Annotated in this window: 47 protein-coding genes and 3 pseudogenes (1 of these 50 running past the window's edge); 24 read left to right on the plus strand and 26 right to left on the minus strand. The window is 70.2% G+C overall.

The annotated features are described in order from the left end of the window. The 3 genes from ACF08M_RS22445 to ACF08M_RS22455 form a co-directional block, all read right to left on the minus strand. The coding region (locus ACF08M_RS22445) for a transposase (RefSeq protein ID WP_392187031.1) at positions 1–655 on the minus strand (655 nt) is incomplete at its 3' end. A 142-nt stretch (positions 656–797) separates the two neighbouring features. Continuing rightward, complete coding sequence (locus ACF08M_RS22450; RefSeq protein WP_392187032.1) at positions 798–1,457, minus strand: zinc ribbon domain-containing protein; 660 nt, start codon at positions 1,455–1,457, stop codon at positions 798–800. Between the two features lie 210 nt (positions 1,458–1,667). Then, positions 1,668–2,552: a peptidase S1 gene (locus ACF08M_RS22455; RefSeq protein ID WP_392187033.1), complete on the minus strand. Its 885-nt coding sequence runs from the start codon at positions 2,550–2,552 to the stop codon at positions 1,668–1,670. A gap of 480 nt (positions 2,553–3,032) precedes the next feature. On the opposite strand from ACF08M_RS22455, the gene ACF08M_RS22460 reads away from it, so the two are divergent. The 3 genes from ACF08M_RS22460 (at position 3,033) to ACF08M_RS22470 (ending at position 6,710) form a co-directional block, all read left to right on the plus strand. Continuing rightward, the gene (locus tag ACF08M_RS22460) at positions 3,033–5,597 is read left to right on the plus strand and encodes a GTPase-associated protein 1-related protein (RefSeq protein WP_392187034.1); all 2,565 of its coding nucleotides are present in this window, start codon (positions 3,033–3,035) and stop codon (positions 5,595–5,597) included. Positions 5,598–5,965: 368 nt separating this feature from the next. Beyond that, positions 5,966–6,442: a hypothetical protein gene (locus ACF08M_RS22465; RefSeq protein WP_392187035.1), complete on the plus strand. Its 477-nt coding sequence runs from the start codon at positions 5,966–5,968 to the stop codon at positions 6,440–6,442. A 25-nt stretch (positions 6,443–6,467) separates the two neighbouring features. Beyond that, positions 6,468–6,710 carry a hypothetical protein gene (locus tag ACF08M_RS22470; protein WP_392187036.1) on the plus strand — a complete coding sequence of 81 codons (243 nt, stop codon included), beginning with the start codon at positions 6,468–6,470 and terminating at the stop codon, positions 6,708–6,710. Positions 6,711–6,787: 77 nt separating this feature from the next. Here ACF08M_RS22470 and msrB read toward each other — a convergent pair whose 3' ends face one another. The 4 genes from msrB to ACF08M_RS22490 form a co-directional block, all read right to left on the minus strand. Then, entirely contained in the window at positions 6,788–7,195 is a 408-nt protein-coding gene (gene msrB / locus ACF08M_RS22475) for a peptide-methionine (R)-S-oxide reductase MsrB (protein WP_392187037.1), read from the minus strand. Positions 7,196–7,204: 9 nt separating this feature from the next. After that, positions 7,205–8,599 carry a UDP-N-acetylmuramate--L-alanine ligase gene (murC, locus tag ACF08M_RS22480; protein WP_392187038.1) on the minus strand — a complete coding sequence of 465 codons (1,395 nt, stop codon included), beginning with the start codon at positions 8,597–8,599 and terminating at the stop codon, positions 7,205–7,207. A gap of 40 nt (positions 8,600–8,639) precedes the next feature. Next, positions 8,640–9,092, minus strand: a complete 453-nt coding sequence (locus ACF08M_RS22485) for an indole-3-glycerol phosphate synthase (RefSeq protein ID WP_392187148.1) — start codon at positions 9,090–9,092, stop codon at positions 8,640–8,642. A gap of 149 nt (positions 9,093–9,241) precedes the next feature. Beyond that, positions 9,242–10,006: a pyrimidine reductase family protein gene (locus ACF08M_RS22490; RefSeq protein WP_392187039.1), complete on the minus strand. Its 765-nt coding sequence runs from the start codon at positions 10,004–10,006 to the stop codon at positions 9,242–9,244. Between the two features lie 37 nt (positions 10,007–10,043). On the opposite strand from ACF08M_RS22490, the gene zapE reads away from it, so the two are divergent. The 4 genes from zapE (at position 10,044) to ACF08M_RS22510 (ending at position 14,500) form a co-directional block, all read left to right on the plus strand. Continuing rightward, positions 10,044–11,183 (plus strand): cell division protein ZapE, encoded by a 1,140-nt coding sequence (zapE, locus tag ACF08M_RS22495; protein WP_392187040.1) that lies wholly within the window; start codon positions 10,044–10,046, stop codon positions 11,181–11,183. Between the two features lie 129 nt (positions 11,184–11,312). Beyond that, complete coding sequence (locus ACF08M_RS22500) at positions 11,313–11,738, plus strand: OsmC family protein (RefSeq protein ID WP_392187041.1); 426 nt, start codon at positions 11,313–11,315, stop codon at positions 11,736–11,738. Positions 11,739–11,863: 125 nt separating this feature from the next. Further along, positions 11,864–13,243 (plus strand): alkaline phosphatase PhoX, encoded by a 1,380-nt coding sequence (locus ACF08M_RS22505; protein ID WP_392187042.1) that lies wholly within the window; start codon positions 11,864–11,866, stop codon positions 13,241–13,243. A 378-nt stretch (positions 13,244–13,621) separates the two neighbouring features. Then, positions 13,622–14,500: a polysaccharide deacetylase family protein gene (locus ACF08M_RS22510; RefSeq protein ID WP_392187043.1), complete on the plus strand. Its 879-nt coding sequence runs from the start codon at positions 13,622–13,624 to the stop codon at positions 14,498–14,500. Positions 14,501–14,585: 85 nt separating this feature from the next. Here the strand turns inward: ACF08M_RS22510 and ACF08M_RS22515 are convergent, their stop codons facing one another. From ACF08M_RS22515 to ACF08M_RS22525, 3 genes are read right to left on the minus strand one after another with little or no spacing between them, the layout of a single operon-like run. After that, on the minus strand, positions 14,586–15,254 hold the full coding sequence (locus ACF08M_RS22515) for an ABC transporter (RefSeq protein WP_392187044.1): 669 nt from the start codon (positions 15,252–15,254) through the stop codon (positions 14,586–14,588). Next, the gene (locus ACF08M_RS22520) at positions 15,251–16,144 is read right to left on the minus strand and encodes an ATP-binding cassette domain-containing protein (protein WP_392187149.1); all 894 of its coding nucleotides are present in this window, start codon (positions 16,142–16,144) and stop codon (positions 15,251–15,253) included. Before ACF08M_RS22520 ends, ACF08M_RS22515 begins: the two co-directional genes overlap by 4 nt. Next, the gene (locus ACF08M_RS22525) at positions 16,141–16,818 is read right to left on the minus strand and encodes an AIM24 family protein (RefSeq protein WP_392187045.1); all 678 of its coding nucleotides are present in this window, start codon (positions 16,816–16,818) and stop codon (positions 16,141–16,143) included. Before ACF08M_RS22525 ends, ACF08M_RS22520 begins: the two co-directional genes overlap by 4 nt. A gap of 72 nt (positions 16,819–16,890) precedes the next feature. On the opposite strand from ACF08M_RS22525, the gene ACF08M_RS22530 reads away from it, so the two are divergent. From ACF08M_RS22530 to ACF08M_RS22545, 4 genes are all read left to right on the plus strand, one after another. Then, positions 16,891–17,670 (plus strand): peptidyl-tRNA hydrolase, encoded by a 780-nt coding sequence (locus ACF08M_RS22530; RefSeq protein WP_392187046.1) that lies wholly within the window; start codon positions 16,891–16,893, stop codon positions 17,668–17,670. A 469-nt stretch (positions 17,671–18,139) separates the two neighbouring features. Continuing rightward, positions 18,140–19,474 (plus strand): DUF692 family multinuclear iron-containing protein, encoded by a 1,335-nt coding sequence (locus ACF08M_RS22535; RefSeq protein WP_392187047.1) that lies wholly within the window; start codon positions 18,140–18,142, stop codon positions 19,472–19,474. A gap of 7 nt (positions 19,475–19,481) precedes the next feature. Next, entirely contained in the window at positions 19,482–20,546 is a 1,065-nt protein-coding gene (locus tag ACF08M_RS22540; protein ID WP_392187048.1) for a TIGR04222 domain-containing membrane protein, read from the plus strand. A gap of 98 nt (positions 20,547–20,644) precedes the next feature. Beyond that, positions 20,645–21,442, plus strand: coding sequence for a TIGR04222 domain-containing membrane protein (locus ACF08M_RS22545; protein ID WP_392187049.1), 798 nt, complete (start codon positions 20,645–20,647; stop codon positions 21,440–21,442). Between the two features lie 182 nt (positions 21,443–21,624). Here the strand turns inward: ACF08M_RS22545 and hemQ are convergent, their stop codons facing one another. After that, positions 21,625–22,353, minus strand: coding sequence for a hydrogen peroxide-dependent heme synthase (hemQ, locus tag ACF08M_RS22550; protein ID WP_392187050.1), 729 nt, complete (start codon positions 22,351–22,353; stop codon positions 21,625–21,627). A gap of 4 nt (positions 22,354–22,357) precedes the next feature. Continuing rightward, positions 22,358–23,845, minus strand: coding sequence for a protoporphyrinogen oxidase (hemG, locus tag ACF08M_RS22555; protein WP_392187051.1), 1,488 nt, complete (start codon positions 23,843–23,845; stop codon positions 22,358–22,360). A 127-nt stretch (positions 23,846–23,972) separates the two neighbouring features. On the opposite strand from hemG, the gene ACF08M_RS22560 reads away from it, so the two are divergent. Both ACF08M_RS22560 and ACF08M_RS22565 read left to right on the plus strand, forming a co-directional pair. After that, entirely contained in the window at positions 23,973–24,956 is a 984-nt protein-coding gene (locus ACF08M_RS22560) for a DUF4349 domain-containing protein (RefSeq protein ID WP_392187052.1), read from the plus strand. A 37-nt stretch (positions 24,957–24,993) separates the two neighbouring features. Continuing rightward, positions 24,994–26,382 (plus strand): FAD-dependent oxidoreductase, encoded by a 1,389-nt coding sequence (locus tag ACF08M_RS22565; protein WP_392187053.1) that lies wholly within the window; start codon positions 24,994–24,996, stop codon positions 26,380–26,382. 104 nt (positions 26,383–26,486) lie between these two features. Here ACF08M_RS22565 and hemE read toward each other — a convergent pair whose 3' ends face one another. Continuing rightward, the gene (gene hemE / locus ACF08M_RS22570; RefSeq protein WP_392187054.1) at positions 26,487–27,560 is read right to left on the minus strand and encodes a uroporphyrinogen decarboxylase; all 1,074 of its coding nucleotides are present in this window, start codon (positions 27,558–27,560) and stop codon (positions 26,487–26,489) included. Positions 27,561–27,651: 91 nt separating this feature from the next. Between hemE and ACF08M_RS22575 the strand changes: the two genes are divergently transcribed. From ACF08M_RS22575 to ACF08M_RS22600, 6 genes are all read left to right on the plus strand, one after another. Next, positions 27,652–28,311, plus strand: a complete 660-nt coding sequence (locus ACF08M_RS22575; protein ID WP_392187055.1) for a DUF3000 domain-containing protein — start codon at positions 27,652–27,654, stop codon at positions 28,309–28,311. 257 nt (positions 28,312–28,568) lie between these two features. Next, positions 28,569–29,231: a response regulator transcription factor gene (locus ACF08M_RS22580; RefSeq protein WP_024488613.1), complete on the plus strand. Its 663-nt coding sequence runs from the start codon at positions 28,569–28,571 to the stop codon at positions 29,229–29,231. Positions 29,232–29,351: 120 nt separating this feature from the next. Then, positions 29,352–30,626 (plus strand): HRDC domain-containing protein, encoded by a 1,275-nt coding sequence (locus ACF08M_RS22585; protein WP_392187056.1) that lies wholly within the window; start codon positions 29,352–29,354, stop codon positions 30,624–30,626. 364 nt (positions 30,627–30,990) lie between these two features. Then, on the plus strand, positions 30,991–32,217 hold the full coding sequence (locus tag ACF08M_RS22590; protein WP_392187057.1) for a thiolase family protein: 1,227 nt from the start codon (positions 30,991–30,993) through the stop codon (positions 32,215–32,217). Next, entirely contained in the window at positions 32,214–34,343 is a 2,130-nt protein-coding gene (locus ACF08M_RS22595; RefSeq protein ID WP_392187058.1) for a 3-hydroxyacyl-CoA dehydrogenase NAD-binding domain-containing protein, read from the plus strand. Before ACF08M_RS22590 ends, ACF08M_RS22595 begins: the two co-directional genes overlap by 4 nt. A gap of 181 nt (positions 34,344–34,524) precedes the next feature. Continuing rightward, positions 34,525–34,935, plus strand: coding sequence for an NTP pyrophosphohydrolase (locus ACF08M_RS22600; RefSeq protein ID WP_392187059.1), 411 nt, complete (start codon positions 34,525–34,527; stop codon positions 34,933–34,935). 233 nt (positions 34,936–35,168) lie between these two features. Here the strand turns inward: ACF08M_RS22600 and ACF08M_RS22605 are convergent, their stop codons facing one another. The 9 genes from ACF08M_RS22605 to ngcE all read right to left on the minus strand — a co-directional run bounded on the left by ACF08M_RS22605 (position 35,169) and on the right by ngcE (position 47,278). Then, the gene (locus ACF08M_RS22605; RefSeq protein ID WP_392187060.1) at positions 35,169–36,680 is read right to left on the minus strand and encodes an amino acid permease; all 1,512 of its coding nucleotides are present in this window, start codon (positions 36,678–36,680) and stop codon (positions 35,169–35,171) included. Between the two features lie 202 nt (positions 36,681–36,882). Then, the gene (gene dxs / locus ACF08M_RS22610) at positions 36,883–38,814 is read right to left on the minus strand and encodes a 1-deoxy-D-xylulose-5-phosphate synthase (protein ID WP_392187150.1); all 1,932 of its coding nucleotides are present in this window, start codon (positions 38,812–38,814) and stop codon (positions 36,883–36,885) included. 159 nt (positions 38,815–38,973) lie between these two features. Then, positions 38,974–40,290: a sugar ABC transporter permease gene (locus ACF08M_RS22615; RefSeq protein ID WP_392187061.1), complete on the minus strand. Its 1,317-nt coding sequence runs from the start codon at positions 40,288–40,290 to the stop codon at positions 38,974–38,976. After that, on the minus strand, positions 40,287–41,081 hold the full coding sequence (locus ACF08M_RS22620; protein WP_392187062.1) for an ATP-binding cassette domain-containing protein: 795 nt from the start codon (positions 41,079–41,081) through the stop codon (positions 40,287–40,289). The genes ACF08M_RS22615 and ACF08M_RS22620 overlap by 4 nt, the downstream gene beginning before the upstream one ends. A gap of 141 nt (positions 41,082–41,222) precedes the next feature. Further along, a complete protein-coding gene (locus ACF08M_RS22625; RefSeq protein WP_392187063.1) occupies positions 41,223–42,320 on the minus strand; it encodes a substrate-binding domain-containing protein in 1,098 nt (365 codons plus the stop codon). Positions 42,321–42,441: 121 nt separating this feature from the next. Beyond that, the gene (locus tag ACF08M_RS22630) at positions 42,442–43,641 is read right to left on the minus strand and encodes an ROK family protein (protein WP_392187064.1); all 1,200 of its coding nucleotides are present in this window, start codon (positions 43,639–43,641) and stop codon (positions 42,442–42,444) included. A gap of 199 nt (positions 43,642–43,840) precedes the next feature. Next, positions 43,841–44,758, minus strand: a complete 918-nt coding sequence (locus ACF08M_RS22635; RefSeq protein ID WP_392187065.1) for a carbohydrate ABC transporter permease — start codon at positions 44,756–44,758, stop codon at positions 43,841–43,843. Positions 44,759–44,855: 97 nt separating this feature from the next. After that, a complete protein-coding gene (locus ACF08M_RS22640; protein WP_392187066.1) occupies positions 44,856–45,779 on the minus strand; it encodes a carbohydrate ABC transporter permease in 924 nt (307 codons plus the stop codon). A gap of 50 nt (positions 45,780–45,829) precedes the next feature. Beyond that, a complete protein-coding gene (gene ngcE, locus ACF08M_RS22645) occupies positions 45,830–47,278 on the minus strand; it encodes an N-acetylglucosamine/diacetylchitobiose ABC transporter substrate-binding protein (protein ID WP_392187067.1) in 1,449 nt (482 codons plus the stop codon). A 498-nt stretch (positions 47,279–47,776) separates the two neighbouring features. Between ngcE and ACF08M_RS22650 the strand changes: the two are divergent. Then, positions 47,777–48,454, plus strand: a pseudogene (locus tag ACF08M_RS22650) (discoidin domain-containing protein); the annotation flags it as partial. A gap of 397 nt (positions 48,455–48,851) precedes the next feature. Here the strand turns inward: ACF08M_RS22650 and ACF08M_RS22655 are convergent. Further along, positions 48,852–50,591: a recombinase family protein gene (locus tag ACF08M_RS22655; RefSeq protein WP_392187068.1), complete on the minus strand. Its 1,740-nt coding sequence runs from the start codon at positions 50,589–50,591 to the stop codon at positions 48,852–48,854. Positions 50,592–50,638: 47 nt separating this feature from the next. Here ACF08M_RS22655 and ACF08M_RS22660 point away from each other — a divergent pair. Beyond that, a pseudogene (locus ACF08M_RS22660) lies at positions 50,639–51,658 on the plus strand (glycoside hydrolase domain-containing protein); the annotation flags it as partial. A 129-nt stretch (positions 51,659–51,787) separates the two neighbouring features. On the opposite strand, the gene ACF08M_RS22665 reads toward ACF08M_RS22660, so the two are convergent. Both ACF08M_RS22665 and acnA read right to left on the minus strand, forming a co-directional pair. Beyond that, on the minus strand, positions 51,788–52,432 hold the full coding sequence (locus tag ACF08M_RS22665; RefSeq protein WP_392187151.1) for a histidine phosphatase family protein: 645 nt from the start codon (positions 52,430–52,432) through the stop codon (positions 51,788–51,790). A 363-nt stretch (positions 52,433–52,795) separates the two neighbouring features. Next, positions 52,796–55,510, minus strand: a complete 2,715-nt coding sequence (acnA, locus tag ACF08M_RS22670; protein ID WP_392187069.1) for an aconitate hydratase AcnA — start codon at positions 55,508–55,510, stop codon at positions 52,796–52,798. Between the two features lie 475 nt (positions 55,511–55,985). Between acnA and ACF08M_RS22675 the strand changes: the two are divergent. Further along, positions 55,986–56,174: pseudogene (locus tag ACF08M_RS22675) on the plus strand (hypothetical protein); the annotation flags it as partial. 179 nt (positions 56,175–56,353) lie between these two features. Here ACF08M_RS22675 and ACF08M_RS22680 read toward each other — a convergent pair. Further along, positions 56,354–57,214, minus strand: coding sequence for a phosphotransferase (locus ACF08M_RS22680; RefSeq protein WP_392187152.1), 861 nt, complete (start codon positions 57,212–57,214; stop codon positions 56,354–56,356). A 24-nt stretch (positions 57,215–57,238) separates the two neighbouring features. Between ACF08M_RS22680 and ACF08M_RS22685 the strand changes: the two genes are divergently transcribed. Together ACF08M_RS22685 and ACF08M_RS22690 are read left to right on the plus strand one after the other, a co-directional pair. Next, positions 57,239–57,526, plus strand: coding sequence for a hypothetical protein (locus tag ACF08M_RS22685; RefSeq protein ID WP_392187070.1), 288 nt, complete (start codon positions 57,239–57,241; stop codon positions 57,524–57,526). Positions 57,527–57,613: 87 nt separating this feature from the next. Next, positions 57,614–57,671: the start of an RraA family protein gene (locus tag ACF08M_RS22690; RefSeq protein ID WP_392187071.1), read on the plus strand. 566 nt of this gene lie beyond the right edge of the window; only the first 58 of its 624 coding nucleotides appear in the window; the start codon lies at positions 57,614–57,616; its stop codon lies off the right edge, out of view.

Consider the following 57,671-nt stretch of genomic DNA (forward strand, 5'->3'; position numbering starts at 1 on the left):
CCGTTGCGTGGAGACACGCACGGCGGGTGCGGCGGGCGGGTCGGGGAAACGGGCTGGTCGCAAGGCCAGTGCCGCGCCCCGGCCCGACCCAACCCGATCCTGCTGGCTTTACTTGGTCACGCGGTGAGGGAGGGGTCGAGGCGGGCAAGGTGGCTGGCGCGGGTACGGTCGAGCGGGTGCGCGTCTCCCCGGCCGGCTCCAGCCTGTTCAGATCACGGACCGCCGCCGGCACGCGGGGGGAGTCAGTACGCTGCTTGCCTCCCACCTTCACCAGGCCCCGGTCCCTGAGCGCGGTCAGCAGCAGGTCGAGCACCTTCTCCTCCATCCCATGCTCGACCAACCGCGTGCGGAACTCTGACAGCACCGAGGCGTCGAACCCGGGATCATCCAGCTCCAGGCCGAGCGCGTATTTCAGGTCCATGCCGTACCGCCCCCGATGCGCTGCCGCCCGATCAGTGAGGTTCTCGGCGAACTGCAACACCGTCACCAGCGCGAGCCGGCCCGGTGACCAGCCTGGCCGTCCTCCGGCTTCGAACGCCTCGGCGAACTCGGCGTCCGAGAACAACTCGCCCAGCTCGTCACGGACCCGCATCGCCAACGGATACGGGCCCCGTGCCGCCACCGCCCGCGCCACCTGCGCGGTCAGCTCAGGCACCGTCGGCCACGGCCTCGGCCGCATCGACATTTCCACACCCCACCCGCGACCGGGAACGTCAAGACGGCCGCTGCTGTCCTGCCCAACAAGCCGTCAGACCTGCTGGGTACGGAATAAGCCAGCAGGATCGGTGGTGGACCTCCTACTGCCTGGTTCCGCATCCCGGGCAGAACGCGGCCCCCTGCGGCACGGCCGCGTTGCAGGAACCGCACGAGGGGTGCTGGGCGAGGTGGTGGCCGCACCCGGGACAGAACGCGCCGCCATGGGTCTCCGTACGGCACTGCGGGCAGACCAGCTGCCGGGGCGCGCTCGCGTCGTAGCTCTGTCCCGCGGTCTGCCCGGCGGCGTAGGCCCGATCCGCGACGAAGTCGTTCATCCCACGCCGGCGGGCCGCCTCCGCCTCTGCGGCGGTGTCGGGAGCACACTGCAGGCAGAGGCCCAGCTCGGCGTTCCAGCACCGCCCGCAGACGTACGAGGTACAGCGGGAGCAGCGGTTGAAGTGCCCCTGTGCGTTGGTGATCGCGCGCTGGAACGCGGTGTCCCTCGCACCGCCCCAGGTGGCACCGGCCAGCCCGTCGGCGGCATTGCCGATGGTGTTGGCGCTGCCACCCAGCAGGCTCCAGGCGGCGTTGGCCCCCTTGCCGATCCAACTCGCCGCCTGGCCCGATCTGAACGGTTCGAACGGCGAGCGCCAGGTGTCCGAACAGCGCGAGCACCGGAACTCGAACTGGAAACCCGCGCCGGTGCCGTGCTGCTGCGACAGGTCGCTGTAGTTGTTGCTGAAGTAGATCTCGTCGGCCACGTCTGAACCTCTGTACCTCGTGTATTCGATCAGGCATTCCCCCTCGCATCATGGCAATGATCGTTCGCCCCGGTACGGCCGGTGAGGTCACCGTTTGGCAATTCCTCCGCCGGTCGGCCACCCGGGCCGGCACGACACCGCGCCGCGCATCGGATGAACTCCGTTGCGCGGCGCGGCGGGTATCAGTGGCCAGGCGTCAGACTCCTGGCATCAGGACAGTGCCAGTTCGGTGACGTTGTTGGCCTCCAGGACCCACGTCGCGCTCAGGCCGCCTTCCTTGACACGTGCGTCGCCGTCGCCCTTGAGGACGCCGATGCGCTTGCCAGACAGTGCGATCTGAATCGTGTTGTTGTACTCGTGGACCCACGTGGCGCTGAGACCACCCTCCTTGACGTGCGCCTCGCCGTTGTCCTTCACGACGCCGATGCGGTCGCCCGACAATTCGAGCTGGATGACGTCGTCCGCCTCCACGACCCATGTGGCGCTGAGGCCGCCCTCCTTCACCCGCGCGACGCCATTGGCGGAGAGAACGCCGATACGGTCGCCGGCGAGGTCGATGCCGATGACGTCGTCGTACTCCCGGACCCACGTGGCGCTGAGGCCGCCCTCCTTCACCCAGGCGACGCCGTTGCCGGTGACCACACCGATGCGGATGCCGGAGAGTTCCAGCTCCTTGACCTTGACGGACTCCTTGACCCAGGTCGCGCTGAGGCCGCCCTCCTTCACGTACGCGTCACCGTTGTCCTTCACGACGCCGATGCGGTTGCCGGAGAGCGCGATCTGCTTGACGTCCGTCGACTCCTTGACCCACGTGGCGCTGAGGCCGCCCTCCTTCACCCAGGCGACGCCGTCACCCGTGAGGACGCCGATGCGGTTGCCGGAGAGGACGACCTGCTTGACGTTGTCGTGCTCCTTGACCCAGGTCGCACTGAGCCCGCCCTCCTTCACGTACGCGTCACCGTTGGCACGCAGCGTGCCGATGCGGTTGCCGCCGTCTCCGGAGACCGTGCCGGGTACCGCGTCGGCCGTGGACGCACCGGTGAGCCCGGCCAGCGCCAGAACGGCGGCGGCCGCGGAGAGAGTCTTGAGATTCATTCGTTCAACTCCTGCGAAAAGAGCGGCCCTTGGGCCCGGATCACGGCGCCCGCGGGAGGATTGGTCAATCCGAAGACGCTCAACGACTGGACCGACAGCGGGTGCGTCAACCGATGGGGTGATGGGGGCGTACCGGGTGGCCCGTGCGCGCCGGGGCGGGGCCGCACGGGTGCGGACGCGGCAGCGTCCTCCGCCGGCGAGGGGCGGCCCGGTGCCGGAACTCTGACGGCTCCTGGCGTACGGGCGTTGTTGCGTACCGTCGCGTTGGACTCAACACCCCGGCCGGGGCTGCCCAGATGACCTTCCGGCAGGGTGCGTGCGGGAGCGGTGCGCCTTGATAGCGTCGCTCCCGCGATTGCGGACCGCTCCCCGCCGGGGTCGTCGCTGCGCCCGGACGGCCCGCCCTCGGCGGACGGCCGCCGGAGCGGGCGTGCTGACGGGTACGGGGACGTTCGCGGCAAGGACGAAGAGGGCCTACGCATGAGCCTCGCGCAGTTGCACTACACCTCTGCCTCTGCGGGCGACGACGGGGGCGGGGACGGAACCGACGGCAGGTCGGGCGCACGGTTCACGGCGGTCAGCGCCGGCATACCCACGCCGGTGCTGGCCGAGGCTGAACAACTCCTCGGATACGAGCCGCCGACCGGTGCCCCGTACCACCCCACCAGCACCGAACTCCGCTCGTTCCCCGAGGCGTTCGGTTTCAGCGCACTGGCCGACGGCAGTCACCTGCTGAGCCGTACGGTGGCGCTCGGCGGCCCCGGCACGGGCCGATTCCACGCCCACGCGGTGCATCTCCCGGCGGGTGAACGACTGCCTGACGACGCGTTGCCGATCACGGCCTGGCGGTCGCCGAACTGGGCGTCCACCCCACCGGACGGCGGGGTGCCCCACCACATGGCCTCCCTGCCCGCCTCCCCTGCTTCCGGCCCGGAGGCGCTCAACGACTTCGCGGTCTCCCGGAGCCCCTGGCTCGCGGCGTTCTTCGCCGATCTGCGCCGGGTGAGCGAGGACCCGTCGTCGGCGCGTGTCGTGCTCGTGGAGCGGCAGAACACCGATGTGGCCCGGTGGATCGCCCTGGCCGCTGCCGTGCTCCCGGCGGAGAACGCGCAACGGCTGACCTTCGCGACGTACACCCGCCGTCCGGAACGGTCCCCGCATCAGGTCGTCGGAGTGCTGCCGGAGGACGCGCCCGGACCGGCGGGCCCCGACGGCGGACTGCGGGTGCACAACTGCGCCGGGCCGCGCCCGGAAGGACCGGTGGACGACACCTGGGCCGAGACCTGCGCCCGGATCTGGCGGAGCCGGTCCCCGGAGCTGTTCCAAGCGGCGGCGGCGCTGCCCGGCGAGCCCTTCGCCGCCGGGCCACTCGCGGCCACGGCGCTGTGCGCGGGAGTCGCCCTCGGCCCCGCCGAGCGTGCGGCGGCGGCCGACTGGGCAGCCGAGCGGCCGTACGCCCTGGGCGAGGAGCGGACGCGGCGGCTGACCGACGCGCTGACCGCTCCCGGCATCGATCGCACGACCGCCGAACTTTCCTGTGTGGCACGGCTGTTGACCGCCCTCGACGGGCGCTCCCCCGCCGCCGCGGCCGCGTCGCTCGCGGCTCTGCTGGTGACGGAGGCGGTACGCGGCGGCGATGTCACACTCGAACTGCCCGCGCGCTCGGCCTTCGCCGGATCGGACGGGCAACGTGCCGCCGCCGCGCTCGTCGCGATCCTGGGCGAGGACCTGCGTACCGAACTCGCCACCGGCGGGTCTGCCAAGTCCTCCCTTCCCGGCGCGTCGGCCGGGCCCGGGGCTTCCGCCGCGCCCGGCGGATCCGGCGCGCCCGGCGGATCCGGCGCGCCCGGCGGATCCGGCGCGCCCGGCGGATCCGGCCGTGGTGTGGCGCGCGCCGTGCAATTGCTGCGGATCGCGCGGCTGCTCGATGTGGACTGCGCGGACCTGCTCCCCGACGTCGTACACCGGATGGCCCGATCGCTGCTGGCCGAAGGGGCGGCCGGCTGCGCACCGGTGCTGCTCGACCTCCTGGACGAGCAGTTCGACGTGCGTACCGCGCTGCTGGGTGAGCTGGACCGGATCGCACCGCACGATCCGGCGGGGACGGAGCGGCTGCTGACCGGTGTCGCCCTGCCGTTCACCGGAGCGCAGGCGCTGCCGCATCTGCGGATGTGCGCGGCGGCACCGGACGCGAGGGCGGGCGGCGACGGCGATCGGCTGAAGGTGTTGAATACGGTGCTCCGCGCCGGTGGTATGTCACCTTTCACCGAACCGCTGGTGCTGCGGACCGGGGTGGGGCTGGTCTGGGGCGAGGACATGCCCACTGCGGGCGAGGCCCGGCTGCTGCTGAGCGCGACCACTTCGGACGCGCACCGCACGGCCGGTACCTGGCCCGTTCTCGTCGCGGCGGCGCTCGGGGCCCCCGCGGACGACGAGGAGACTCCCGAACTCGCCCATGACCTGCTGCGCGGCTTCCCGCAGGAGCTCGATGCGCGGTCGCGCGGCGCCCTCCTGCTCCTGGAGTTCGCGCGGGAGCTGCGGACGGGCGCGGCGGAGCCCGGCTGGGCGGAACGGGCCCGGAAGCTGTGTGCAGCAGCCGAGCCGGTGGAGGCGGGTGTACGCGATCAGGCGTTCGGCGTCCTGGCCGGGCAGCTGCTCGCCCCGGACCGGCCCGAGGCCGAGTTGTACGCGTTCGTCCACAGCGACGACGCGGACCTCATCGCGGCCTACGGCAGGGCCGCCCGCCACGAGGGCGTCCTGGCCCGGCTACGGGCCGAACCTGCCTATGTGGCCGACTGTTTCACCGTCTGGACGTCGCACCCGCACGCGGGCCGGGCCTGGAGCGAGGCGCGGGCGGCGCTGCTGGAGGAGGTGTTGCGGCCGGTGGTGCGCGGCCTGTCCGCCGGTGACGTGTCGGCGGTGGAGGAGGCCGCGGAGCGTACGGGCAGCAGCCGCACGGCGGAGGCGTTCCGGGCGTGGAACCGGCCGGGCGGTTTCGGTCGGCGGCTGGGCAACAGGCTGACGGCCCGGGTACGGCGGTCGTAGGGGTGTCCTCCGGTGTCGGGTGTCGCGAGCGGGCAGGGCCTGGGCTCGCCGACGGGTGCCGCAGGCGGGCGACGGGGTCGGGCGCCGGCCGTCGGGGACGAGGCCGCGGGCCGTGGCCGGGTGCCGACGGTCGGGGACGAGGTCGCGGGCCGTGGCCGGGTGCCGACGGTCGGGTGCCAGTGGCCGGGAGCGTGATCACGCGTCGTGATCACGCGTCGTGGTCGGGTGTCGCGGTCGGGTGTCGCGGTCGCGTGTCGTGGTCGGGTGTCGCGGTCGCGTGTCGTGGCACACCCGGGGGGACCGGTACCGTGTGACCTATCGATCTCGTGTGCTCCCGGCGGGCTGCGTGACACCCCCAGGAGGAACAGATGACGACGAACCGCGGACGCAAGGACGTCATCCGGGACCGAATGGCCGCGACCGGCGAGTCGTACAACGTCGCCGCCCGCAATCTGAAGGCGATGAAGGACATGGGCGCCACGCGTGAGGCCGTCCTCACCCAGCGCTGGCGTCCCGCCGATTCGCTCGATGTACCGTGCCCCTGCGGCGGCACCTGCGAGCCCGGCGAACGGTGCGAGCGGTGCCACGCCCTCCACCGGCATGTGGCCCGCTACCCCGGGAATGTCACGGACGTGGAGACCTGGGCGGACCGCTACGACTGCATGGGCTGCGCGTCCTCGTACATCCTGACCGTGGTCCTGCCCGGCCGGCCGTGGGGCGTCGCCGAGACGGTCGTCCGGGGCGGTTCCGCGGAGCCCGTCGTGCGGGCCCGGGTCTTCCCGGGCGTCGCCCACCCCCTGCTGCGGCCGGAGAGCGAGGGGCCCGGGGACGAGAACGAGGTCTGACGGCGGGCGCTTCGGCGCACCGGGCGTGTGCGCCCTGCTCAGCAGCGGCCTGCAACACGAGGGCCGGCCGGTCCACGCCGTCGAACGCCTCACGCTCTCCTGCGCGGCCTCCGCCCGCCGGTTCCAGGAGGCGCACGGCCGTCCCCGGCCACCGCTGGACGCCCATCCGGTGATCGTCGGCACCTGTGTGAGCGACCACGCGGGCGGATCCGAAGGTGACGGGCCCGTCCCACGAGTGACCTCCCGTACGGGCTGCCTGCCGCGGTGACGGCGTACGCCGTCACCGCGTCCGCCCGGTGTCGCCGGGCGCCGTCCGGAACAAGCCGTCCGGAGTGAGATCCGCTCTCAGCCCTCGTCCGGAGTGAGCCGCAGCGAGATCGAGTTGATGCAGTACCGCTGGTCCGTCGGGGTCGGGTAGCCCTCGCCCTCGAAGACGTGGCCGAGGTGCGATCCGCAGCGGGCGCAGCGGACCTCGGTGCGGACCATGCCGTGGCTGCGGTCCTGGATCAGTTCGACCGCGTCCGTGTCCTTCGGGTCGTAGAAGGACGGCCAGCCGCAGTGCGACTCGAATTTGGTGTCGGAGCGGAACAGCTCCGCGCCGCAGGCACGGCAGGAGTAGACGCCCGTGGTCCTGGTGTCGGTGTATTCGCCGACGAAGGCGGGTTCCGTGCCGGCCTGGCGCAGGACCGCGTACTCGGCGGGGGTCAGCTCCGCCCGCCACTGCTCGTCCGGCTTCTCGATGTCGTACGACACGTCGCTCCCTCAGCTCGACAGATGGTCCAGGATCTGCGGGCCGAGGTCCGTGACGTCGCCCGCCCCCATGGTGATAACGAGGTCGCCGGGCTTCACCATTCCCGCGATGATCTCGGGGACCGCCGCCTTGTCGTGGACTGCGGTGGCGTCGGCGCCCGCTGCCCTCGCCGCGTCGATGATCAGGGCGCTGGTGACGCCGGGGACCGGGTCCTCGCGGGCCGGGTAGATGTCCAGGACCACGGAGGTGTCGGCCAGTGCGAGGGCCTGGCCCATCTCGGTACCGAGCTCCTGGGTGCGGGAGAAGAGGTGGGGCTGGAAGACGACCAGGAGCCGGGCGTCGGACGCGGCGCCGCGCATCGCTTCGAGGTCCGCGGCCATCTCGGTGGGGTGGTGCGCGTACGAGTCGATGACCTGCACCCCGGCCGCCTCGCCCTTGAGCTGGAGGCGGCGCTTGACCCCGGTGTACTTGCCGAGGGCCGAGGCGAGGTTGTGGGCCGGGATGCCGAGGGCGACACCGGCGGTGAGGGCGGCCACCGCGTTGTGGGCGTAGTGGCGGCCGGGCACCGAGACGGTGAACGTGAGGAACCTGCCGTTCAGGATCACCGTGACCTCGCTGGTCAGACCGCGCGGGGTGACCTTGTGGACGCGTACGTCGGCGGTCTCGGACTCGCCGTAGGTGACGACCTTCGCCGAGGAGAGCGCGCGCACCCGCTCGGTCAGCTCGACGGCACCGGGCTGGTCGGCCGCGATGACCAGGGTGCCGCCGGGGACGATCTTGCCGGTGAACTTCTCGAAGGATTCGTAGATCTCGTCCATCGAGGCGTAGTTCGCGTGGTGGTCCAGCTCGACGTTGAGGACGATCGCGACCTCGGGGTCGTACTTCTGGAAGCTGCGGTCGCTCTCGTCCGCCTCGGCGACGAAGATCGCGCCCTCGCCGTGCGCGGCGTTGGTGCCGGGTCCGGCGAGGTCGCCGCCGATGGCGTACGAGGGGTCGAGGTCCAGTTCGGACAGGGCGACGGCCAGCATCGACGTGGTGGTCGTCTTGCCATGCGTGCCGGCCACCGCGATCGCGCGCGCGCCGACCATCAGGGAGGCCAGCGCGTCGGAGCGGTGGACGACCGGGATCGACAGCTCGGCCGCGCGCATCAGCTCCGGGTTGTCGGGGCGGATGGCGCTGGAGACGACCACGCACGAGGCGTCGTCCGCCAGATGTGCGGCGGCGTGCCCGATGTGGACGGTCGCCCCCAGCGCCCGCAGCGCCTCGGCCGTACCCGATTCCTTGGCGTCACTGCCCGCGACCTTCGCACCGCGCTGGGTGAGGATCTTCGCGATGCCCGACATTCCGGCGCCGCCGATGCCGATGAAGTGCGGCCGTTCCATGGCGGCAGGAATACCGGGTGCCATGCGTATGTCTCCCCAAAAGTCGATGTGCGTCGCGCACAGCCTATTCGCTGTGCGCGAAGAGCTTGAGCACCGGTACGCCGACCTTGTGACGGGCTCTCGACGCCCAGTCACGGTGGAAGAACTCCTCCACGTAGTGCGGCGCGGTCAGCACGATGACCTCGTCCGCCTCCGCGTCCTCGACCACGGTCTTCAGCTTGTCCAGCGGGTGCTCCTCGATCACCTGTCCGACCGCTTCGGAGCCTGCCTGTCGCAGCGCTTCGAGCGACACTTCGAGCGCCAGTTCGGCGGATTGCCGGGCATCCCCGCCCTCCGGTTCCTCGGCCTCGCGGGCGGCTTCCTTCAGTTCGCCCATCGCCAGGTCGTCGATGGCCCGCAACAGCACATCGGCCTGGTCACCGCGCGGCTGCATGAGCACGACGAAGGAAGTCCGCTCCTCTCCGTGCAGGGTGGTGACGAAGTCGACGTCCTCGGAAGTGAGGGCCTTCTCGATCATCAAAACGCTGGTGAACACCACGGGCGCCCTTCTGCTTCAGTGACCGTCGCCGGCCCCTGCTGAAACCATCCTTCCCCGTGCTCGCACGGGGTCTGCGAGAGTAATTGTGCCCACCGGGGGCTAACCGGAACGGCAAATTCCGCTGATTGTCAGATCCGACGGTATCGGGTGAAGAGGAACCCGGCCTCTTCCAGCACCGATGCAAGGGCGAATCGTTCCGGCACGACCACCGAGGGACCCCCGGCGATCCGCTGCGCGTCTCCGGCGGTCAGCATCGGCGAGAGCGTCAGACAGAGCTCGTCCAGCGCGTCGGCCGCCACGAACTGACCCAGCATCCTGGGGCCGCCCTCGGTCAGCAGCCGCGTGAGTCCGCGGTCCGCCAGCTCCCGTACGGCCCTGGCGGGGTCCACCCGGGAACCCTCCCCCGCGACCACCACCTCGGCGCCCGCCCGCCGCGCCACCGCGATCCGGTCCGCAGGGGCGCCGGCGCCGGTCAGCAGGAGGGTCGGGACGAGCGGCGAGACGAAGAGCGGCAGCGAGAAGTCCAGGTCCAGGCTGCCGCTCACGACGGCGATCGCCGGCGCGGCCCCCTGCCCGGCCGCGGCCCGGCGGGCAGCGAACGCCTCGCGCGCCCTGGCGGGCCGGTACCCCTCCAGCCGTACCGTCTCCGCCCCCACCACGACCGCATCGGCCAGCCCGCGCAGGGTGCCGAAGATCCGCATGTCGCCGGCGCAGGAGATCGGCTGCGAGCGCCCGTCGTGCTGGGCGGCTCCGTCGAGCGTCGACACCATGTTGGCGCGCAGCCAGGGGCCGTCCTGCTCGGGGTACGCGTAGGCCGCGGCCAGATCGTCCAGGCTCCATTCCCCCTCGTCGTCAGCCGGTGTCGGGTCGGTCACAGGGAAGAGGCGTCGCATGCTGTGCAGTCTGGCACGGCGCTTAAGCTTGAGAGTTGTGTCGTCCTCCACCGCCGTGCCGGGGCAGAGCCCCATAGCCGAAACGGCCCCGCTGTCCCTGTGCGCCCTAGAACCGCACGTTCCCGCCGACCGCCTGGTCGCCGAGATGGTGCCGCCGCCGCGCTTCGACTCCGTGCGCTTCGAGACCTATGTCCCGGACCCCAACCAGCCGAGCCAGATCGAGGCGGTCGAGGTCCTGAGCGGGTTCGCGGCCGGGCTCGGCGGGGCGCATGCCACCGGCTCCGGCAAGAACAAGGGAGCGCGCAGCGCGTCCGCAAAGGGGTGGTGGCGGGCGACGGGCGGGCGGTTCAGCAGGAAGCCGGCGGCCCCCGCGGCACCTCTCGGGGTCTACCTCGACGGCGGCTACGGCGTCGGCAAGACGCACCTGCTGGCCTCCCTCTGGCATGCCACACCCGCCGCGCCCTCGCTGAAGGCGTTCGGCACCTTCGTCGAGCTGACGAACCTGGTCGGCGCGCTGGGCTTCCAGCAGACCGTCCAGACGCTGAGCGGACACCGGCTCCTGTGCATCGACGAGTTCGAACTGGACGACCCGGGCGACACGGTGCTGGTGTCGTCGCTGCTCAGCCGGCTGGTCGAGGCGGGTGTCGCGCTCGCCGCCACCTCCAACACGCTGCCCGGCAAGCTCGGTGAGGGCCGGTTCGCCGCCGCCGACTTCCTGCGGGAGATCCAAGGGCTCTCCTCGCACTTCCGTCCGCTGCGGATCGACGGCGAGGACTACCGCCACCGCGGGCTGCCCGAGGCCCCCGCACCGTACTCCGACGAGCAGGTCACCAAGGCCGCGTACGCCACCGAGGGCGCCAGCCTGGACGACTTCCCCTCGCTCCTCGACCACCTCGCCCGGGTCCACCCGAGCCGCTACGGCGCGCTGACGGACGGTCTGCGGGCGGTCTGCCTCACCGACGTCCAGCCGGTACCGGACCAGTCGACCGCGCTGCGGCTCGTCGTCCTCGCCGACCGGCTGTACGACCGGGAGGTTCCGGTGCTCGCCTCCGGGGTGCCGTTCGACAGGCTGTTCAGCGAGGACATGCTGAACGGCGGGTACCGGAAGAAGTACTTCCGGGCAATCTCCCGGCTGACGGCGCTGGCGCGCGACGCAAAGGGTCTGGTGGCGCAGTAGGTTCGGGAACACACCGTCCGAAGCGGCTTCGGGCGGTATCGGCCGAGGGGCCCCCGGGCGCCTCGGATTTCCCGTATACAACCGCGCATCTCCCGTATCAACCGCGCACACCGTTCGAAGGGATCCAGTATGGCTACCACGCGTCAGGCGCACACGGTCTGGGAAGGCAACCTGATCGAGGGCAAGGGTGTCGTCACCTTCGACTCCTCCGGCATCGGCGACTACGAGGTCTCCTGGCCGTCGCGCGCGGAGAAGGCGAACGGCAGGACGAGTCCCGAGGAGCTCATCGCGGCGGCCCACTCCAGCTGCTTCTCGATGGCGCTGTCCAACGGCCTGGCCACGGCCGGCACCCCGCCGACCCGGCTGAACACCCGGGCCGAGGTCACCTTCCAGCCCGGTACCGGCATCACCGGCATTCACCTCACCGTCCAGGGCGAGGTGCCGGGTCTCGACGAGGCGGGCTTCGTCAAGGCCGCCGAGGACGCCAAGGCGAACTGCCCGGTCAGTCAGGCGCTCACGGGCACGACGATCACGCTCACCGCTTCCCTGGCCTGACCCCACGGGCCCCTGTGGGCCCATGACACGCACGAGGCCCGGTGACCCGCGTGGTTCCCGCGCGACGATACGCGTGGTACACACATGCGGGTCACTTCACCTGTCCGCCAGCAGGGAGTTGCCTCATGTCATCAGCGGTGTCACGACCCTCCGCAACACGACGACAGGTCCTGGCCGGCAGCGGCGCGGCCGTTGCCTCGATCGCCTTCGCCGGGGCGTTCTCCGAACTCTTCGCGGGTACCGCCGCCGCCCGGGGGCACAGCGGCTACGGCCCGCTCGTGCCCGACCCGGACGGTCTGCTCGACCTGCCGAGGGGCTTCCGGTACCGGGTCCTGTCCCGGGAGGGCGACCCGCTCCGTTCCGGCGAGGGCCAGGTCCCCAGCAACCACGACGGGATGGCCGCCTTCGCGGGCCGGCACGGTCACGTCCGCCTGGTGCGCAACCACGAGAACCGCGTCACCGCCAGGATCCCGGTCCCGGTAGTCGAGGGCCTCACCTACGACCCGATGGGCAAGGGCGGCTGCACCGCCCTGGAGCTGGACGGCCGCAACAACGTCCTGGGCGAACGCGTCGCCATCGCCGGTACTGCGGTGAACTGCGCGGGCGGCCGCACTCCTTGGAACACCTGGCTGACCTGCGAGGAGACCGAGGACAAGGCCGGCACCAACGGCTACACCAAGGACCACGGCTTCATCTTCGAGGTGGACGGCGCCGATCCGCGCCGCACCGGGGCCGTGCCGCTCACCGCGATGGGCCGCTTCCAGCACGAGGCGATCGCGATCGATCCGAAGAGCGGCATCGTGTACGAGACGGAGGACGCGTTCGACAAGCCGTTCGGGCTCTTCTACCGGTTCCTGCCGGACAAGCCGCTCGGCGGGACGGGCTCGCTGCGGGCGGGTGGCCATCTGGAGGCCATGCGCGTGCCGGGCGTCCCCGACCTCTCCGTGGTCCAGGAGCCCGGGGCGAGCTTCGAGGGCGTCGAGTGGGTGCCCGTACCGGATCCGCTGGCGGCCGGAACCCCGATCCGGTTCCAGGACTTCGGCGCGAAGGGCATCACGCACGCACAGAAGCTGGAGGGCTGTTACTGGGGCGGGTCCGCGGTCTACTTCGTCTCCAGTTTCGCGCACAGCTCGCAGGGTTCGGCGGCCGACCACTACGGCCAGGTGTGGCGGTACGAGCCGAAACGGCGCCGCCTCACGCTGGTGATCGTCTTCGGTCCCGGTACGGACGTCCAGCTGCCGGGCGAATCCCCGGACAACATCTGCCTGGCTCCCGACGGCGGACTGATGGTGTGCGAGGACGGCGACGGCGCGCAGCATGTGTTCGGCCTGACGCGGGGCGGCGAGGTGTACGCGATGGCGCGCGGCCGGCAGAACATCGGGACGGCCGAGGAGCCCGAGTGGGGCGAGTTCGCGGGGGTCACCTTCGCTCCGGACGGCGGGACGATGTTCGTCAACTGCTACACGCCGGGAACGACGTTCGCGGTGACGGGGCCGTGGCGCTGACGCGTTGACGTACCGGGGGCGGGCGGTCGCCGTCCGCCCCCTCCCGCCGTCCGGCCCCTTCCGCCGTCCGGCCCGTTCCGCCGTCCGCTCCCTTCCGCCGTCCGCTCCCTTTCGCCGTCCGCCTGGACGAGCCGGTCCGCGCGGCAGCGCTGAGCGTCGTCGTCGAGGCGACCAGCGCGGCCGCGTCGGCGCACATCGTCGCCATTCGTGCGTACGCGTAGAAGAACGGAACGTGCGGCGCATCCGCTCGGCGGACGGCAGGCGCGGACTCGACGGCCCGGGTGAATCCGCGGGCAACTCCGATGCCAGGAGGCGCCACAGGCGCCTCTTGGTGAGACAGAACGATACTTTCCGCGAGTGATCAATTCTGCACGAAAAATGACCGCTCTGATTCTTCTGGGGACGGTTCTCGGCAGTCTCGCCGGGTGCGGGAGTCTCGGAGACTCCTCCGCCGACGACCCCCCGGCCGTGGGACGTACGCCCGCCGCCATCCATGCTCCCTCGCACACGGCCTCGGCACGGCCTTCCGCGGGCGCGCCCTCCGCGACGGAGCAGCCACCGCCCACCATGCCTCCGGACCCGAAGACGCTGACACCGGTCTTCGCACACGGAGCGAGGACCGGCGAGAAGGTGGTGGCGCTGACCTTCGACGCCGACATGACGGCCGACCAGGGGCCGCGCGCGGCTGCGGGCGAACACTTCGACAACCCCGCTCTGATCGCGCTGCTGCGCCGGTCGAAGGTGCCCGCCACGGTGTTCATGACGGGTCGGTGGGCCGACGAGTACCCGGCGCAGGCCCGGTCCATCGGCACCGACGCGCTCTTCGAGATCGCCAACCACTCGTACAGCCACTACGCCTTCACGTCGCCGTGCTACGGGCTGCCGACCGTGGCGAAGGGCGGGACGCGCGGCGAGGTGGAGCGGGCCTTCGCCGCGTTCCGGAAGGCCGGTGTGCGCCATGTGGTGCCGTACTTCCGCTTCCCCGGCGGCTGCTACGACGATGCGACGCTGCGCGCGCTCGCGCCCGAGAAGGTGACGGCGGTGCAGTGGGACGTGGTCAGCGGCGACGCGTTCGCCACGGACGCGGACGCGGTGGCCCGGCAGGTGCTGGACGGGGTGAAACCGGGCTCGGTGGTCGTCATGCACTGCACCCGCAGCGCGGCGCCGGTCACGGACGAGGCGGTCCGCCAGGTGGTACCCGAGCTGCGCAGGCGCGGGTACCGCTTGGTGAAGGTCTCCGACCTGATGCGCGGATAGTCCGGGTGCGCAACGGCGGAGTCAGCCCGAGCAGGCCGTGCGCTGCGCCTCTGCCTTTTGCGGACCATCCGTGCGTACGAGCTGCTCAGCCGCGCAGCGAGGTGAGTCGGCAGGTGAGCACGGCCACCGCCGCGGCGAGGGCGGCGGCCGCGAGGAGCGGCAGGACCGGCAGGTGCACCGTGCCCGTCCGCGCTCCTGTCACCAGGCCCGTCACCGCCTGGTTCGCGGGCGAGCCGCTGGACACCAGGGCCAGGAGTGCGGCGAGCACGGTGCCGGCGACGGACCAGCCGCGCCGGTGCAGCAGCGGCCGGGTGCACAGCGCGCCGGCCGCTGCCCCCAGCAGCACGCAGCAGGCGGTGGCGAGCAGCCCGGCCAGACCGGCGGGCAGCAGGTGCACCCGGACGGCGCCGTCGGTGCTGGCCGGCTTGCTGATCAGCAGCACGATCGGGGTGGCGACCGCGCCCAGGATCCCGGCGCACCCGAGCGCGGCGAGGAGCGATGCGAGATGGACCCGCGGCGATCCCGCCGCCGCGGCGGTGACGGTCCGCGCGGCGGGCGGTTCCTGGTCGACGCAGAGCTGGACGAGCCAGGCGGCGACGGGCAGGAGCCCGGCGGCGGCGTATCCGAGCGAGTCGAGGACGGGCTGCCCCGACTGCACGCCGATGCCGAGGAAGGCCGCGTACAGCAGTACGGGGGCGAGCCAGCGCTGGGAACGGATCAGCAGGGCGGTCTGGTAGCGGAGAAGAGCGGTCATGGCGCCTCGACGGTGAGGTCGGTGCCCGGGACGGCGCCCGGGTCCTGGGTGACAGTGCCCGGGGCGGTCGTCAGGTGCCGGATGTGCCAGGGCGGGCGCGCGGTGAGGAGGGCGCGCAGCAGTGCGTCGGAGTGCGCGGCCGCGACGGTGAGCCGTACACCTCCGTCGGCCGCGGGCGTGTGCGCGGGTGCGCCCGGCAGCCCGGTGGGGAGTGCGGCCCCGGGTGGGCCCGCCGCCTCGATCCGTACCCGTGGCCCCGTACCCGATGCTCGCGCCGAGGGGGCGGCGACGAGCCCGTGCCCCTCGACCCGGAACACGGCATGGGCCGCCCCGGCGAGCCGGCGTGGGTCGTGGTCGACGAAGACGACGGTGGAACCCGCCGCGACCCGCTCGGACACGGCCCGGTCCAGCTCGTCGCGGGCCGCCGTGTCGAGGCCGGTCCATGCCTCGTCCAGGACCAGAAGCTCCGGTTCGGCGAGCAGTGCCTGGGCGACGGCGACCTTCTGGCTGGTGCCCTTGGAGAGTTCCGCAAGAGGTGTACGGGCATGGCCGGCGGCCCCGAAGCGGGCGAGCCACGACTGCGCCCGGTCCGCCGCCTCGGAGGTCCGCAGGCCGTGGATCCGGCCGAGGTGGACGAGATACCCGGCCGTGGTGAACGGCAGCGCGGCCGGGAACCGCTCGGGGACGTAGGCCGTACGGGACCTGCGACCGGTGATCCGGCCCTCCGTCGGGGTGTCGATCCCGGCGAGCAGCCGCAACAGCGTCGACTTGCCGCTTCCGTTGGCGCCCTCGATCCGGAGCAGGGCGTGCGCGGGCAGTTCGAGATCGACCCCGCGCAGCACCCATGGCCCGCCGAGACCGTACCGGCGGCCCACCCCGCGCAGGTTCAGTTGGCGGACGCCTTCTCGGGCTTGGCCTCGCTGGGCCGTACGATCACGAATCCTTCCCCGTCCAGCCGCAGTTGGACGGCCTCTCCGGAACCGCCGCGCACCATCGAGCCGAAGCTCTGCGAACGGTGCAGCGAGGTGGTCAGCTGGGAACTCCAGCCGACCACCGCGTCCGTGTCGACGCATACCGGCTGCTGGGGCGTGACAGGTATCACAATGGGGTAGCCCTCGCACATCAGGCCGAGTTTGCCGTATCCGGTGAAGACACTGTTGAAGATCCCGCCGCCGGTCATCCCGGCACCTTTCACGGTCTTGATCTCGTAGGAGAGCGTGGGATCGAAACAGAGCACGTTGCGGCCGTTGATGGTGAGGACGTCGCCCTGCTCCACGTCCACGATGAAGCAGTTGGCGGCCTCGTGCGCGAACCATGCCTCGCCCTGGCCGCGGACCGCCATCAGCGGCAGCCCCTCACCGGTGACGGCGCGCTTGAGCAGGCCGCCGAGGCCCTGCCCCTTGCGCTCGAACTGCAGATCGCCGCGGAAGGCGATCATCGATCCCTGCCGGGCATGCATCTCGCCGTTGACGGCGTACTTGATGGATTTGGCGTTCTGCAGCGTCATCCCCGGGGCCGTTGCCTGCTGCGCCAGGTGCTCGCTGGAAAAGAGATCGCTCTTCATGCGGTGCATCCTCACCCGGAGCGGTTCATTCTGCCAAGAAGGGTTTACCGGGCGGCTGGCAGACTGGGGCGAGTGAGTGAGAACGACACCCCCGAATCCCCCTCCGGACATCCGGCGGCCTCCTGCACCCGCGCGGCGGAAAGCCCGTTCAGGTCCGAGCGGACGAGTCGCGACGAGGCGCCCCAGTATGTGCTGCCCCTGGTCGTGCACATCGAGAAGACGGCTCCCCCGGCTCGTACCGACGCACTGCGGACTGCCGCCCGCGCGGTGCTCGTGATGCTCTCCGACGAGCGTTCGGTCGGCGAGGGCGAGTGGGCGCGGGCGATGCGGGACTGGCAGGACGCCCGGATCCGCAAGGTGGTACGCCGGGCGCGCGGCGCGGAGTGGCGCAAGGCGTGCGCCCTGCCCGGCATCACGGTCACGGGGGAGAGCGCCGAGGTGCGGGTCTTCCCGCCGGTGCCCCTGGACGGCTGGCCGAAGGAGCTGGCGAAGCTCCAGGTCTCGGGGACGGATCTGGACGACCCCGAGCCGCCGGCCGCACCCGACCCCACGGGCCCGGTGCTGTGGCTGAACCCGGAGCTGACCATGTCGGCGGGCAAGACGATGGCGCAGGTCGGACACGGCGCGCAACTCGCCTGGTGGGAGCTTTCGGACACCGAGCGCAAGGCGTGGCGCGAGGCGGGCTTCCCGCTCTCCGTCGCCACTGCGGGGGTGGGCCGGTGGCGGGAACTCATGGTGAGCGGACTTCCGGTGGTACGTGACGCCGGGTTCACCGAGATCGCCCCCGGGGAGACCGTTGTGGCGGAGGGGGCCCATCGTGTCGGTTCCCTCCCGCGGCTACGGCGGCCGTAGGGAAGTGTCCGACGGGCCGGTGACGGGCGGGGGGCGCGCTGAGGTCTCCGTCGAATCCGCTCCCGTGACGCCGCCACCGCCGCCGGTGCACCCCACCCCGTTCCCCAGCGGCTGGGCGCACCCGGGGGCCGGCCCTACCCGGAGCGGGCGGGTAGCAGGATCGTCGCGGGCGGCCGCATCCGGACGGGGGGCGTAGTGCCGCAGCTCAACCGGCTGACCAGCCGCTCGACTTCGTTCCTGCGGGCAGGGTGTGCCGGACAGCAGCCGGTGGGCCTGCCGCTGTTGCCGTCACGGCGTCGGCGGTGGGCCCGCCGGTCCCTGAGCGGCGGCGGGTCCGCCGCGCGAGCCGACGGCAACGTCCGACCTCCCGGATCGGGAACCTCAAATCAACCTCTGAACGTCCTCGTCTTCGGGTTCACCACCGCTCGCCGGGGCCATGAGCCCTGCACCGGGCGGAGGAGGGGGCGGCATGGAGCTGGGAATCGGTATCGGCTGGCGGCCGGAGATCGCGGACGCCGTCGAGGCGCTGCCGGGGATCGACTGGGTGGAGGCGGTCGCGGAGAACATCTGCGCCGGCCATCTGCCCGATTCGCTGGTGCGGCTCAGGCAACGCGGTGTCACCGTCGTCCCGCACGGCGTCTCGCTCGGCCTCGGCGGGGCCGAACGCCCCGACGCCGGCCGGCTCGCGGATCTCGCGGCCCGCGCCGAGCTGCTCGCCACCCCGCTGGTCACCGAGCACATCGCGTTCGTACGGGCCGGAGGGCCGCGCACCGCCTCCGTCGGGCTGGAAGCGGGCCATCTGCTGCCCGTACCCCGGACCTGGGAGGCGCTGGACGTGCTGTGCGAGAACGTACGGATCGCGCAGGAATCGCTGCCGGTGCCGCTGGCGCTGGAGAACATCGCGGCGCTGATCTCCTGGCCCGGCGAGGAGCTGACCGAGGGGCAGTTCCTCGCGGAACTCGTCGAGCGCACCGGTGTCCGGCTGCTGATCGACGTCGCCAATCTGCACACCAACCATGTCAACCGCGGTGAGGACCCGGCCACCGCGCTCGACGAGCTGCCGGTGGAGGCCATCGCCTACGTGCATGTGGCGGGCGGCGTCGAGAAGGACGGCGTCTGGCACGACACCCACGCCCACCCGGTCACCGGGCCCGTGCTCGACGTCCTCGCCGAGCTCCGCTCCCGGGTGGATCCGCCCGGCGTCCTCCTGGAACGGGACGACGACTTCCCTCCGGCCGGGGAACTGGCGGGCGAACTGACCACGATCCGCGCCACGCTGGACCGGGCGGCCACCCCGACTGCGCGGGCGCACACCGCAGGGCCCCGCCCGGGCGCCGGCCGGTCCGCGCCCGTCGCGAGGCCCGTCCCGCGCCCCCGAACCGCCGCGCCCCCGGACGCTGCGCGCGACCGGGTCGCGGTCGCCCAGACCGCGCTGCTCTCCGCCCTCGTCGCGGGCACCCCCGCCCCGCAGGGCTTCGACCACCGCAGGCTCGGGATCCAGAGCCGTGCCCTGGCGGCCAAACGGGCCGGTGTCGTCGCCAAGGTCGCGCCGGAACTGCCGGAGATCCTCGGCGACGGATACCGGGACGCCTTCCTCTCATATGCCAGGAACCGTCCCATGTCCGCCGGTTACCGGCGCGACGCCCTGGACTTCGCCGAGGGGCTGCTGATCGCGGGCCGGCCCTCCGACGACGCGGCACGGCGTCGGCTGACCCACTGGTGGCAGGACCGGGCGGCCGCCCGGCCGCCGCGCCGCTCCACCCGTCTGATACGAGCGGCCCGCGCGGCCCTGACCGGAAAGTGACCGGACGATGACCGGCATCAACGGCGTCGCCCTGGTGATGGATCTCTGCGTCGTGGCCTCCTCGGTCCTCCTGGTCGTGGGGCTCGCGCGCGCCCGCAGCAGCTCCGGCGGCTCCGGCGGCTCCGGCGGCTCCGCCCACGATCTCTTCGAGGTCGCCTTCCTGAACGGCGGTCCGGGCCGGGTGGTGGACACCGCTCTCACCGCCATGCGGACGGACGGACGGCTCGTCATCGGCGACCCCGGCATCGTTGCCGTCCAGCGGACGGACGCCCGTGACCCGGTGGAGCGCGCGGTACTCCAGGAACACGCCCTGGCCCCCAGCGGCGCGCTGCACACCCTGCGCGACGCGGCGATGCGGCATCCCGCGGTGCAGGAGATCGGCGACGGGCTCGCGGCCCGTGGTCTGCTGGTCTCTCCCGCCGCGAGCCGTATGTGGCTGCGCTGGGGCGTCGCACAGGGTCTGGGCTGCCTGCTGGCCGTTCCGCTCGCCGTCGTGGTGACGGTGACACAGGTGCTGGCCGACGACTCGGGCGACGCGTTCTCCTCCCTACCGTTCGTTCTCAAGGTCTTCCCGGCCCTGGTGATCGGCTTCCTGACCGGCTTCATCTGCGCGAGCGTCGCCCGGGGACGCGTCACCAGGGCGGGGCGGCAGGCGGCCGGGGCGTACCGCACCGCCCATGCCCACGACCCGCAGCCGGCCCATCTGGTGGCGACGCACGGGCTGCGGGCCCTGCCCGATCCCGTGCTCCGGGCGCAGCTGATCGCGGCGGCGCGGATGCGCCCGGCGGGGCGCGCCAGGGGCCGGGCGCCGGGGGCGTCCGCGGGGCCGTCCTCGGACTCCTCCGCCATGTTCCTCGCACCGGCGGTGTGGTGTGCGGCTGCGGGCCCCGGCCACGGCAGCTGCGGAAGTTCCCATGACGGAGGCAGCAGCGGAGGAGGAGGCGGCGGATGCAGTGCGGGGTCCGGTTGCGGCGGGTCGAGCGGCTCCGGCTGCGGCGGGTCGAGCGGTTCCAGCTGCTCCGGCGGCGGTTCCAGCTGTGGTGGAGGGTCCAGTTGCGGCAGCAGTTCCTGAGCGACCGCGGCGACCCGCTCCTCGGCCCGGGGCGTAGAACCGTCCACATGGTGAACAGACCATGGCGTTCCGTCACCCGGCCCGCATAGGAATCCGTCATGCTCTGGGTTCTGCTGCTGGTCGCATGGAGTGCGGCAGCCATCTCGTGCATCCGGCTCTGTCTCGTCGCCGCCCGCGCGGGACTGCTGCCCGACGCGTCGCCGGATGCCGTACGGAGGGTGACGGACGGTCATGAACTGACCTTGTACGAGACCGCTTTCCTGTCCGGCGGTCCGCACCGGGTGGTCGATCTGGCGCTGGTCACCATGCATCTGCGCAGGCGGCTGCTGCTCGCCCACACCGGGTGGGCAACCGTCGTGGACCCGGAGGGCCGGGACGAGATGGAGCGCGCGGTGATACGTGCCATCGGCCCGGAGGGCCAGTCCCCGATTGCGCCGATACGGGCGACCGCGGCCACCGCCGACGCCGTGCGCGCCCTTGCCGACCGGCTCGTCACCGCGGGCCTGGCCGTGCCCGGTGGCGCCGGGGACGGGGTCGCCGCCGCGGTCCGCGCGGTGCGCGGCGCAACTCTGCTGGTGATCGCGACGGGCGCTGCGGCGCTGCTGACACCCGGTCAGGAGGCCGGCCCCGGAGGCCCGGTGACGTCCTTGCTGGTCCGGTTCGGGCCACCGCTCGCGCTGACCCTGGGCTGTCTGGCCATAGCCCGGATGGAGGTCCATCCGTACAGCACCTGGGCCTCGCCGGCCGGGCAGCGGCTGCTGGCCGCGCACGAGTATCCGGCGGCGGACGCGGACCACGGCGTCCTGGCGGCGGTCGCCGTACGGGGTGTGCGCGCCGTGACCGATCCGGCGCTCCGGGCCGCGCTCGGGGGCGGGCCCGCGATTCCGGGCCCGTAGGACTCCTCGCCCCTCGTCGTCCCTCGTCAGGGGGATGGGAGCCGGAAATGACGCCGGTGCGGCGCGCGGAACGCGCGCCGCACCGGGAGCCGAACCCGGTGTCGCTGGAACGACGGGCGGCGCGGAAACGCGCCGGGGCCCGCCGTCTGATCTTCCGGGTTGGGGTGGCCGGAGCCCGCTCGCTACGCGAGCCCGGCCACCAGGTCTGCGACCGACTTCCGGCGTCCCGTGAAGAACGGGACCTCCTCGCGGACGTGCATCCGCGCCTCGGAGGCGCGCAGGTGACGCATCAGGTCGACGATGCGGTGCAGCTCGTCGGCCTCGAAGGCGAGGACCCACTCGTAGTCGCCGAGCGAGAAGGAGGCGACGGTGTTGGCCCGGACGTCGGGGTAGCCGCGGGCCATCTTGCCGTGGTCCGCGAGCATGCGGCGGCGGTCCTCGTCCGGCAGCAGGTACCAGTCGTAGGAGCGCACGAAGGGGTAGACGCTGATGTAGTTGCGCGGCGTCTCGTCGGCCAGGAACGCCGGGATGTGCGACTTGTTGAACTCGGCGGGGCGGTGCAGCGCCATGTTCGACCAGACCGGCTCCAGCGCCAGGCCCAGCCTGGTGCGCCGGAAGAGGTTGTACGCCTCCTGGAGCTCGTCCGCGGTCTCGGCGTGCCACCAGATCATGACGTCGGCGTCGGCACGCAGACCGGAGACGTCATAGGTGCCGCGCACGGTGATGTCCTTGGCCGTGAGCTGGTCGAACAGCTCCTGGACCTCGTCGGCGTAACCGGCACGGTCCGCGGGCAGCACATCACGCAGCTTGAAGACGGACCACAGCGTGTAGCGGACGACCTCGTTGAGATCCTTGGCCTTCTTACCCGCGTTGGGGCCCTTGCTTGATTTCACAGTCTCAGGCGCACTCATACGGCTATTGTCCCGCCTCGCTCCGAGTGCCCTGAACCAGGGTCGACGTGGCGATGATCTCTTCCCCGGGCCCGCCTTTGATATCGCGGGCGATCTCGTCCGCGGCCCGGTGGGCGCTCGCGACGCACGCCGGGATGCCGACGCCGTCGTAGACCGCTCCGCAGACCCGCAGCGCGGGCAGTTTGGCGACCTCGTCGCGGATCCGGGCGACCCGGGCGAGGTGTCCCACGGGGTACTGGGGCAGTCCGCCGATCCACCGGGTGACCTCGGTGTCCACGGGCTTCGCGGTCAGTCCGGTCGCCGTCGCCAGGTCGCGCAGCGATACGTCGACCAGTTCGGTGTCCTCGCGGTGCAGGTGGTCCTCCTCGCCGTACCGGCCGACGGAGGTACGCAGGACGAAGAGGTCGGGGGCGGAGTCGCAGACCCAGTTCCACTTGTGGGTGGAGAAGGTGGAGGCCTTGATGGTCCGGCCGTCCACCGGGGGCACCAGGAAGCCGGAGCGCCCGGCGAGTGCGCCGGTGGCGGCCACGTCGGAGCGGCGGAACGCCATGGTGACGAGGGCCATCGACGCGTACTCGACACCGGCGAGCTCGGCGGAGGCCGACGGGGACTCGGCGGCGAGCAGGGTCGAGGCGGACCAGGCGGGCGCGGCCAGCACGATGCCGTCGGCGTTGATCACCCGGTCGTCCGTGCGGACGTCCCAGCCGTCGGTGGTACGGGTCAGGCCGAGCACGGGGGTGGCGGTCAGGATCTCTCCGCCCGCCGCGCGCACGGCGTCGGCGACCGCGTTCGGGAGGGTGCCGATACCGCCGTCGATTCCCTGGAAGACCGGTCCGGTCTGCTGCCGGGCCGCGGCCCGCTCCTGGATGCGGCGGACCGCGTCGAGCAGCGAGCCGCCCTCCCGCGCCGCCTCGAAGAGCTGCGGTACGGCGGCGCGCATCGAGATCCGGTAGGCGTCGCCCGCGTACACGCCGCCGAGCAGCGGTTCCACGAGCCGGTCGACGACCTCGCGGCCCAGCCGGTCGGCGACGTACGCACCGACCGCGACATCGTCGCCGACGGCGGTCGGGGTGAGGTCGCGCTCCTGCGCGATGCGGGCGAGGCCCTCCGGGGAGAGCACTCCACTGAGCGCCGCCGGGTCGCCCGGCACTCCCATCACATGGCCCTTGGGCATGGGGCGCAGGGCGTCGCGCGTCCAGACCGACGCGGTGGCGGTGGCGGGCGGCTGGAGACGGTCACCGAGCCCGACGGCACGTGCCAGGGCGACCGCCTCCGGGCGCCGGGCGAGCATCGACTCGGCGCCCAGGTCGACCCGGGTGCCCGCGATCTCGCCGGTCATGAGCTTGCCACCGAGCCGGTCGGTGGCCTCCAGGAGGGTCACCCGCAGCCCTGCCCCGAGGAGCCGATGGGCGGCGGCGAGACCACTGATGCCACCGCCGATGACGACAACATGACCCGTGCCTGTGTCCGCGCGGTTGATTGATCGCTGCATGCCCCCACTCTCTCAAACCTCGTCCGAGTCCTGAACGTGACCGCTTCGAAACCGGTATCGGGCAACCCGCACCCCCGCCCCGTACGTCGAACCGGCACCATCAACCACCCGCCCCGGGGGAGAAGTTATGCAGACAGACCGGAATTCCGGCCGCCCGACCGTCCGCCGTTCACGCACGGCCCTGGCCGCCGGACTGCTGGCCGCGCTCCTCGCGCTCAGCGGCTGCGGCGCCCCGGGCGGTGCGAGCGATTCGGGTTCCGGCGACAGCAAGCAGGCACGCTCCGCGGGCGAGCGGAGCGCCGCGGACTCCGGAGCCGACAGAACGGCGCAGGGCCCGAAGGAGGCCGGTGGTTCGCCGGCGGAGCGGAAGAAGTCCGGCGACCTGCCCGTCGGCACCCATGTCGTCCGTACCGCCACGCTCTCCGTGGAGGTGAAGAGCGTGCCGAGGGCCGCCGCGGCCGCCCGCTCGGCGGCGGAGAACGCGGGTGGTCTGGTGGCCGACGAGGAGACCAAGCGGGTCGACGACACACGTGAAATGTCACACATCGTGCTGCGCGTTCCGCAGGGCGAATACGACGCGGTGCTGCGGGCGCTCGCGGGCGAAGGGAAGCTGCTCTCGCGCACGTCGTCCGCGAAGGACGTCACCGACCAGGTGGTCGACGTGGAGAGCCGGATCGCCACCCAGCGGGCGAGTGTGGCACGGGTGCGCAAGCTCATGGACCGGGCCGAGAAGCTCACCGACGTGGTCGCGCTGGAAGGTGAACTGAGCAGCCGTCAGGCGTCCTTGGAGTCGCTGCTCGCCCAGCAGTCGTCGCTCAAGGACCGCACCACGCTGGCCACGATCACCCTCGACCTCTCCGAGCCGGAGCCGACGGCCGAGGGCGGCGGTGACGACGACCCCGGTTTCCTGGACGCCCTCGGCGGCGGCTGGCAGGCCTTCGTCACGATGCTGCGGTGGCTTGCGATGGCGGTGGGCGCGGCGGCCCCGTTCCTGGCCGCGGCCGCCGTACTCCTGCTGCTGGGGCGGCTGCTGCGCGACCGGCTGCGCCGCCGCCGCGCACCGCGGTCGTCCGAGCCGTCGGGGCCGGCGTCCACTCCCCCGGCGTCGTAGCGTGGTCCCTTCGGACTCGGTGTCGAAGGGACGAGACATGACGGCGGAGCGACTGGTGATCATCGGTGGTGACGCGGCGGGCATGTCCGCCGCGTCCCAGGCCCGCCGGCTCAAGGGCCCCGGCGAGCTGGGCATCGTCGCCTTCGAGCGGGGCCATTTCACCTCGTACTCCGCCTGCGGCATCCCTTACTGGGTCGGCGGCGACGTCATGGAGCGGGACGACCTCATCGCCCGGACGCCGAAGGAGCACCGGGCCCGCGACATCGAGCTGCGGATGCGCACCGAGGTCACGGAGATCGATGTCGCCGGGCAGCGGGTGCGGGCCCTGGACCGGGAGACCGGTGAGACGTACTGGACGGACTTCGACAAGCTGGTGATCGCGACGGGTGCCCGGCCGGTGCGCCCGGCGCTGCCCGGCATGGACGCGCCCGGGGTGCACGGGGTGCAGACGCTGGACGACGGGCAGGCACTGCTGGAGTCGCTGGACCGGGTGGCACCGGGGCGCAGGCGGGCGGTCGTCGTCGGGGCGGGCTATATCGGCGTCGAGATGGCCGAGGCGATGCTGAAGCACGGTTTCGAGGTGACCGTGCTCAACCGCGGCGAGCAGCCGATGGCCACGCTCGACCCCGACATGGGGCGGCTGGTCCACGACGCGATGGACGGCCTCGGCATCACCACGGTCAACCGGGCCGAGGTCACCGCGATCCGCACCGGCCCGGACGGCCGGGTCCGCGCGGTCGCCACGGGCGACACCTCCTACCCGGCGGACGTGGTGGTGCTCGGGATCGGCGTGGAGCCGGAGACGACGCTGGCGCGCGCCGTCGGCCTCCCGCTGGGCCCGCACGGCGGGCTGCTCACCGATCTGTCGATGCGGGTCGTCGGGCAGGACAACATCTGGGCGGGCGGCGACTGCGTCGAGGTGCTCGACCTGGTGGCGGGCCGCACCCGTCACATCGCACTGGGCACCCATGCCAACAAGCACGGCCAGATCATCGGGTCCAACGTGGCGGGCGGCTACGGAACGTTCCCGGGGGTGGTGGGCACGGCCGTGAGCAAGGTGTGCGATCTGGAGATCGCCCGCACCGGGCTGCGCGAGAAGGACGCCCGCGCGGTGGGCCTGCGGTTCGTCACGGCGACGATCGAGTCGACGGGCCGGGCGGGCTACTACCCGGGGGCGCGGCCCATGACGGTGAAGATGCTCGCGGAGTACCGCACGGGGCGGCTGCTCGGCGTGCAGATCGTGGGCCGGGAAGGGGCCGCCAAGCGCGTGGACATCGCGGCCGTGGCGCTCACGGCCGGGATGACGGTGGACCAGATGACGGCCCTGGACCTGGGTTACGCGCCGCCGTTCTCACCGGTCTGGGACCCGGTCCTGGTGGCGGCCCGCAAGGCGGTGACGGCCCTGCGGCGGGCGGGCACCGCCTGAGAGCCCGTCGGGTGGCCTCTGCTCGGACGGCCCTCCGCTACCCGGCCGAAGAGCCACCCGACAGGCTCTGAGCTGAGTGCGCGGCGCCTGGCGACCCGGTTCCCTCAGCGCTCGGTCCGCTCGTGCACGTACTCCACGAGCCGGGTCAGGGCGTCCGGGTCCATCGACGGCATCACGCCGTGGCCCAGGTTGAAGACGTGGCCCTCCAGACCGGCAGCCGCGTCCAGCACCTCCTGGGCCTTCTCCTCCACCGCCGCCGTCGGCGCGAACAGCACCGCGGGGTCGAGGTTGCCCTGGAGCGCCTTGCCGGGGCCGACCCGGCGCGCCGCCTCGTCCAGCGGGACCCGCCAGTCGACGCCGACGACATCCGCGCCCGCCTCGCCCATCAGCCCGAGGAGCTCGCCCGTGCCGACACCGAAGTGAATGCGCGGGACCTGGTACGGGGCGACGGCCTCGAAGACCTTCGCCGAGGCGGGGAGCACCGAACGCCGGTAGTCGGCGGGGGCCAGCGCGCCCACCCAGGAGTCGAAGAGCTGGACGGCCGAGGCACCGGCCTCGATCTGCACCTTGAGGAAGGCACTGGTGATCTCGGCGAGCCGGTCGAGCAGGTCGGCCCAGAGCTGCGGGTCGCCGTACATCAGGGCCTTGGTGTGTTCGTGGTTGCGGGACGGGCCGCCCTCCACGAGGTAGCTCGCGAGGGTGAACGGCGCGCCCGCGAAGCCGATGAGGGGGGTGGCGCCCAGTTCGGCGGTGAGCAGGCCTATCGCCTCGGTGACGTAGTGGACGTCCTCGGGTGTGAGGTCGCGCAGCCGGGCCAGATCGGCGCGGGTACGGATCGGGTCGGCGACGACCGGGCCGACGCCGGGCTTGATGTCGAGGTCGATCCCGATCGCCTTGAGCGGTACCACGATGTCGCTGAAGTAGATCGCGGCGTCCACCTTGTGGCGCCGCACGGGCTGCATGGTGATCTCCGCGACCAGCTCCGGCATCATGCAGGAGTCGAGCATCGGGATGCCTTCGCGCACCTTCAGGTACTCCGGCAGCGAACGCCCCGCCTGGCGCATGAACCAGACCGGCGTGTGCGGCACGGGCTCGCGGCGGCACGCCTTCAGGAACGCCGACTCATGGGTGGCGGAGGTCTTCGTCTGCTGGCCCGTGGGGCGATCGTTGGCACTCACACCTGGAATCTTCGCACGAAGCCGCAAGCAGCCGGGCCCGCCCGGGTGTCCCTCCCTGCGCGAGGCTCCGGTTCCGCCTACTCTTCCCCGCATGGCTCCGGCTCAGGGACAGTTCTCCGATCAAACCGATGGCGCTGACGGCAAGGACAGCGCGGAGGGTGGTTCCGTCCCGCCCGCGTTCCGGTCGGCGGTGGACGCGCTGCACTCGGCGCGGCTGCGCCCGGAGCTGGAGGTGGAGTCGACGCCGCCGCCCAAGCGGCTCGCCCCGTACGCGTACGCCCTGGAGGCCGCGGTCGTCCAGGGCGAGGAGGACCTCGCCGACGGCCGTCTCGTGCTGCTCCACGATCCGGCCGGGCACGAGGCCTGGCAGGGGGCCTTCCGTCTGGTGACACTGGTACGGGCCGAGCTGGAGCCGGAGATGGCTTCCGATCCGCTGCTGCCGGAGGTGTGCTGGTCGTGGCTGACCGGTGCGCTGGAGGCGCGCGGTCTGTCGTACGCAGAGGCGGGCGGCACGGTGACCCGGGCCGGGTCGCACTACTTCGGCACGCTTGCCACCCGGCGCCCGGCGACGCAGATCGAGATCCGGGCGTCGTGGACGCCGCGCGAGGGCCGGGGCGGGGTGCCGGACACGGCGGCGCATCTGACGGCGTGGGGGGATCTGCTGTGCCAGATCGCCGGCCTGCCGCCGTCGGGTCCCGCGGACGCGGCCGTGGTGACGCTCCCCCAGCGGCGCGGCCCCCAGGCCCCCTGAAATCCTTCCCGCGGAACCCTCCCGCACGAAGCTCTGCCCACGTCGGTAACACTGCGTCACGAAATGCGCAGTATTACCGGCGTTCTTTTCGTACAATCGATCGCGCGTCCGATTTGCCCGAATTGTTACTCACTAAATCGTGATCTTCCTCTAAAGGAGGACGGGTCTGCTGCCGAAGAGGTCAATGACCCTTCAAGCACGGTTCGCCCCGGCTTCTTCCCCGAGCCGGCCCGTCCCGCCACTCCCCAGGAGGCCTGGTGTCCGTTCTCCTAGAGCAGCCCGCAAGCCTGGTCGCCTACCGCCCGAACAAGCCGACGGCCATGGTCGTCGTGGCCGACCCGCGCGTCCGTTCCACCGTCACCCGCCATCTGTGGGCACTCGGAGTACGTGACGTCATCGAGGCGTCGTCCATCGCGGAGGCCCGTCCCCGCGTCGGCAACCCACGCGACATCTGCGTAGCCGACGTCCATCTGCCCGACGGTTCCGGGCTGACCCTGTTGTCCGAGACCCGAGCCGCCGGCTGGCCGAACGGCCTCGCCCTCTCCGCCGCCGATGACATCGGCGCCGTGCGCAACGCCCTCGCGGGCGGCGTAAAGGGTTACGTCGTCACCGGCACCCGAACCAATATCGGCCACCCCACCCGTCCCGGCGTCGCCCCCATCGGCGCCAACGCCGCCCGTATGCACCGCCGGCCACCCGGCACCCCGAGCCACCCGGGCGGCTACCGCGAACTGTCCGGCCGCGAGGTCGAGGTCCTCCGGCTGGTCGCCGAGGGCCAGTCCAACAAGGCCATCGGTGTCTCCATGGGCCTGTCCGCCCTGACCGTCAAGAGCCATCTCGCCCGCATCGCCCGCAAGCTCGGCACCGGAGACCGCGCAGGAATGGTCGCCGTCGCCCTGCGAACGGGAATCATTCACTGACGCCCGTACCTCCGGCGCGGCTCCGCGCAGCGACACGGACCGGCTGGTTTGCATGCATCGGCGCCCGTCGACGGAACGTTCCGTCGACGGGCGCCGCACATACACGGATACCCTTGACACGTGACCGACGCCCAAGAGACCGCAGCAGACACTTCACTGCGAACCACCGGGGGCGCTCCCCCGGACGACGTCGCCCCGGCGCCGATCCCCTTGCTCGAACCTCGCGAGGGCATTCCCCCGGTGGTGGCGTCCGACGACGCCCTCGCCCGGGTGGTCGCCGCCTTCGCCTCGGGCTCCGGCCCGGTGGCCGTCGATGCCGAGCGCGCCTCCGGCTACCGCTACGGCCAGCGCGCCTACCTCGTGCAGCTGCGCCGCGACGGCGCGGGCAGTGCGCTGATCGACCCGGTCGGCTGCCCCGATCTGTCGAAGCTCGGTGAGGTACTGAGCGGCAGCGAGTGGATCCTGCACGCCGCCACCCAGGACCTGCCCTGTCTGCGCGAAATAGGGATGACCCCCACCGGGCTCTTCGACACGGAGCTGGCCGGACGGCTGGCCGGCTTCCCGCGGGTCGGACTGGGCGCCATGGTCGAGAGCGTGCTCGGGTACTCGCTGGAGAAGGGCCACTCCGCCGTCGACTGGTCCACCCGCCCGCTGCCCGACCCCTGGCTGCGCTACGCGGCGCTCGACGTCGAGCTGCTGATCGATCTGCGCAACGCCCTGGAGGACGAGCTCGACCGGCAGGGCAAGCTGGAGTGGGCGCGGGAGGAGTTCGACGCGATCGCCTCGGCGCCGCCCGCTCCCCCGCGCAAGGACCCCTGGCGCCGCACCTCGGGCATGCACAAGGTCCGCCGCCGCCGTCAGATGGCGGTGGTACGGGAGTTGTGGACCGTCCGTGACCAGGTCGCCCGGCGCCGCGACATCTCGCCCGGCAAGGTGCTGGGCGACGCCGCGATCGTCGAGGCCGCGCTCGCACTCCCGCCGAACACGCATGCGCTGACCGCCCTGCCCGGATTCGGTCACCGCATGGGGCGGCGGCAGCTGGAGCAGTGGCAGGCGGCCATCGACCGGGCCAAGGCGCTGCCGGATTCGGAGCTGCCGCAGCCCGGCCAGACCCTCGCCGGTCCGCCGCCGCCCCGCGCCTGGGCCGACAAGGACCCGGCGGCAGCGGCCCGGCTCGCGGCCGCCCGCGCCGCGGTGTCGGAGCTCGCCGAGCGGCTGCACATGCCGCAGGAGAACCTGATCACCCCGGACACGGTGCGCCGGGTCTGCTGGGAGCCGCCCAAAAATCCGACCCTGGACGCGATCGAATCCGCGCTCACCGGGTACGGGGCGCGGCGTTGGCAGATCGAACAGGTGACCCCGCTGCTGGTCCGCGCGCTGACATCGGCGGCCTGAGGGTTCGCCGTCGAGGGGCGTATTCACGCCAGGTTGCGAGGTTCGGGTCGGACCGTGCCCTTGATCACCGGACGGGCTGTTCTCCCAGCCCGTCCGGCGTTCGCCGTTTCCGGCGCGACGGGCGGCCGGGCCGCTGGTTGCTCCTGGCCGCCCGCCCCGCCGGCACACCCGGCGGGGCGGCACTTCGGCCCGTCCGGCGTTTGAGGACGAAACGGTCCTCGCGGCTCCCCGCCCGCATGTGACCTTCGCCGCTCCCGTCGGAAGGGGTGGGCAGTCTGGTTACCCGCAAGTAGCATGAGGGAAGCGGTACGCCTGCGGGCGTGCCCCGCAGCAGTGCCATCCCGCACCCTGGAGGAGAGCCATCGTGCCTCGTACCATCCGGGACGTCGTCTTCGTCGACGGCGTCCGCACCCCGTTCGGCAAAGCGGGCCCGAAGGGCATCTACCACGAGACCCGCGCCGACGATCTCGTCGTGAAGGCCATCCGGGAGCTGCTGCGCCGCAACCCGGACCTGGACCCCGCGAAGATCGACGAGGTCGCCATCGCCGCGACCACGCAGATCGGTGACCAGGGTCTGACGCTGGGCCGTACCGCCGGGATCCTGGCCGGGCTGCCGCAGTCCGTCCCCGGTTACTCCATCGACCGCATGTGTGCGGGCGCCCTGACCGCCGTCACTTCGACGGCCGGTTCCATCGCCTTCGGCGCGTACGACGTCGTCGTCGCCGGTGGTGTCGAGCACATGGGCCGCCACCCGATGGGCGAGGGCGTGGACCCGAACCCGCGCTTCGTGTCGGAGAAGCTGGTCGACGAGTCCGCCCTGTTCATGGGCATGACCGCGGAAAATCTGCACGACCGGTACCCGCAGATCACCAAGGTCCGTGCCGACGAGTACGCGGTCCGCTCGCAGGAGAAGGCCGCCAAGGCGTACGCCGACGGCAAGATCCAGCAGGACCTGGTGCCGGTCTCGGTGCGTCGCACCAACCCGGAGGGCGGCGAGACCGGCTGGGGCCTGGTCACCGCCGACGAGCCGATGCGCCCGGGTACGACTCTGGAGTCCCTCGCGGGTCTGAAGACCCCGTTCCGTGCCCACGGCCGGGTCACCGCCGGTAACGCCGCGGGGCTCAACGACGGCGCCACCGCCTCGATCATCGCCTCCGAGGACTTCGCCCGCGAGAACGGCCTCCCGGTCAAGATGCGCCTGGTCTCCTACGCCTTCGCGGGCGTCGAGCCCGAGGTGATGGGGTACGGGCCGATCCCGGCGACCGAGAAAGCCCTGGCCAAGGCCGGGCTGGCCATCGAGGACATCGGTCTCTTCGAGATCAACGAGGCGTTCGCCGTCCAGGTCCTGGCCTTCCTGGACCACTACGGCATCGCCGACGACGACGCGCGCGTCAACCAGTACGGCGGTGCCATCGCCTACGGCCACCCGCTGGCCTCCTCCGGTGTGCGTCTGATGACGCAGCTGGCCCGCCAGTTCGAGGAGCAGCCGGAGGTCCGCTACGGCCTCACCACCATGTGCGTCGGCTTCGGCATGGGCGCCACGGTCATCTGGGAGAACCCGCACCACAAGGACGCCGGAGGCAGCAAGTGACCACCACAGCCGAGCTTTTGAAGGGTGCGGCCGAGCTGTTCCCGGACGAGGTCGTGACGTCGGCGCACGTACGCCACCTCGACCTTCCGGCGGGTGCGGGCCGCTTCGCCCTCATCACGCTGGACAACGGCCTGGACCACACCAAGCCGACCACCTTCGGACCGCAGTCGCTGGCGAACCTGAACGCCGCGATCGACCAGGTCGAGAAGGAGGCCGCCGAGGGCGCGATCATCGGCATCGGCATCACGGGCAAGCCGTTCATCTTCGCGGTCGGCGCCGACCTCAAGGGCGTCGAGCTGCTGAAGACCCACGACGACGCACTGGCCATCGGCAAGGGCGGCCACGACGTCTTCCGCCGCCTCTCCGGCCTCGCGGTCCCGACGTTCGCGTACTACAACGGCGCGGCGATGGGCGGCGGTGTCGAGGTCGGTCTGCACTGCTCGTACCGGACCGTCTCCAAGGCGCTGCCCGCGTTCTCGCTGCCCGAGGTCTTCCTCGGTCTGGTCCCCGGCTGGGGTGGCTGCGCGCTGCTGCCGAACCTGATCGGTGCCGACCGCGCGGTCTCCGTCATCATCGAGAACTCGCTGAACCAGAACCGCCAGCTGAGGGGCAAGCAGGTCTTCGAGCTCGGGATCGCCGACGCGATCTTCGAGGGCGCGGACTTCCTGGAGCAGTCGCTGGTGTGGACCGCTTCGGTGCTGAACGGCACGGTCACGGTGGAGCGCCCCGGGATCGACCGCGGCGACGCCTGGGACCAGGCCGTCGCCCGGGGCAGGGCCATCGCCGACTCGAAGGTGCACGGTGCGGCCCCGGCCGCGTACCGCGCGCTGGACATCATCGCCGCGGCGAAGAACGGCGACCTGAGCGCCGGCTTCGACGCCGAGGACCAGGCCCTCGCGGACCTGATCATGGGCGGTGAGCTGCGCTCCGGGATCTACTCCTTCAACCTGGTCCAGAAGCGCGCCAAGCGCCCGGCCGGGGCTCCGGACAAGGCCCTGGCCCGCCCGGTCACCAAGGTCGGCGTCGTCGGTGCCGGTCTGATGGCCTCGCAGCTGGCGCTGCTGTTCCTGCGCCGTCTGGAGGTGCCGGTCGTGCTGACCGACATCGACCAGGAACGCGTCGACAAGGGTGTGGGCTATGTCCACGCCGAGGTCGAGAAGCTGCTCGGCAAGGGCCGCATCAACCAGGACAAGGCCAACCGCCTCAAGGCCCTGGTCTCCGGTGTGCTGGACAAGGCGGAGGGCTTCTCCGACGCCGACTTCATCATCGAGGCCGTCTTCGAGGAGATCGGCGTCAAGCAGCAGGTCTTCGCGGAGGTCGAGGCGGTCGCCCCGGCACACGCGATCCTCGCCACCAACACCTCGTCCCTCTCGGTCACCGAGATGGCGTCGAAGCTGAAGAACCCCGAGCGGGTCGTCGGCTTCCACTTCTTCAACCCGGTCGCGATCCTGCCGCTGCTGGAGATCGTGCGCGGCGAGCGGACCGACGACGCCTCGCTGGCCACGGCCTTCGGTGTGGCCCGCAAGCTGAAGAAGACCGCGGTCCTGGTGAAGGACGCCCCGGCGTTCGTCGTCAACCGCATCCTCACCCGCTTCATGGGCGAGATCCAGAACGTCATCGACGAGGGCACGCCGGTCGAGACGGCGGAGAAGGCCGTCGAGCCGCTCGGTCTGCCGATGTCCCCGCTGGTGCTCCTGGAGCTGGTCGGTCCGGCGATCGGTCTGCACGTCTCAAAGACCCTGAACCGCGCTTTCCCGGACCGCTTCACGGTCTCCGAGAACCTGGCCGCCGTGGTCGAGGCCGGCAAGCGCGGCTTCTACGTCTACGACTCCGGCAAGCCGGAGCTGGACCCGGAGGTCGCCGCGCTCCTCAAGCAGGGCGACGTCGTCCTGTCCGAGGAGCAGGTCCGCGACCGTGTCCTGGACGCGGTCGCGCAGGAGATCGGTCTGATGCTGGACGAGGGCGTCGTCGCCGAGGCCCAGGACATCGACCTCTGCCTGATCACCGGCGCGGGCTGGCCCTTCCACCTGGGCGGCATCACGCCGTACCTGGACCGCGAGGGCGTCTCGGAGCGGGTGAACGGCAAGAAGTTCCTGGAGCCGGGCGTGGCGAGCGTTCCGGCGTAGTGCCACCGATCAGCTGACGCAGCTTCACGAAAAACGCACAAGCGCAACCGCGGCGGGCCGTACGAACCTCTCGTACGGCCCGCTTCTGCGCACCAAGAGTCCGAAACGTAGCCCGTAGGCATGCACCGCCGTCGGCGGCTGACGGGCTCCGGCCGCGCTCGGCGCATGACACCCTTGGGGGATGCGGAGTGAACCGGCCCTGGTGATCGTCGACGCGGCGAATGTGGTCGGGTCGGTACCGGACGGATGGTGGCGGGACCGGCACGGGGCGGCCGTACGATTGCGGGACTCGCTGGTCCCGTTCGCCGCGGCCGGCCTGGAGACCCTTCCCGGTCCCGTCGAACTGGTACTGGTCGTCGAGGGCGCGGCCCGGGGCGTCGCATCGGTCCCCGGGGTTCGGGTGGAGCCGGCGGCCGGGAGCGGTGACGATCGGATCGTGGAACTGGTCGCCGCCGCCCTGTCCCGTCCGCCGGGCCGTACTTGTGTCGTGGTCACCGCGGACCGGGAGCTGCGGCGGCGGGTGGCGGCCTACGGGGCGCGGTGCGTGGGCCCCCGTGCGGTACGGCCGCTGCCGCCGTCGCGCACCGGCTGAGCTGGGGCCTTTCGTTTGGATCAGGCCGGATCAGGGAGCGGGGTCTGGTGCGTGCGATCGCAAGGCGGAGGAGGGAGTCAGATGGGGTCTCCCCTGCTCGAGCGGAGCCGAGAGCTTGGGGAAGGAGCCCTGGCGAGTGACGACAACGCGGAGGGGGGTCCCCCCTGGCCCTTAATGCCTTGGGGGAGTGCGTGCCAGACCCCGCGAGCCCGGCATGATCCAAACGAGAGGCCCTAAGGCCGGCCGACGGGCTTGCCGATCCGGCTGTGGCTGCGCCCGTACATGAAGTAGATGATCACGCCGATGATCATCCAGACGGCGAACCGCAGCCAGGTCTCCGCCGGCAGGTTGAGCATCAGCCACACCGAGGCGGCCACCGAGAGGATCGGGAGCAGCGGCACCCACGGGGTGCGGAACGCGCGGTGCAGTTCGGGGCGGGTGCGGCGCAGCACCAGAACGCCCAGGGCGACGACGACGAACGCGAAGAGCGTGCCGATGTTCACCAGCGTCGCCAGTTCGTTGATGCTGGTGAAGCCCGCGACGATCGCGATGACCACGCCGAGCAGGATGGTCGGGCGGTACGGGGTGCGGTAGCGGGGGTGGGTCACGGAGAAGAACCGCGGGAGCAGCCCGTCGCGGCTCATCGCGAAGAACACCCGGGTCTGCCCGAGCAGCAGGATCAGACAGACCGTGGTGAGGCCGATCGCGGCGCCGAAGCTGATGAGTCCGGCGTAGACCGGATGGCCGACGGCCTTGAAGGCATCGGCCAGCGGGGCCTCGACGGACAGCTCGGAGTAGTGCTGCATGCCCGTGACCACCAGTGACACGGCGACATAGAGCAGGGTGCAGATGAAGAGCGAGGCGAGGATGCCACGTGGCATGTCACGTTGCGGAACCTTCGTCTCCTCGGCGGCGGTGGCCACCACGTCGAAGCCGATGAAGGCGAAGAAGACGATGGAGGCGGCGGTGAAGATGCCCATGACGCCGAAGTTCGTGGGCGCGTAGCCGAACATGAGCTGGACCAGGGGCGCGGTCAGTCCGGATCCGGCGGGCTGCGGCTGCGCCTCGGGGATGAACGGCGAGTAGTTGGCGGCCTTGACGAAGAACAGTCCCGCGATGATCACGATCAGGACCACGGCGACCTTGATGGCGACGACAATCGTCGTGACCCGGGCCGAGAGCTTCATGCCGAGCACCAGGACGACGGTCAGGACGAGCACCAGGACGAACGCGAGGATGTCGAAGCCGAATCCTTTCGCCACATCGGTTCCGGAGAGCGCGTCGGGAATGGACCAGCCGAAGTTGTCCAGCAGCGAGCGGACGTAGCCGGACCAGCCGACCGCCACCACCGCCGTGCCGAGCGCGAACTCCAGCACCAGGTCCCAGCCGATGATCCAGGCGACGAGCTCGCCGAGCGAGGCGTACGCGAAGGTGTATGCGGAGCCGGCGACGGGGACGGTGGAGGCGAACTCGGCGTAGCAGAGCGCCGCCAGACCGCAGACGATGCCCGCGGCCACGAAGGCGAGGGCGGTAGCGGGACCGGCGGTCTCCTTGGCCACCTTGCCGGTGAGCACGAAGATGCCGGTGCCGATGATGACGCCCACTCCGAAGACCGTGAGATCCAGCGCGGAGAGGGACTTCCTGAGCGCGTGCTCCGGCTCCTCGGTGTCGCGGATGGACTGTTCGACCGTCTTGGTCCGGAACAGTCCGTCACTGCTGGGTGGTGTGTCCTGCTGGGCAGTCACCGGCGTACCTCCACGCACTCGTCGTGCACGCCATGATTCTGACCATATCCGCAGCAAAGTGCCCATACTGGTCGATTTCACACAAATGGGCCGGTCGGACCACCCGTGCAGGGTGGACCGACCGGCCCATCGGCCGTATCGCGGTTCGCTCGTAAGGACCCGGGGCCCCGCGGTCCCGAGACCGCCCGGCCCCGGCCTCCGGTCAGTCCCGGACGGGCTCGACGACCACGGAGCTGTCCTCCGCCGCCACCTCGTAGCGGCCGTCCTGCCTGGCCACCAGGCCGGTGACCTGACGGGCGATGTCCGGGGCGGTCAGTCCGATCTCGGCCAGGACCTCCTTGCGGGAGGCGTGGTCCAGGAAGCGGGGCGGAATGCCGAAGTCGCGCAGCGGTACGTCGACACCGGCGTCGCGCAGCGCCTGGGCGACGGCGGAGCCGACGCCGCCGGCCCTGCTGTTGTCCTCGACGGTGACGACGACCCGGTGCCGCTCGGCGAGCGGGGCCATGGCCTCGTCGACCGGCTTGACCCAGCGCGGGTCGACGACGGTCGTCGAGATGCCCTGGGCGTCCAGCAGGTCGGCGATCTCCAGGCACATCGGGGCGAGCGCGCCGACGGAGACGAGGAGGACATCCGGCCGGGCGGCGCCGGGCTCGCGCAGGACATCCATGCCGCCGACCCTGCCGACGGCCTTGACCGCCGGGCCGACCGCACCCTTGGAGAAGCGCACCACGGTCGGCGCGTCGTCGACCTCGACGGCCTCCCGCAGCTGGGCACGGACCTGGTCGGCGTCGCGCGGGGCGGCGATCCGGAGCGTGGGCACGCACTGCAGGATCGACATGTCCCACATGCCGTTGTGCGAGGCGCCGTCGGTGCCGGTGACACCGGCCCGGTCCAGGACGAAGGTCACACCGCACTTGTGCAGCGCGACGTCCATCAGGACCTGGTCGAAGGCGCGGTTGAGGAAGGTGGCGTACACCGCGAAGACGGGGTGCAGTCCGCCGGTGGCGAGGCCGGCCGCGGAGACCGCGCCGTGCTGCTCGGCGATGCCGACGTCGTAGATCCGGTCGGGGAACTCCTTCTCGAACATGGTCAGGCCGACCGGCTGGAGCATGGCCGCGGTGATCGCGACGATGTCCTTGCGCTCCTTGCCGAGCTTGACCATCTCCTCGCCGAAGACGGAGGTCCAGTCGAGGCCCGAGGTGGCGACCGGCAGGCCGGTGTCGGGGTGGATCTTGCCGACGGCGTGGAAGCGGTCGGCCTCGTCGAGCAGGGCGGGGGTGTAGCCGCGGCCCTTCTCGGTGAGGCAGTGCACGATGACGGGACCGCCGAAGCGCTTGGCGCGCTGGAGCGCGGACTCCAGGGCCTCGATGTCATGGCCGTCGATCGGGCCGACGTACTTCAGGCCGAGGTCCTCGAACATGCCCTGCGGGGCGATGAAGTCCTTCAGCCCCTTCTTGGCACCGTGCAGGGTCTCGTACAGCGGCCTCCCGACGACGGGGGTGCGCTCCAGGAGGTCCTTGCCGCGGGCCAGGAAGCGCTCGTAGCCGTCGGTGGTGCGCAGCGTCGCGAGGTGGTTGGCCAGGCCGCCGATGGTCGGGGCATAGGAGCGCTCGTTGTCGTTGACAACGATGACGAGCGGGCGGTCCTTGGCGGCGGCGATGTTGTTCAGCGCCTCCCAGGCCATGCCGCCGGTGAGCGCGCCGTCACCGATGACCGCGACGACGTGGTCGTCCTTGCCCAGCACCTCGTTGGCCTTGGCGAGGCCGTCGGCCCAGCCGAGCACGGTGGAGGCGTGCGAGTTCTCGATGATGTCGTGCTCGGACTCCGCGCGGGAGGGGTAGCCGGAGAGGCCGCCCTTGCTCTTGAGCTTCGAGAAGTCCTGGCGACCGGTGAGGAGCTTGTGCACATAACTCTGGTGACCGGTGTCGAACAGCACCTTGTCCTTCGGCGAATCGAAGACACGGTGCAGGGCGATGGTCAGCTCGACCACGCCCAGGTTGGGGCCGAGATGGCCCCCGGTCTTCGAAACGGCGTCGACGAGGAAGGTCCGGATCTCTTCGGCGAGCTGGTCCAGCTGCTCGGGAGTGAGCCGGTCCAGGTCACGCGGTCCACCGATGCGGGTCAGCAGAGCCACCCGTTCCTCCTTGCGTTTGAGCTGGTCGAGCATGCCGATCCGATGAGTCTAATGTTCCGTGCGTCGCGGCAGGCATCGGGCGGGGGTGTGCTGTCACACGCCCTTCACTGGAACCGGCAGTGCCCGGCACCCGGATCGGGTGCCGGGCGGGCGCGTTCCTTACGCGCGACCTGCGGTCTTCTGGGTGCGCCGGGACACCGAGTCGATGACCACGGCGGCCAGCAGCACGGCGCCGGTGATCATGTACTGAATGGCGTTCGCCATGTTGATCATGTTCAGGCCCTGCTGGATCGACTGGATCACGATCATGCCGAGGAGCGCGGACCAGACCTTGCCCCGGCCGCCGAAGAGACTGGTGCCGCCGATGACGGCGGCCGCGATGACCAGCATCAGCGTGTTGCCGCCGCCGACGCTCTTGGTGGCGCCGCCGGAAAGGCTGGCGATGAAGAGCCCGCCGAAGGCGCCCAGTGTGCCGGACAGGGCGAAGACGACGATCCGGATCCGGTCGACATTGATACCGGCACGGCGCGCCGCCTCCGGATTGCCGCCGACCGCGAAGACCTGACGGCCGAAGCTCGTGCGCCGGGCGACGAAGTCCGCGACGACCAGGACGGCGAGGAAGAGCACCAGGGCGAGCGGCAGGCCGCGGGCGCCGACGGGCTCGTTCAGGACGTAGGCGACGACGAAGCAGAGGATCGCGACGACCGCGGTGCGCAGCACGACCTCGCCGATGGGGCGGGCGGGCAGGCCCGCGGCCTTGCGGCGCCTGCTGTCCACCAGGAGCGAGGCCGCGTACGCGAGGACGGCGACCAGGGCGAGTCCGTAGCCGGCGGCCTTGTCCTCGAAGAAGTAGTTGGTCAGGTTCTCGACGACACTGCCGGACGGCGTGTTGATCGAGCCCTCCCCGCCCATCATCCAGTCCTGGAGACCGCTCCAGCCGAGGAAGCCGGCCAGGGTGACGACGAAGGCCGGTACACCGATCTTGGCGAAGAAGAAGCCGTGCAGCGCGCCGAGCGCCATCCCGGAGAGAACGGCCACGGTGATCGCGAGCCATTCGTTCCAGCCGTGGTTGACGTTGAGAACGGCCCAGACGGCCGCGCCCACCCCGGCGACGGAACCGACCGAGAGGTCGATCTCGCCGAGCAGCAGGACGAACACGATGCCGACCGCCATGATGCCGAGGCCGGAGCTGTAGACAGCGATGTTGGCGACGGAGCTGGCGGAGAGGAAGTTGCTGTTCTGGAACTGGAAGACGAGCGCGATGACGATCAGTCCGACGAAGACCGGCAGCGAGCCGAGCTCGCCGCCGCGCAGCTTGCGGGTGAACTCGGCCCAGTAGCCCTTGAAGCCCTCCTCTCGGACGAGGAGGCGCGGGTCGACTGCGGGTGCGGGGGCCGCGGACTGCTCGGCGGCCGGCGGCTGCGGGCCGGGCTTCCCGGCGGCGGATGTCCCGGGGGTCTTGGCGAGGTCGCTCACTTCGCGTCCTCCTTCGTGGCCGTGCGTGCCTGGCGGCGCGTGACGGCATTGTCCGTGGCGCCGGTGATCGCGGCGATGATTTCTTCGTGGGAGGTGGCCGCCACGTCGAAGACGCCGTTGTTGCGGCCCAGGCGGAGTACCGCCACCCGGTCCGCGACGGCGCGCACGTCGGCCATGTTGTGGCTGATGAGGATGACGCCGTGGCCCCGCTCACGCAGCCGCTCGACCAGGTCGAGGACCTGGGCGGTCTGCTCGACGCCGAGTGCCGCGGTCGGCTCGTCCAGGATGACGATCTTGGGGTCGCCGATCAACGCGCGTGCGATGGCGACGACTTGGCGCTGGCCGCCGGAGAGCGCGGCGACCGGGATGCGGACACTCGGTATCCGGATGGAGAGGGTGTCCAGCAGTTCCTTGGCCCGTTTCTCCATCCCGATCTCGTCGAGGACACAGGCCCTGCGCAGTTCGCTGCCGAGGAAGAGGTTGGCGACGACATCGAGGTTGTCGCAGAGCGCCAAGTCCTGGTAGACGGTGGCGACTCCGAGATCCTGGGCGTCGTTCGGGCGGTTGATGCGGACCGCTTCGCCCTCCCACTTGATGACGCCTTCGTCGATCGGGTGGACACCCGAAATGGTCTTGACGAGGGTCGACTTGCCGGCGCCGTTGTCGCCGACCAGGGCGACGACCTCGCCGGGGTGAATCTCCAGGTCCACGTCGGTGAGCGCCTGGACGGCGCCGAACCGCTTGGAGACTCCGCGCAACGCCAGCACGGGCGTAGCGGACACGTGAATCATCTCCTTCGCCGCCTGACCGGCGGGAATGGTGGTGCTGAGCCAAGGGGGTGCGAGGGAAGTCCGGCGCCCGCCCCCGCTTGCGGGGCGATGACGGGGCGGGCGCCGGACTGGCGTGGGGCCCGAAGGCGCTGCCCGGCGGCGTTACTTGATGCCGGCCGCCTCGCAGGCCGCCTTGAACTCGGGCGTGCAGATCTCCTCGGCCTTGTAGACCTTGTCGGCGATGATCGTGCCGGCGACGTTCTCCTTGGTCACGACCTGCGCGTCGTACAGCTTGGCCGGGATGCCCTTGAACTCGCCGGAGAGGCTGTCGACCTTGGTCGGGGTCAGCTGGTCGATCTTCTCGCCCTTGAGGAGCTTGACCGCGATCTCGGCGGTGGTCTCCGCCTCCGGCTTGATCTGCTTGTAGATCGAGAAGGCCTGGTCGCCCCTGAGGACGCGCTGCAGACCGGCGAGTTCGGAGTCCTGACCGCCGACCGGGACCTTGATGCCCTGCTTGTTCAGTGCCGTGATGATGCCGCCGGCCATGCTGTCGTTGGCGGAGTAGACGCCCTGGAAGCCGTCCTTGCCCAGGGAGTCGATGGCCGCACCCATCTTCTTGTTGGCCTCGTCCGGCGACCAGTCCGGGATGTCCTGCTCGTAGACGACCTTCTTCACCTGGGCGTCGAGGACGGTGTGCGCCCCCTTCTTGAAGAACGGGGCGTTCGGGTCGGTCGGCGAGCCGTTGATCATGACAACGTTGCTCTCCTTGGCCTTGGCGCCGAGCGCCTTGACCAGGGCCTCGCCCTGGAGCTGGCCGATCTTCTCGTTGTCGTACGACACATAGGCGGAGATCGGGCCCTCGGCGAGACGGTCGTACGCGACGACCTTGACACCCTTCTTCGCGGCCTGCTGGACCCAGGACTTCGCGGCCTTGTAGTCGACGGTGTCGAGGATGATGACCTTCACGCCCTGCGTGACGAGCGCGTCGAACTGCTTCTTCTGCGTCTCGCTGTCCTGCGCGGCGTTGTTGTACCTGACCTTGCAGTCGCCGCACAACTGCCTGACCTTCGCCTCGATGATGGGGCGGTCGAACGTCTCGTAGCGGGTGGTCTTGTTCTCCGGCAGCAGCAGGCCGATGGACTTGCCGTCGCCACCGCTGCCGGCCTTGTCGTCATCGCCCGCCTTGCCGCAGGCGGCAAGGGAGACGGCCATGGAAACTGCGGCCGTTCCGATGACGATGCGTCGCGTTGTTGCGTTCATTCCGGTTGCCTCCCTGACGAGGCCGCGACGTTGCGGCCGAGGTGGCTGGAAGTCAACTCGGCTGCGCCGTCAGCGTCAAGGAGTAAATTCTTAACGAGATGACAACGGTGCCATTCATTATCTAAGTGAAGACAGGGGTAGCCGTCGACAGAGTGCTCTCCAAAAGGGTTGAATCCCCCATCTCGCTCAGCACCAGGGCCAGCGCACCCAGCACCTCGGCCCGGCCGCCGAGCGCCCCGGGCAGCACCGAGAGCTGCCGGGCGGCGCTGGGAATGGCGTAGCGGGAGACCGAGTCGCGGATCGGTACGAGCACCAGCTCACCCGCCTCGGCGAGCGAACCGCCGAGCACCACCCGGCTGGGGTTGAGCAGGTTGCAGAGATTGGCCACCCCGCTGCCGATGTGGCGCCCGACGTCCCCGACCACCCGACGGCAGCCGGGATCGCCCTCACGGGCCAGCTGGACCACCCGTTCCATGGTGAGATCGGGCCCGTGACTGGGCTGGAGCAGGGGCAGGACGTAGCGCGCGGCCGTGAACGTCTCCAGGCACCCCCGGTTGCCGCAGCGGCAGACCGGGCCCGACTCGTCGAGCGTGATGTGCCCGATCTCGCCTGCCGTGCCGCCCGGCCCCCGGTAGATGCGCCCGTCGATCACCAGACCGGCGCCGACACCGCTGGCGACCTTGATGTACGCGAGGTCCTTGACCCCCCGGCCGCTCCCCCAGACCAGCTCGCCGAGCGCGCCGAGGTTGGCGTCGTTGTCGACGTGCACCGGCACCCCGAGCCGGCCCGCGAGCTCCTCGCTGGGATTGATGCCCGTCCAGCCCGGCAGGATCGACGTGGAGCCCAGCGTGCCGGACTCGGCGTCGATCGGGCCGGGAACACCGAGGCCCACCCCGATCACCTTCTCCGGGCTGATCCCGGTCCTCTCGATGAGCCTTCTGACCAGCCGTTCCGCCCGTCCGAACCCCTCCGCCGCCGAGGCGTCGACGTCCATCGGCTCGGACTCCTCGGCGAGCACCTGGTGGGCGAGGTTGCCGATCGCCACCCTCAGATGCGTATGACCGAAATCGACGCCGACCACGATGCCGGCGTCGCCACTGAGCGAGACGCTGCGGGCCCGGCGTCCGCCCGCCGAGGTGGGGGTCACCTCGACCGTGCCGCCGTCCTTCAGCTCGCGAACGATGTTGGAGACGGTGGCCGCCGAGAGGCCGGTGCTCCGTGCGATCTCCGCCTGGGTGAGTGAGCCCGCCATGCGTACCGCGCGCACGACCCGCTCAAGGTTGGCGCGATGCAGAGATGTCTGCGACCCCGGAGTCTCCATCGACTCTCTCACTCCTACCGTTTTCTCTAACATGTGAACTCTAAGCTGAGCGTTTTGGGGCACTCCCCGTCAAGACCTTGAGCAAGCGAAGACTCGGATGAGCACCCTGCCCCCACCTGGGACGGCCTCCCGCACACGGCGAACCGCCCGCCGGCGTGTGGCCGGCGGGCGGTTCGGATCCGTACGGAGGTGACGGGCGCTACTTCACCGCCCCCGCGGTGAGCCCGGCGACGACCTGGCGCTGGAAGATGATGTAGGCCGCGAGGACCGGCAGCATCGCCATCACCAGACCGGCGAAGAGACCGGACCAGTCGCCCTTGTACCCCTGGCTGTTGGCGAGTTCGACCAGCCCCTGGGAGAGCACCCGGTGGTCCGGGTCGGTGTTCAGCACGGTCGGCAGCATGTACTGGTTCCACTGCCCGAGAAAGTTGAAGATACCGACGCTGATCAGGCCGGGCTTCGCCATCGGCAGCATCACCTGGAAGAACGTCCGGGTGTGCGAGGCCCCGTCGAGCATCGCCGCCTCCGCCACCGAGGTCGGCAGCGTCCGGAAGAACGAGGTGAGGAAGAAGACGGTGAACGGCAGCGAGTACGCGATGTAGACCATGATCAGTCCGTGTCGCGTGTTCAGCAGGGCCATGTTGTTCATGACGAAGAACAGCGGGACCAGCGCCAGGATGATCGGGAAGCTCATCCCGCCGACGAACAGGTAGTAGACGAAGCGGTTCCCGGGGAAGTCGAACCGCGCCAGCACGTACGCCGCCATCGACCCGAGCAGCAGAGTCCCGACGAGCGAACAGCCCACCACCACGATGGTGTTGAAGAAGTAATCGCTCATGTGCGCCTGGCTCCAGGCGCGCGACCAGTTCTCGAAGTGCAGCTTGTCGGGGAGCGCCAACGGCGTCGACAGGATCGAGTCGTCGGACTTGAACGACGACATGACCGCCCACAGCAGCGGCATGACGACCAGGATCGCCCAGATGATCAGCACACCGTGCGAGAAGACGTTGAGGACCTGGCCCTCGCTGCTCTTCTCCTCGACCACGGGAGCGGGCGCCTTGGCCACGGGGGCCGGTTCCGCCGCCGGGGCCGCGGGAGGGGTGTCAGTGGCCTTCACGTGTACTCACCTCGTACTGTCGAGCCGGACACGGAGGCCGACCTGTGGTGCTTGTGCCTGCTGGGGGTCCGGGAGCCGTCTCCCGTCCATCGCGGCATCAGAACTCCAGCCGCTCGCGCCGGCCCAGTCGCATCACGACGGCGGCGAAGGCCATAGTGACGATGAGCAGTCCGACACCGATCGTCGTCGCGTATCCGGCCTGCCCGTCGCGGAAGGCGGTCTGGTACACGTACAGCGGCAGAACCGTGGTCGAGTAGTCGGGACCGCCGGGGCCCACGGTCATGACCTGTACGGCGGTGAACGCCTCCACGCCGAGGGCCAGGATGCCCATGTAGACCCAGCCCGACTGCACCGTGTCCCAGAGCAGCGGGAGGGTGATGCGGAAGAACGTGGTGAAGCGGTTGGCGCCGTCGAGGAGCGCCGCCTCGTAGAAATCCTTCGGGATGGACGCCATGCCGGCGGAGAAGAGGACGACGAAGAACCCGACCGTCGACCAGACCAGTACGGTCATGACGCAGATGAGCGCGAGGTTCGGATCGCCCAGCCAGTCCGGCTGGACGGATCCCAGACCGATCGCCTTCAGTGTCGAATTCAGCACCCCGCTGGTGGGGTTGAACGCGAACTGGAACAGCAGGGCGACGATGACGATCGACAGCACCTGCGGGAAGAAGTAGGCGATCTTGTAGAAGCTCGACCCGCGCACGCCGGAGACCGCGGCGTTCTTGCGCCGCCGGCCCCCGACATTGAGCATGAAGGCGAAGAACAGCGCCAGGCCCAACGTCACCAGCGGCAGCAGCAGCACGAGCAACACGCTGTGCTGCAACGACTTCCAGAAGATGTCGTCCTTCAGCATCCTCGTGTAGTTGCCGAACCCGACCATCTTGAAGTCCGGACTCAGGCCGGTCCAGTCCGTGAACGAGTAGTAGATGGACTGGATGAACGGCCAGATGACGAAGACCGCGTACAACGCCAGTGGGACTACCAAGAACCCCACGATGAAACGGTACTTGCCGTGCTGCATCGTTTACCGACCCCGATCTTTCCGCGGGTGCCGCCGCTGGTGACGGTTGCTCACTGGTGCTTGTAGTGCTTGATGGACTGGTCCTTGGCCGCCGCGTCGGCGAAGGCCTGGATCTTCTTGATGGCTTCCGCAGGGGTCGCACGGCCGGCCATCATCTCGCCGATACCGGCGACACCGATCTGCTCCTTCTGGAGCTTCACGTACCAGTCCTGCATACGCGGGTTCACCACGTTGTCGCCGGCCTTCTTCAGCGAGTCGACACCGGACTGCATGGCGGTCGACAGGTCCAGACCGTCGGTTCCGCCGTTGAAGGCGCTGAGCGACTTGACCTGCTTGGTGAAGTTCTTCGAGGACTCCTCGGAGAGCATGAGGCGCAGCTGCTCCATGCCGCCCTCGGGGTTCTTCGCGTTGGCCGGGACGATGAAGGGCTCGCCGCCGGAGGCCCAGATGGTGCCGAACGGCAGCTTGTCGGACGAGTCCAGGCTGGACGGCGGCGCGACCATCATCTTGAAGTCCTTGGGCGTGGTCGGCGCCGCCTCGTTCTCCACCCACGACCCGTTCGGGAGGAAGAGCGCCTTGCCCTTGGTCCACTCGGTCTGCGACTGGATGTGGGTCAGACCGGGGGTGCCCTTGAGGATGTACCCCTTCTGGTACAGCTCGTAGTACGCCTCGAACGCCGCCTTGACCGCGGGGTCCTTCCAGGCGTTCGGCTCCAGGTTGTCGATCTTGTCGAGAACCTCCCGGCCACCGATCTTGCCGATGAACGGGTAGAGCGAGAACGGCAGGTAGTACGGGTACTTACCGGCGTACGTCCAGCCGGCGATGCCCTTCTTCTTCGCCTTCGCGCAGAGGGCGAGCATGTCGTCCCAGTTCTCGGGGTACTGCGCGTCGAGGTTGTCGAGCGCGGTCTGCGAGTACCAGACGCCGTAGACCGTGTACGCGTAGTACATGATCCAGACCGGGTCGCCGTCGAACTGGCCCATCTCCAGGACACCCGGGCGCAGCGTGTCGCGGACCTTCTTGCTCGGGTCGTCGACGGACGGGGCGTCCATCAACGGCGTCAGGTCCAGCAGCTGCTTCTTGCCGACCAGGACACCCATGTCCATCTGCTCGGCGCCGGAGTTGTCGATCAGGTCCGGCGGGGTGCCGCCGTTGAAGCGCGGCTGCAGCTGCGACTGGATCTTCTGGGTCGCAACGTGCTTGACCTTCGGGGCCTTGGGGAAAGCCGCGTTGTACTTCTTCTCCGCGTCGATCGCGTACTGCTGGCCGAAGCCGCCGTCGAAGATGACCACCTCAAGAGGGGCCGTCTCGTTGACGCCGAGCGGGTTCGTCTTGCTGACCTTGCCCTTCTCGACCTTCTTGTCGCTGCTGCTGTCGCCGCTCGCACACGACGACAGGAAACCCATCGTCGGAACGGTGAGCAGACCGAGCGCGGCAGATCGCTTGATCACATCGCGACGGCCAAGGCCCTCATTCTTGTGGGCGGAGGTGGATCCCATGCTCAAGTCCTCGCCTTCTCCAGGACTCAGGCGGTGTGTACCGGTCGCCCGTCGATATTCGCCTCAGGCGAAGGGCCCCGCCACCGCGGTCAGTTGCGCTTGGGTAGTGCTGATTTCAGGCTAGCCATGTGCAGTGGGGGGTTTCGGGAGACCGGGCAGCGGATGCACTTGTGGTGCCCCGTGACCGTTCCCCCTGTCCCCCTTGTCCGCGGCGCCGGAAACGGCTGTGCAGACGCCGACAGGTATAGTCCACTTGCGCCCGACTGAGCAAGATCGAATGCAAGGTTGAACAGCAGTCTTTCCCGAGTTGAGACCTCGCGGATACCTGGACCCCGTACGCCCCGATCCGGGTGTAACGATTTCCGCATTCCGGTCGATTCCACTGGCGTTTCACACCCAACGCCCTTGACACATCCCGGCACTTGGCTCCCTACTGGACCTTGCGCAGCTCCCTGACAACGTTGTCCAGGTGCACTTCCTCGGGAGGAATGGCTCGGCATGCAGCCCCGACATGGTTCTCGCAAGGGAAAAAGCCGGACGGCCGCGCTGATCACGGCTGCACTGGCTCTGGTCCTGACCGCCCCCACCGTAGCCGCCGCGCAGTCGGCCGGGACAGGTGAAAGGCGCCAAGGCGCCTCGGGCGAACGGACATTCAGCTCGTCCTTCGAAGCGGACGAAAAGCAACCGGACTGGCGCAACACCGTCGAAGAAGGCCCTGACGGAAAGAAGCGGTCGTCGGGTGTCGACGGCGGATTCTCCGCAGGAATACCGGGCAATGTCACCGACAAGGTGACGGACGTCCGCGCCGACGGCGAGAACACCGGCGGCGGGGAGGTGAAGGAGAACCTGATCGACGGGGAGCCCGGCACCAAATGGCCGACCTTCGCTCCCACCGGCTGGGTCGAGTTCGATCTCGTCGCACCGGTCAAGGTCGTGACCTACGCACTGACGTCGGCCAATGACCACGACGAGCGCGACCCGAGGGACTGGACCCTGGAGGGCTCCACCGACGGCAAGGCATGGAAGGACCTGGATTCCCGGACCGGCCAAACCTTCGCCGAGCGGTTCCGGACGAAGTCGTACGATTTCACATCTGACACCGCATACCAGCACTTCCGGCTGCGGATCACAAAGAACAACGGCGCCTCCGACGCGACCCAGCTCGCCGATGTCCGTCGACGCACTCGGCAACGTAGTCCGGCATCGAGACCCCGAAAATGTAGGGGCTGCTGGGGAACTTGTTTCGCTCGCACATGTGCCAGCGGTGGCCGACGCGGTAGACCTTCATGGGGACCTCCTGGGTTTGCTCCTAAACGTGCGCCCAGTGGTCCGGGGTTGGCGGCCGGGAGGGCCCGGATGACGAAGTGACGTTCGTGACCCTCATCCCGGGATGCCTATAGGTTTTCTATATGGATTGTGAGATCACTACCACAATCGCCACTCCGTCATTCTTGCTGGTCAGAGGGGGTGCGCGAGGCGCCTCCGCTCGCTGGGCCGTCACTCACACTCCGCAACGGTCACGCTCCGCGTGCGAACGATGACACAACGAAGGGGCTGGCGCTCATCTGAGTAGCTAGCCCCTCACATGTTGTGCGACCTGGGCCACCATGTCCAGCTCCTCCGTCGGCCGGTACCACTCGATGGTCACTCTCTGGTGGATGGGCTCCGCCACTCTGGGTTTGGCCAGCGGACGCACCGTGATGCCCTTGACCCACAACTTGATGAACTCCCTCCGCTCCTCCAGGGTCTGGCGTGCCCACCAGCTCCCCGGCCCCGTGGGGTCCTGTTCCTCCGCCTGCCACTGGTGGATGGGCAACTTGGGTGCGCTGGCCGCCTCCAACTCCTCCAGTCGCTTGTCCAGACCCTCCAGGCGATCCCCCAGCGCTGCCTCCGACTTGAGGAACCGTCGGCGTCCGATGTCCGTCTGGAAGCCTCCGGCGTCGCGTTCGTCGTACAGGTCCTCCAGGCCCTGGCGGACCTCCGCACGCTCCAGGAGTAGGGCCTCCCTCTCCCCGGCCGTCTCGGGGGCCTCCTGTCGCCTTGCGTAGCGTCGTGTGACCTCATCCAGGATGAGGAGCGTGTCCTTATCGTCCTCGGCGGCCCGGATGAGAGCGAAGATCCGGTTGGCCACGTAGTCGTCCAGGACGTCCATGGCGATGGTCGGGGCCCCTGGGTGGACGTCTGTCTTGCGCTGGCCGATGTTGCACCGGTAGGCCCGCTGGCCCTCCGGATGGGCCTTGGTGGCCGGGAACTTGGTGGACTTCCACGTGGCCCCACAGAGGCAGCGCATGAGCCCCAGGCCGGACAGGAGGGAGTCACCCTTGGAGAGGGCCTTGGTGGTCCGTCGGCCCTTGAGCCAGTCCTGGACCCTCCAGAACACGGCCGGGTCCACACGGGGCTCCCAGAGCCGGATGGGCTTGCCCTCCTCATCCCGGAGGATGCGATACCCCGTCACCTTCCGGCCCCGGCCGTCCTTGTCGTACACCGGCTCTGCGGCCAGGCCGATAAACCGGGGGTCCTGGAGGATGCGTGTGACCGTCTTGCGGTCCCACTGGGACTCGGCGCGGTCTTTCCCGACTTTCGCGCCCCGGGTGGGGGTGTCGGGGTCCAGGTTGAGGAGGGTGGTGACACCGGAGATGGAGCCGGGGTGGAACTTCATGTACCCGGGGTTGTACGGGGTGTCCATGTGCTCAGCAATGGGGCCGAACATGTGGGAGGCGACGATGGCGCATTCGTCGTTGTTCGGGCGGAGTTTCTTGACCACCAGGGAGCGGGTGCGGCCGTCTTCTCCAGTGCGGGACACGGTCTGTTCGTACGTCTCGAACCCGTAGGGGGCCGGGCCAGACCAGCCACCCAGCTCCTTGGAGGTGGCCTTGGCCCGCTTGACGGCCACGGACTTGTTCTTGGACTCCTGGTGTGCAGCGTCCAGGCGGAAGATCAGGTGGATGAGGTCCATGATGGAGTCCCGGGTGAACGTCCCCTCGGTAACGGAGACGATCTTGACTCCCAGGTTGAGGAGTTCGGTCACGATGGGGATGGCGTCCATTACCTCCAGGCGGGAGAGCCGGGAGATGTAGTACACGATGAGCACGTTGAGGCGGCCCGCACGACAGTCCTCCAACATCCGCTCAAAGTCCGGCCGTTCAACTCCGGAGAATGCGCTGATACCCAGGTCCTCATACGTGGCGATGTGGTCGGCCCCCATGGAACGGGCCCTGGCGATGCCCTCCTTGAGCTGGTCCTCTGTCGACACCTCAGATTTGTTGGCCCGCCTGGCAGACTGGCGGCCGTACACACCTGCGTGGATGGCCATGCCGGTAACTCTCCCTAGTTTCACGGGGTGATGGTAGCGCCCGTGGGGGCTACGCTTTCACAGCCCCGCAGGACAGCCGGGGGCTGGCGAATCTGTACGGCGGGCGCGCCGGCCTGGCGAAGAAGCTCGACACCTATTTCGCCACGCCCGAGACGGCCGGACCCGAGTTCGTCGGCTCGTACGGCGGCGTGATCCACGAGATGACGGAGGCGCGCGACGTACGGATGGGGCAGTACGGCCACAGCAACCAGGTCGCGCACCATGTCGCCTACATGTACGACGCGGCCTCACAGCCCTGGAAGGCGCAGGAGAAGGTCCGGGAGGTCCTGAGCCGCCTCTATACGGGCAGCGAGATCGGCCAGGGTTACCACGGCGACGAGGACAACGGCGAGCAGTCGGCCTGGTATCTCTTCTCCTCGCTCGGTTTCTACCCGCTCGTCATGGGCAGTGGCGAGTACGCCATCGGCTCCCCGCTCTTCACGAAGACCACGGTCCACCTGGAGAACGGCCACGACCTGGTCGTCAGGGCTCCGAAGAACAGCGCGAAGAACATCTATGTCCAGGGCCTGCGGGTCAACGGCAAGAAGTGGACCTCGACTTCACTGCCGCACGGCCTGCTGGCCAAGGGCGGTGTGCTGGACTTCGACATGGGTCCGAAGCCGTCGTCGTGGGGCACCGGCAAGGACGCGGCGCCGGTCTCGATCACGACGGACGACAAGGTGGCATCGCCGAAGGCGGACGCGCTGAAGGGCGAGGGCGCCCTGTTCGACAACACATCGGCCACCTCGGCCGAGGTCTCCTCGGTGGACCTGCCGGTCGCCTCGGCCACGGACGCGGTCCAGTACACGCTGACGTCGAGCGCGGCGGACAGGGCCCCGACGGGCTGGGTCCTCCAGGGCTCGGCGGACGGCACGACGTGGAAGGACCTCGACAAGCGGTCGGGCCAGTCGTTCGCGTGGGACAGGCAGACGAGGGTGTTCTCGGTGAGCGCGCCGGGCTCGTACGCCCATTATCGCCTGGTGTTCACCGGTGAAGGGACACTCGCGGAGCTGGAGTTGCTCTCCTGATCCGGAGTTCTCCGCGGCACGGCCGACGGCCGGCACCCCGAGGCGGGGTGCCGGCCGTCGGTCCGCTCATGGCGCAGTCGCGCGACGGCGGGGCGGCGCGGCAGGGCGGCGGCACGGCGGGGCTCCCGTTCAGTCCCGCTCCGGGGATTCCGGAGCGGCCGGGGGGATCAGGCTCTCGGGCAATGTCACATTCCACGCCGTGATCACCGGATTGCCGTGCTCGGTGCCGAGCCGCGAGACCGCTCCTGTGGCGAGCTGGAAGAGCGTGCCCTCGGCCGGGGTCAGGCCGAGATAGCGGGCGGTGAGTACGCGCAGGAAGTGGGAGTGGGCGACGAGCGCGGTATCCCCGTCCGTGTCGCGGCTCGCCGCCTCCGCGACTTCGGCCAGCACCCGGTCGGCTCGGGCACCGACCTCGGCGGGTGTCTCGCCGGGGTGCGCCTCGGGGCCGGGGGCGACTCCGTCGGTCCACAGACTCCACTCGGGGCGGGTGAGGCGGATCTCGTCGGTGGTCACCCCTTCGTAGCCGCCGTAGTCCCATTCACGCAGCTCGGGTGTGATGCGGGGCGCGGTGAGCCCGGCGAGCTCCGCGGTGCGCCGGGCGCGTACCAGCGGGCTGACCAGAGTGAGTGTGATCTGGCGATCGGCGAGCAGAGGTGCCAGGGCGCGGGCCTGTCGTTCGCCCGAGGGGGTCAGCGGCAGATCGGTGTAGCTCGTGTGCTGCCCGGACCGCGACCACTCAGTCTCGCCGTGCCGGATCAGGATCAGCTCGCCCATGGGTGTCATCCGCTCTCTGTAGCTGTTCGTGGCCGGTCGTGCCGCGCGCTGCATGGTTTCATGTCCTCCGGTCCACGACGCGGTGACCAGTACCTCCTTGCAGGTACAGCGTCCCGGTGTCCCGTCACATTCCGTCGGATGCCCCGGCGGAAGGAACCGGGCCATCGAAGTACCGAGCCGTCGAGGTACCGGGCCGTCAAGGTACCGGGCCGTCGAGGAACGGCATCCGGCCCTCCCGGGCGGCGGCCGCGGGCCGGGCAGCATTCGTGCAGACCGTCGAACGGCAGGGACGACCGCGGGCGCCGCGCAACGCGAAGGGTCGCACCCGGGAGACCCCGGGGTGCGACCCTTCGGCTCTGCTGCCTACTTGCGGATCAGGTTGCGGAGCACGTACTGCATGATGCCGCCGTTGCGGTAGTAGTCCGCCTCACCGGGGGTGTCGATGCGGACGACCGCGTCGAACTCCACACCGGTGTCGGTGGTGACCTTGACCGTGCGCGGCGTGGTGCCGTTGTTCAGCTCGGTCACACCGGTGAAGGAGAAGGTCTCCTCGCCGGTCAGGCCGAGGGCCTCGGCGCTCGCGCCCTCCGGGAACTGGAGCGGGAGGACGCCCATGCCGATGAGGTTCGAGCGGTGGATGCGCTCGTAGGACTCGGCGATGACGGCCTTGACGCCGAGGAGCGCGGTGCCCTTGGCGGCCCAGTCGCGGGACGAGCCGGAGCCGTACTCCTTGCCCGCCAGGATGACGAGCGGGGTGCCGGCGGCCTGGTAGTTCTGCGAGGCGTCGTAGATGAACGACACCGGCGCGCCGTCCTGGGTGAAGTCGCGGGTGAAGCCACCCTCGGTGCCCGGGGCGATCTGGTTGCGCAGGCGGATGTTCGCGAAGGTGCCGCGAATCATGACCTCGTGGTTGCCGCGGCGCGAGCCGTAGGAGTTGAAGTCACGGCGCTCGACGCCGTGCTCCGTCAGGTACTTGCCGGCCGGGGTGTCGGCCTTGATCGCACCGGCCGGGGAGATGTGGTCGGTGGTGACCGAGTCGCCCAGCTTGGCGAGCACCCGGGCGCCGGTGATGTCCTCGACCGGGGTCGTCTCCATCGTCATGCCCTCGAAGTACGGGGGCTTGCGCACGTAGGTGGACTGCGGGTCCCACTCGAAGGTGTTACCGGTCGGGATCGCCAGCGCCTGCCACTGGGCGTCGCCCGCGAAGACGTCCTGGTAGGACTTGTTGAACATGTCCTCGCCGATGGCGTTGGCGACGACGTCGTTCACCTCGGCCTCGGACGGCCAGATGTCCGCGAGGTGGACCGGCTTGCCGTCCTGGTCGATGCCCAGGGCGTCCTTGGTGATGTCCACCTTCATCGAACCGGCGATGGCGTACGCGACGACCAGCGGCGGGGACGCCAGGTAGTTCATCTTGACGTCGGGGTTGATCCGGCCCTCGAAGTTACGGTTGCCGGAGAGCACCGAGGTCACGGCCAGGTCGTGCTCGTTGACCGCCTTGGAGACCTCCTCCGGCAGCGGGCCGGAGTTGCCGATGCAGGTGGTGCAGCCGTAGCCGACGAGGTTGAAGCCGACCTTGTCGAGGTACGGGGTCAGGCCCGCCTTGTCGAAGTAGTCGGTGACCACCTTTGAACCCGGTGCCAGGGTCGTCTTCACCCACGGCTTGCGGGTCAGGCCCTTCTCGACCGCCTTCTTCGCCACGAGCGCCGCGGCGACCATGACGTACGGGTTCGAGGTGTTGGTGCAGGAGGTGATCGCGGCGACGGTGACGGCGCCGTGGTCGATCTCGTACGACGTGCCGTCGGGGGCCGTGACCGTGGTCGGGCGCGACGGGACTCCGTTGGCGGAGGCCGGGGCGTCGGAGGCCGGGAAGGACTCCTTGCCCGCCTCCTCGTCCTCGGCCACGTAGTTGCGCACGTCCTGGGCGAACTGCTGCTTGGCGTTCGCGAGGACGATGCGGTCCTGCGGGCGCTTCGGGCCGGCGATCGACGGGACGACCGTCGACAGGTCCAGCTCCAGCTTCTCGGAGAAGTCCGGCTCGGCGGCCGGGTCCAGCCAGAGGCCCTGCTCCTTGGCGTACGCCTCGACGAGCGCGACCTGCTGCTCGTCACGGCCGGTCAGACGCAGGTACTTCAGCGTCTCGTCGTCGATCGGGAAGATCGCGGCGGTGGAGCCGAACTCCGGCGACATGTTGCCGATGGTGGCCCGGTTCGCGAGGGAGGTGGCGGCGACGCCCTCACCGTAGAACTCGACGAACTTGCCGACGACGCCGTGCTTGCGGAGCATCTCGGTGATGGTCAGCACGAGGTCGGTGGCGGTGGTGCCGGCCGGGAGCTCGCCGGTCAGCTTGAAGCCGACGACGCGCGGGATGAGCATGGAGACCGGCTGGCCGAGCATCGCGGCCTCGGCCTCGATGCCACCGACGCCCCAGCCCAGCACACCGAGGCCGTTGACCATGGTGGTGTGCGAGTCGGTGCCGACGAGGGTGTCGGGGTACGCCTGGCCGCCCCGGACCATGACCGTACGGGCCAGGTGCTCGATGTTGACCTGGTGGACGATGCCGGTGCCCGGGGGGACGACCTTGAACTCGTCGAAGGCGGTCTGGCCCCAGCGCAGGAACTGGTAGCGCTCCTTGTTGCGGCCGTACTCCAGCTCGACGTTCTGCGCGAACGCGTCGTTGGTGCCGAACTTGTCGGCGATGACGGAGTGGTCGATGACCAGCTCGGCCGGGGCGAGGGGGTTGATCTTGGCCGGGTCGCCGCCCAGTTCCTTGACGGCCTCGCGCATGGTGGCGAGGTCCACGACACACGGCACACCGGTGAAGTCCTGCATGATCACGCGGGCCGGCGTGAACTGAATCTCCTGGCTGGGCTGCGCCTGGGAGTCCCAGCCGCCGAGCGCCCGGATGTGGTCGGCGGTGATGTTCGCGCCGTCCTCGGTGCGGAGCAGATTCTCCAGCAGCACCTTCAGGCTGTAAGGGAGGCGCGCGGAGCCCTCGACCTTGTCCAGCTTGAAGATCTCGTACGACTCGTCGCCCACGCGCAGCGTGCTGCGGGCGTCGAAGCTGTTCGCCGACACGACAGTCTCCTTCATCAATGTGCGCGTACTCCGCGCCGCGCCTCATTACGGCGGGCGCCGCGTGGTGCCGCCTGCGGCCCCTCGACCATCCGCCGAGGTAAGGCTTAGTTAGGTAGTCCTTACCCGATGACGGACCGCGGTGCGCCTTCGGCATATATCTCGATGTCGAGATAACTCTAGTACATCACCGCAGCGCGGTCATGCGCGGGCCGCGGTGATCTCTCGCAGCGAAGGTTGAGCATGGTCACCGCAGGTTGGTGACCGCCAGGTTTTCTCACCGAAGGTTGAGTGATCGTTTAGGGCTGGCTGTCAGGGGAGACGGCGAGGGTAAGCGGCGGCATGCGCCGGACTACTTCGTGCGGCTGGCCGACGTTCGGGCACGGGTGGTCGATGTCCGTACCGAGGACCAGGTCGACGAGCGGCGGCGGAGACGTTCGCGGCGACCGAGCGGGCCTGTTCGGCGGTCGGCTGGGAGTTTATGCACATCGGTGTTCCGGACCCGGTGTTCATGGCGAATCTGCGATGGCCGGCTCGCTATCGGCATGCGCGGTGCGGCCGTGAGGCCGATGTCGCCGAGCGTCTGCTGGAGGTCTTCCGGCAGCCTCGCAGGCTGCGGGCGGGAGCCGAGCGCGCCGGGGACGTCCTGCGGGTCCTGCCGGCACTGTTCCACCTGCTCTGGGCGGGGGGCCTTCGCGCCGATCTTGGTGGGGCCCTGCTGGGCAGTGGCACTCTCCGCCTCCACGCATGGTTCAGCGCGGCAGCGAGGCCGGCATGCATGGGGTTGCAACGGCGACAGTCTCGTCGCTTGGTTCCTTGCCGCTTTCACGTGACCTTCGGCGATTTCTACAGACCATCCAGTCGCCTGGTCACTGTGTCGAGTGTCGGCCAAGGAGGCCCCTCGCGCAGCAAGCGCAGGAATTCCTCTCCGAATCGCCTCCCATTCGGAAACTGGTCGCCAAGCTCCCAACGCCACGCGGCGACCATCGCGATAACGAGCTGCCGACACTCGTCCAGCAGCCCTTGGTCAACGCTTGGGTAGTACTCGCAGACCGCCTCGGGAACATGGGCGAGATCGAACTCGACGGGTCCACGGCAGCACGTCTCGAGGTCGATGAACAACGGGCCGTTCTTCGTGCTGAGCACATTGCCTGGATGCGGCTCGCCGTGGAGCAGCTGCTCCGTGGCGCCGCGGTCGTCGATCGCTCGTCGCAGGCTTGCCAGCCTGCCGCCGAGGAACACGCGGTCCGCGTCGGTGAGCTCCGGCGAGCGATCCGGGTCGGCGACAACTTCTTCCGCCTCCGTGATCCGGTCCGTGAACCTCGGGCTCGGCACATCGACCGTGCGCATGCCGACGTGCAGCTGCTCCAGCGCCTTGGCGTAGTCGACTGGTGAGGTGTGAGGTGTCACGGGCTCGTAGTAGGTCCACAGCGTCACTGCGAAGCCATCGCGCGTGTACACACGCGGGTCCGCCCGGGGCTCCAAGGGACACACCGGGCATCCGGCCTCGGTGAGCCGCTGAGCGAGATCGACTTCGAACTGTGCAACCTCTTGTCCCACAAGGGCGACCCGGGCAAAGACGTCGCATGGCGTCAGCCGCAGTGCCAGCTTGTTCGAGTTATGGAGAACGATTACATCGTTGACTGGCAGGTCGAGCGATGCGGCGGCCCAAGTCGCAGCCGCGATCGCACGCGTGACGTCGGTCATATCCACCCTCGAATCTTGGCACAGATGAGCGAGGGCGATGCCAACGAGCGTGGCCAGGTGCCAACTGCCGCGGTGATCCCGCCCTCCCAGACCCGGCTCCTGGAGGCGGCCCGGGGCGCCGACAACCTCGCGTCGGCCGCCAACGTCTCCGCGTTCAACATCGGCAACGCGGGCGGCCCGCTGCTGGCCGGGGCCGCCCTCTCGGCGGGCGCGGCCTACACGTCGTCGCTGTGGATCGCGGCGGCCCTGGGCGCGATCGGCCCGGCCCTCGCGATGGCGGCAACCGTTCGGCCCCGCCCGGCTGTTCGGTAGTCTCGCCGCCGCACTCCGCCCGTCGCCCGACGGGCAGGGAACGCGCGGCTCCCGGCAAAAAAAGGGGTGCCCGGACGAAGGAGGAACATGAACGACGCCACCGGGTTCGGGGACATCTCCCCGACCACCCTCGCCGACCTCCTGG

The organism is Streptomyces sp. NPDC015032 (assembly GCF_043080425.1).
GTDB lineage: Bacteria > Actinomycetota > Actinomycetes > Streptomycetales > Streptomycetaceae > Streptomyces.

Excerpts from the sequence above, each read along its gene's own strand:
- ACF08M_RS22455 (WP_392187033.1), bottom strand. The coding sequence starts at position 2,552 with ATGAATCTCAAGACTCTCTCCGCGGCCGCCGCCGTTCTGGCGCTGGCC.
- ACF08M_RS22460 (WP_392187034.1), top strand. The coding sequence starts at position 3,033 with ATGAGCCTCGCGCAGTTGCACTACACCTCTGCCTCTGCGGGCGACGAC.
- ACF08M_RS22465 (WP_392187035.1), top strand. The coding sequence starts at position 5,966 with ATGACGACGAACCGCGGACGCAAGGACGTCATCCGGGACCGAATGGCC.
- murC (WP_392187038.1), bottom strand. The coding sequence starts at position 8,599 with ATGGCACCCGGTATTCCTGCCGCCATGGAACGGCCGCACTTCATCGGC.
- ACF08M_RS22485 (WP_392187148.1), bottom strand. The coding sequence starts at position 9,092 with ATGATCGAGAAGGCCCTCACTTCCGAGGACGTCGACTTCGTCACCACC.
- ACF08M_RS22490 (WP_392187039.1), bottom strand. The coding sequence starts at position 10,006 with ATGCGACGCCTCTTCCCTGTGACCGACCCGACACCGGCTGACGACGAG.
- ACF08M_RS22500 (WP_392187041.1), top strand. The coding sequence starts at position 11,313 with ATGGCTACCACGCGTCAGGCGCACACGGTCTGGGAAGGCAACCTGATC.
- ACF08M_RS22505 (WP_392187042.1), top strand. The coding sequence starts at position 11,864 with ATGTCATCAGCGGTGTCACGACCCTCCGCAACACGACGACAGGTCCTG.
- ACF08M_RS22510 (WP_392187043.1), top strand. The coding sequence starts at position 13,622 with ATGACCGCTCTGATTCTTCTGGGGACGGTTCTCGGCAGTCTCGCCGGG.
- ACF08M_RS22515 (WP_392187044.1), bottom strand. The coding sequence starts at position 15,254 with ATGACCGCTCTTCTCCGCTACCAGACCGCCCTGCTGATCCGTTCCCAG.
- ACF08M_RS22525 (WP_392187045.1), bottom strand. The coding sequence starts at position 16,818 with ATGAAGAGCGATCTCTTTTCCAGCGAGCACCTGGCGCAGCAGGCAACG.
- ACF08M_RS22535 (WP_392187047.1), top strand. The coding sequence starts at position 18,140 with ATGGAGCTGGGAATCGGTATCGGCTGGCGGCCGGAGATCGCGGACGCC.
- ACF08M_RS22540 (WP_392187048.1), top strand. The coding sequence starts at position 19,482 with ATGACCGGCATCAACGGCGTCGCCCTGGTGATGGATCTCTGCGTCGTG.
- ACF08M_RS22545 (WP_392187049.1), top strand. The coding sequence starts at position 20,645 with ATGCTCTGGGTTCTGCTGCTGGTCGCATGGAGTGCGGCAGCCATCTCG.
- hemQ (WP_392187050.1), bottom strand. The coding sequence starts at position 22,353 with ATGAGTGCGCCTGAGACTGTGAAATCAAGCAAGGGCCCCAACGCGGGT.
- hemG (WP_392187051.1), bottom strand. The coding sequence starts at position 23,845 with ATGCAGCGATCAATCAACCGCGCGGACACAGGCACGGGTCATGTTGTC.
- ACF08M_RS22560 (WP_392187052.1), top strand. The coding sequence starts at position 23,973 with ATGCAGACAGACCGGAATTCCGGCCGCCCGACCGTCCGCCGTTCACGC.
- ACF08M_RS22565 (WP_392187053.1), top strand. The coding sequence starts at position 24,994 with ATGACGGCGGAGCGACTGGTGATCATCGGTGGTGACGCGGCGGGCATG.
- ACF08M_RS22575 (WP_392187055.1), top strand. The coding sequence starts at position 27,652 with ATGGCTCCGGCTCAGGGACAGTTCTCCGATCAAACCGATGGCGCTGAC.
- ACF08M_RS22600 (WP_392187059.1), top strand. The coding sequence starts at position 34,525 with ATGCGGAGTGAACCGGCCCTGGTGATCGTCGACGCGGCGAATGTGGTC.
- ACF08M_RS22620 (WP_392187062.1), bottom strand. The coding sequence starts at position 41,081 with ATGATTCACGTGTCCGCTACGCCCGTGCTGGCGTTGCGCGGAGTCTCC.
- ACF08M_RS22625 (WP_392187063.1), bottom strand. The coding sequence starts at position 42,320 with ATGAACGCAACAACGCGACGCATCGTCATCGGAACGGCCGCAGTTTCC.
- ACF08M_RS22630 (WP_392187064.1), bottom strand. The coding sequence starts at position 43,641 with ATGGAGACTCCGGGGTCGCAGACATCTCTGCATCGCGCCAACCTTGAG.
- ACF08M_RS22640 (WP_392187066.1), bottom strand. The coding sequence starts at position 45,779 with ATGCAGCACGGCAAGTACCGTTTCATCGTGGGGTTCTTGGTAGTCCCA.
- ngcE (WP_392187067.1), bottom strand. The coding sequence starts at position 47,278 with ATGGGATCCACCTCCGCCCACAAGAATGAGGGCCTTGGCCGTCGCGAT.
- ACF08M_RS22655 (WP_392187068.1), bottom strand. The coding sequence starts at position 50,591 with ATGGCCATCCACGCAGGTGTGTACGGCCGCCAGTCTGCCAGGCGGGCC.
- ACF08M_RS22665 (WP_392187151.1), bottom strand. The coding sequence starts at position 52,432 with ATGGGCGAGCTGATCCTGATCCGGCACGGCGAGACTGAGTGGTCGCGG.
- ACF08M_RS22680 (WP_392187152.1), bottom strand. The coding sequence starts at position 57,214 with ATGACCGACGTCACGCGTGCGATCGCGGCTGCGACTTGGGCCGCCGCA.
- ACF08M_RS22685 (WP_392187070.1), top strand. The coding sequence starts at position 57,239 with ATGAGCGAGGGCGATGCCAACGAGCGTGGCCAGGTGCCAACTGCCGCG.